Raw genomic sequence first — 57,291 nt, forward strand, 5'->3', positions numbered from 1 at the left:
CGGTGAGCCCCTCGGGCACCACCGCCCAGCCGAAGTCGGTGACCGGGTACCCCTCCAGCTCCTTGACGGTGAAGGGCAGTTCGGCGGGCAGGGTGAGACCGCCGAACTCGATCTCGGCGCCCTCGGGCGCGCCCACCCGGGTCGGCTGGTAGTAGTTGATCCCGTACCAGTCGACCGGCTCCCCGATGATCTTCAGGTCCGCCTCGACGTCACCGGGCATCGTCTCGCCGATCCCGTCGGGGTAGCGGCCCAGCAGGACGGGGTCGGCGAAGAGGCGGTTGAGCAGGAGGTCGTAGAAGTCGGCCGCCGCCACGTCCTCGTCGCGCTCCGAGGCCGCCCAGGTCGGGCCGTGCGAGTTGGCGATCCCGATGTCGCCCGCCCCGGCCGCGCGCAGCGCCCGTACGGCCAGACCGTGGGCGAGGAGCTGGTGGTGGGCCACCGGCAGGGCGTCGAACAGAAGCTGCTTGCCGGGGGCGTGCGCGCCGAGCGCGTGCCCGAGCAGGGTGTGCTCGGCGGGCTCGTTGAGAGTGATCCACTTCTTGACGCGGTCGCCGAGGCGGCCGGCGACGACCGAGGTGTACTCGGCGAACCGTTCGGCGGTGTCCCGGTCCAGCCAGTCCAGCTCCGCCGGCAGGTCCCAGTGGAACAGGGTCGGCACGGGCCGTACGCCGGCCGCGCACAGGGCGTCGACGAGGCGGTCGTAGAAGTCGAGGCCGCCGGGGGAGTTCACCCGGGGCCAGGAGATCGAGAAGCGGTACGCGTCCACGCCGAGGTCGGCCAGCAGCGCCACGTCCTCGGGGTAGCGGTGGAAGTGGTCGCAGGCCACCGCCGCCGTGGAGCCGTCCTTGATGTGTCCGGGCCCGGCGCCGAAGACGTCCCACACGGACGGCCCGCGCCGGTCCACGGCCCCTTCGATCTGATGGGCCGAGGTCGACACCCCCCACAGGAAGCCGTCGGGGAAGCGGGGGATCGGGTGCGCGGCCGCGCGCGGTTCAGTCGCCATGCGCCGGATCATCGGTACCGCCGGTAACGGAAGTCAACGCCCCTGCGCGAACCGCGACGGGAGTGGCCCTAGGCACCTTCCTTCAGGACCCGGGAGACGAGCGTGCGCTGCTCCTCGGTCAGCCCGGGGTCGGCCGCGTGCACCGTCCGGCCGTCCACCGTGATCTCGTAGTGGAAGCCGTCCGGAACCCCGGTCGTCGGCGTGCCCCGGCCCGCGGCCAGTGCCTTCTCGGCCAGGGCATGCCACTCGGGCGCGTCGGGCCGGCCCGAGGTGTCCACCCCGGCGACCCGTTCGATGCCCGCGAACCCGCCCGTGCGCCTGATCTGAATACGCATGGGTCCGTGTCTAGTACGGAATCACAGCGTGCGCACCCCGACCTGTTCCCAGGCCTTCAGCACGGCCTGGAGTTCCTCGCCCGCGCCGTAGCGGGCCCGCGCCGCGGCCGTGGTGAGCGTGGCGAAGTCGGCGAACAGCGCGTCCTTCTTCAGTTCGCCGCCGGTCAGCACGTCGTACCAGATCTGTCCGGCCCGCTCCCAGGCGTGGCCGCCGAGGGCGGTGGCGGCGAGGTAGAAGGCGTGGTTGGGGATGCCGGAGTTGATGTGGACGCCGCCGTTGTCACGGCCGGTGCGCACGAAGCCGTCCATCGTCGCGGGCTGTGGGTCCTTGCCGAGGACGTCGTCGTCGTACGCGGTGCCCGGGGCCTTCATCGAGCGCAGCGCGGTGCCGGTGACCCGGGGGGCGAGCAGGCCCGCGCCGATCAGCCAGTCGGCCTCGGCGGCGGTCTGGCCGAGCGTGTACTGCTTGATGAGCGAGCCGAAGACGTCCGACAGTGACTCGTTGAGGGCGCCCGACTGGTCGAAGTAGGCGAGGTTGGCGGTGTACTGGGTGACGCCGTGGGTGAGTTCGTGGCCGATGACGTCCACCGGGAGGGTGAAGTCGAGGAAGATCTCGCCGTCACCGTCGCCGAACACCATCTGCTCGCCGTTCCAGAAGGCGTTGTTGTAGTCCCGGTCGTAGTGCACGGTCGCGTCCAGCGGCAGGCCGGAGCCGTCGATCGAGTCGCGCCCGTAGGCGCTGAGGTACAGCTCGAAGGTGGCGCCCAGACCCGCGTACGCGCGGTTGACGGTGGCGTCCTTGACGGCCGGACCGTCCTCGCCGCGGACCTTGCGGCCGGGCAGGTCCGTGTGGTGGCGGGCGTCGTAGAGGGTGCGGTGCGGCTTGCCGGTCGCGGCCGGCGCGGCGACGGCCGGGGCGCCCACCACGGTGGTGAGCCGGCGGCGGGTGCGCTCCAGGGCGTCGTGCTCCAGGGAGCGGCGGGCGGGACCGGAGAGCGCGGGGTCCTCGTGCTGCGCGAGCTTGTCGAGGACGTGCGGCGGGACGATCGTGCAGAAGACGGGCTCGGAGCCCCCGTGGGTCGTCATGCCCGGCACCTTCGCACCGCGTTGTCCCGATGTCACTACCCGCAACCATGATTGGTGAAATACAGGGACAAACGGCCTCGCTCTGGTCACGGAGTGGTATGAGACACCTTTTTGTCCGTTTCATTCCGTACGTCCATCCGGTCCCGCATACTGGAACACCCCCGCGCCGTCGGTGCGGCTCGGCTAGGCTGCACAGCATCATGCGTTTCGGGCTGCTCCTCCTTAGCTGCCGCGGCGAGGGCCTGTAATCGAGGCCGACCCCCTCCCCGCGGAGCTTGGCGTTGCGTCGTCGGCCGTCCTGTAGGACACCTTCACGAGGAGCCCACGCGATCATGGCCAACCGCCAGCAGCCCACCTCCATGCCGATCCACAAGTACGGTCGCTACGAGCAGGTCGACATCCCGGACCGCACCTGGCCCGACCGGCGGATCACCACCGCTCCCCGCTGGCTCTCCACCGATCTGCGCGACGGCAACCAGGCGCTGATCGACCCGATGTCGCCCGAGCGCAAGCGCCGGATGTTCGACCAGCTGGTCAAGATGGGCTACAAGGAGATCGAGGTCGGCTTCCCGGCCTCCGGCCAGACCGACTTCGACTTCGTGCGCTCGATCATCGAGGAAGAGGGCGCGATCCCGGACGACGTGACGATCTCCGTACTGACCCAGGCCCGCGAGGACCTGATCGAGCGGACGGTGGAGTCCCTGAAGGGCGCCAGGCGCGCCACCGTCCACCTGTACAACGCCACCGCGCCGGTCTTCCGCCGGGTGGTCTTCCGCGGCTCCAAGGACGACATCAAGCAGATCGCCGTCGACGGCACCCGCCTGGTCGTGGAGTACGCCGAGAAGCTGCTGGGCCCCGAGACCGAGTTCGGCTACCAGTACAGCCCCGAGATCTTCACCGACACCGAGCTGGACTTCGCGCTGGAGGTCTGCGAGGCGGTCATGGACGTCTGGCAGCCCGGTCCGGGCCGCGAGATCATCCTGAACCTGCCCGCCACGGTCGAGCGCTCCACCCCCTCCACGCACGCGGACCGCTTCGAGTGGATGCACCGCAACCTCTCCCGCCGTGAGCACGTCTGCCTGTCCGTCCACCCGCACAACGACCGCGGCACCGCCGTCGCCGCCGCCGAGCTGGCGCTGATGGCCGGCGCCGACCGCGTCGAGGGCTGCCTGTTCGGCCAGGGCGAGCGCACCGGCAACGTCGACCTGGTCACCCTGGGCATGAACCTGTTCTCCCAGGGCGTCGACCCGCAGATCGACTTCTCCGACATCGACGAGATCCGTCGCACCGCGGAGTACTGCAACCAGATGGAGGTCCACCCGCGCCACCCGTACGTGGGCGACCTGGTCTACACGTCCTTCTCCGGCTCCCACCAGGACGCCATCAAGAAGGGCTTCGACGCGATGGAGGCCGAGGCGAAGGCCAAGGGCGTCACCGTCGACGACATCGAGTGGGCGGTCCCGTACCTGCCCATCGACCCCAAGGACGTCGGCCGCTCCTACGAGGCCGTCATCCGCGTCAACTCGCAGTCCGGCAAGGGCGGTATCGCGTACGTCCTGAAGAACGACCACAAGCTGGACCTGCCGCGCCGGATGCAGATCGAGTTCTCGAAGATCATCCAGGCCAAGACCGACGCCGAGGGCGGCGAGGTCACCGGCTCGGACATCTGGTCGGTCTTCCGGGACGAGTACCTGCCCAACCCGGAGAACCCCTGGGGCCGCATCCAGGTCCGCACCGGCCAGTCGACGACCGACACCGACGGCGTGGACACGCTGACCGTGGAGGCGACCGTCGACGGCGAGGACACCGTCCTGTCCGGCTCCGGCAACGGTCCGATCTCGGCCTTCTTCAACGCCCTGGAGTCGATCGGCGTCGACGTACGCCTGCTGGACTACCAGGAGCACACGATGAGCGAGGGCGCCTCCGCGCAGGCCGCCTCGTACATCGAGTGCGCCATCGGCGACAAGGTGCTGTGGGGCATCGGCATCGACGCGAACACCACGCGTGCCTCGCTGAAGGCGGTCGTCTCGGCCGTCAACCGCGCGACCCGCTGACACCACCTCCGACGAGGAACTTCCGGTGCCCCGACCGCCCGCCCGGGCGGCCGGGGCACCGTCGTGTACCGGCCATCCGACCGGGCAGGTCACGGACGGGTCTCGTACGGGGTACTGACGCGGCCTCACCGATGTGGCTAACATCACGCAAGCGCGGCGATGTTGCCGCGGGGTTACGGAGGTGCGACGTGCTGCCAGTACGCGGACAAGACGGCCGTGCCACCAGGTGTGCGCGCATCCTGGGCACCCGCACCTCATGGACGCCCGTCGGCGACGGCGAGTTCTTCTGTCCGGGCTGCGGAGGCGACCGCAACTACCAGCGGCTGACCGGCCGCCGGCGCTTCACCCTGCTCGGCGTGCCCGTGCTGCCGCGCGGCGAGACCGGACCGGTCGTCGAGTGCGCGGCCTGCCGCAGCCACTTCGGCGCCGACGTCCTGGACCACCCCACCACCACCCGCTTCTCCGCGATGCTGCGCGACGCCGTCCACACCGTCGCCCTCGCCGTCCTGGCCGCCGGCGGCACCTGTGCCCCCGCGTCCCTGGAGGCGGCCGCGGCCACGGTCCGCGCGGCCGGCTTCGAGGACTGCACCCGGGACCAGCTCGGCGCCCTCGTCGAGGCCCTGGCCGCGGACACCGGGCGCGTCCTCGGCCCGCCCTGCGGGGCCGGCCTCGCCATAGAGCTGCACGAGGCCCTGGACCCGCTCACCCCGCACCTCGCCGCGGTCGGCCGCGAGTCGATCCTGCTCCAGGGCGCCCGCATCGCCCTGGCCGACGGCCCCTACACCCCCGCCGAACGGGACGTCCTGGTCACCGTGGGCGCGGCACTGGCGATCTGCACGGACGACGTCACCCGCCTGCTGGCGGCGGCGGCCAGGACACCGTCGTAGGACGCGGTACTCCCCGGGGAGTAACGGCCGCCCCGGGTCACCCGCCGCAGTAAGCCCCGGCTCGCCCCCGCGCCGGACGAAAACAGCTCCCCGCCCCGGAAGTCTGGACGGTGTCAGCAGACGACCGGACCGGAGGGAGCCCTGTCCATGGGGGCCTTGGAGACAAGAACGCGGACACTGGCACGGCGACGGGCCGTGCCCTGGGCGGTGCTCGCCCTGTGGATCGGGCTGCTCGCGGCCGTCGCGCCGTTCGCGGCGAAACTCGCCGACGTGCAGCACGACCGGGTCACCGACTACCTGCCGGCGAGCGCCGACTCCACCCAGGTGGCCAGGATCCAGGACCGCCTGCCGGGCGGCCAGACCACCGAACTGGTGCTGGTCTACCACCGCGACGGCGGACTCACCGCGGCCGACCGGGCCCGCGCGGGGGAGCAGATCGAGCGGATCGCCGGACGGCACGCACTGACCGCGACCCCGCGGGGCGTGCCCTCCGCGGACGGCACCACGCTCATGTACCCCGTCGCCAGCAACGAGCCCGGCACCGACGAGGACGCGCGCGACGCCCTCGTCGACGACGTGCGCGAGGTCGCACGCGGCGCGGACGGGCTGAGCGTCCAGGTCGGCGGGCCGGGCGCGCTCGCCACCGACGCCGCCGGGGTCTACGCCTCGCTCGGCGGGCCGCTGCTCTACACGACCGTCGCCGTCGTGGCCCTGCTGCTGATCCTCATCTACCGCAGCCCCGTGCTGTGGCTGCTGCCGCTCGTCGTCGCGGGCGTCGCCGACTTCCTGTCCACGGGCGTCGCCTACGGACTCCACCAGGCCTTCGGCACGACGGTGTCGGGACAGAACTCCGGCGTCATGACCATCCTCGTCTTCGGCGCGGGCACCGACTACGCACTGCTGCTCGTCTCCCGCTACCGCGAGGAGCTACGACGCCACGAGCGGCCCTACGACGCCATGCTGGCCGCCCTGCGCGGCTGCGGCCCCGCCGTGCTCGCCTCCTCCGCGACGGTCGCCGCCGGACTGCTGTGCCTGCTCGCCGCCGACCTCAACAGCAGCCGCGGCATGGGCCCGCTCGGCACGGTGGGCGTGCTGTGCGCGCTCGTGGCGATGCTGACGCTGCTGCCCGCGCTCCTGGTGCTCCTCGGACGCCGCGTGTTCTGGCCGCTGGTGCCCGCCTACGGCAGCACGCCCAAGGCGCGCCGGTCGCTGTTCGCCGCGATGGGCAGCTCGGCGGGCCGGCGCCCCCTGGCCGTGCTGGCCGGCGGCGCCGCCCTGCTCGGCGCGCTCGCCCTGGGGGCGCTGAACCTGCCCGGCGGGCTCAAGCAGACGGACACCTTCGTCGACCGGCCCGAGTCGGTCGCCGCCCTCCAGACCCTGGCCCGCGCCTTCCCCGAGCGCTCCAGCCAGCCCGTCACCGTCATCACCCCGGCCGGCCGCGCCGCCGCGACCCTGGACGCCGTCCGCGACGTCCGGGGCGTCGACAGCGCACAGCAGGGGCGTACCGGGGACGGCTGGACCGAGATCTCCGTCACCGCGCAGGGCACGCCCCAGTCGGCGGCCGAGACCCGGACCATCGAGGAACTGCGGCACGCCCTGCCCGGCTCCTACGTCGGCGGCCCCAGCGCCCAGCAGCTCGACCTCGTCGACACCAACGCCCGGGACCGGCTGGTCGTCGTACCGATCGTCCTCGTCTCGGTGCTGCTGATCCTGGTCCTGCTGCTGCGTTCGCTGGTCGCGCCGCTGCTGCTGGTCGCCGCGGTCGTCGCGGTGTGGGGCGCGGCGCTCGGCATCGGCGGGCTGGTGTTCGGGCCGCTGTTCGGCTTCGGCGGCACGGACCCGGGGCTCGGGCTGCTGTCCTTCGTGTTCCTGGTGGCGCTCGGCGTCGACTACGGCATCTTCCTCATGCACCGGATGCGGGAGGAGTCGAAGCGGGGCGCGGAGCCCACGGCCGCCGCGCTGACCGCGCTGCGCACGACGGGCGGGGTCATCGCCTCGGCGGGACTGGTCCTCGCCGCGACCTTCGCGGTGCTGACCAACATGGGGCTGGTGCAGCTCGTCGAGCTGGGCTTCGTGATCGCGGTCGGCGTGCTGCTGGACACCTTCCTCGTCCGGACCTATCTGGTGACCAGCGCGAGCGTGGCACTGGGCCGGAAGGTGTGGTGGCCGGGCCCGCTGTCGCGGTCACCCGAGCCGGTACCGACCGAGCGGCAGCCGGAGCCCGTGTGAGCCCGGGGCGCCCCTCCCTGCCGGAGGGGCGCCCTCCTACCGGAAGATGAACCCGTGCATCCCGACCGTTCCGCGCAACCCGCGCAACCCGCTCAGCCCGTGCCGTCGGTGCCGTCCGCGCGGGCCGTGCCGTCCGTGCCGTCCGTGCCGTCCGTGCCGTCCGCGGGGGCCGCTGCCGTGACACCGCCCCGCCGGATCGAGCGGATCATGGCGGTGGTCAACCGCGACCCCCGGACCGCCCCGCACGCCACCCGCAACGACGCGTGGCTCGCGGCGGCCGCCGCCGTGTTCTCCGCGACGGTCGCGCTCACCACCGACCCGGCGCGCCGCCCGGACGCGCTCGGCTGGACGCTGCTGCTCGCCGCCGTCGTGCCGCTGGTGTGGCGGCGGCGGCGCCCGCTGCTCGTCCTGGCCCTGGTGGTGGCCCTGGTCGTGCCCTACCACGCGCTGGACAACAACCACGCGGCCCCGACGGCGGCCGAGTACATCGCGCTCTACACCGTCGCCGTCACCGGCCGCCCGCTGCGCACCGTACTGACCGGCCTGGCCGTCCTCGGCATCTCCCTCAGCGTCATGCTCACCGTCAACACCCACCAGGCCCTGGAACTGCTGCGGATCTCCGGCTGGGTGATCGCGGTGCTCTTCCTCGGCGTCGACGTCCGCTACTACCGCCAGTACGTGGCCGCGATCGTCGAACGCGCCGAGCGCGCCGAACGCACCCGCGAGGAGGAGGCCCGCAGACGGGTCGCGGAGGAGCGGCTGCGGATCGCCCGCGACCTGCACGACCTGCTCGCGCACAGCATCACCCTGATCGGCGTGCAGACCTCGGTTGCCGCGCACGTCCTGGCCGCCGACCCCGACCGCCTCGACCGTACGGCCGTCGCGCGGGCCCTCGACGACATCGCCGAGACCTGCCGGACGGCACGCGGCGAGCTGCGCACGACCCTGGAGGTGCTGCGCGAGCACGACTCGCCCGAGGCGCGCGGACCGCTGCCCGGCCTGCACGGGCTGCCCGACCTCGCGCAGGCGGCCCGGCTCGCGGGCGCGCGGGTCGAACTGGCCGTGACCGCCGGCGAGGCCCCGCCCGCGGTCGGTGCCGCCGCCTACCGGATCGTGCAGGAGGCGCTGACCAACGCCGTACGGCACGGCGGCCGGGACGACCTCACCGTCCGGGTCGGCGTGGACGACGGCGAGGGCGCCCTGCGGGTGCGCGTCAGCGACGACGGCGCGGGCGCCGGGCCCGGCACCCCCGGCTTCGGGCTGGTCGGGATGCGCGAGCGCGCCCGCAGCGTCGGCGGGACGGTATCGGCCGGACCGGGCGCCGGGGGAGGATTCGAGGTGACGGCAGTGCTGCCGCTGGGAGGGACCGCATGACGATCCGCGTACTGCTCGCCGACGACCAGACCCTGGTACGGGCCGCGTTCGCGATGCTCGTCGAGTCGGCCGGGGACATGGAGGTCGTCGGACAGGCGGGCACCGGCCGGGAGGCCGTGGAGCTGGCCCGGGCCCGGCGCGCCGACCTGGTCGTGATGGACGTCCGCATGCCCGGCCTGGACGGCATCGAGGCGACCCGGCTGATCGCGGCCGACGAGGACCTGACGGACGTACGGGTGCTGGTTCTGACGACCTACGACACCGACGAGAACATCGTCGAGGCGCTGCGGGCCGGCGCCTCCGGCTTCCTGGTGAAGGACACCCGGCCGGCCGAACTCCTCGAGGCCATCCGCACGGTGGCGGCCGGGGAGGCGCTGCTGTCCCCGGGACCGACCGCCCGGTTGATCGCGCGGTTCCTGCGCAGCCCCTCGGCACCGGCGACCGGCGGACCGGAGTGCCTGTCCGACCGTGAGCGGGAGGTGCTCGCCCTGGTCGGGCGCGGACTGAACAACACCGAGATCGCCGAGGCGCTGGGGCTGAGCCCGCTGACCGCGAAGACCCATGTCAGCCGGATCATGGGGAAGCTGGGGGCCCGCGACCGGGCCCAGCTCGTCATCGTGGCGTACGAGTCGGGGCTGGTGACGCCGGGCAGCGTGTGACGGGGGCGGCGGGGCCGTACGTGGCGATCACGTTCCACCGGGTGGCGCCGCCGGGCTGACGGGACTTCGGGAACACGCCCTACAGCAGGCCCGCCGCCGCCAGGTGCTTGCCCACCCGCTCCACCTCCTCCGGCGACAGCGGCACCTGGGGCTCCGCCGTGGCCGGGCAGTCGATGATCCCCCGCAGGTGCAGGGCGGCCTTGAACGCCCCGAGCGCCGCCGAGCTGCCGCCCATCCGTGCCGGATCGCCCACCCCGGTCATCTTGAACAGAGCGCACAGCCGTTCCTGTTCGACCCGCGCCCGCGGCCACTCGCCGTCCCGGCAGAGCCGGTCGAGGCGGACGTAGCCGTGCGGGTCGACGTTCGCGAGGCCGGGCACCGCGCCGTCCGCCCCGAGCGCGAGCGCGCTGTCGACGACCAGTTCGGAGCCGGTCAGGGCGCTGAAGCCGGTGATGCCGGGGTGGGCGCGGGCGCCGGTGACGACCTCGCGGAAGCCGGCGAGGTCGCCGCTGGAGTCCTTGAGGCCGGCCAGCACCCCGTCCGCGGCCAGCTCCAGGACGAGCCCGGCGGGCAGCTTGGTGTGGACGGCGGACGGGATGTCGTAGGCGATCACGGGGACGGACGCGGCGGCCGCCACGAGACGGTAGTGGCGGGCGATCTCCGCCGGGTGGGTGCGGGTGTAGAAGGGGGCGGCCACCACGACCGCGTCCGCACCCGCCGCGGTCACCGCTCGTACGTGGTCCAGGACGCGGGGCGTGGTCATGTCGATCGCGCCCGCCAGCACCGGCAGCCGGCCGGCGACGTGCCCGGCCACCGTCCGTACCACCAGCTCCCGCTGCCGGTCGGTCAGACAGGCCGCCTCCGAGGTCGAGCCGAGCACGAACAGCCCGTGCACCCCGGCCGCCGTCAGATGGTCGACCAGCCTGCGCAGCGAGGGGACGTCCACCTCGCCCTCCGGTGTCAGGGGGGTGCAGACGGGCGGGACGACACCGGTCGGCGGGGCGGGCATCGTCATCAGGGCTCCCTGGGGTGCTGGCTCTGCCGTGCGAGGTCGCGGGTCGGCCGGTCCTCCTCCCCAGGATGGTGGCAGCGGTGGCGATGTCCGGGGTCCGACGCGGCCGAGAAGTCCGGCATGACGGACACGCACTCCTGGCCGGTCCGCGGGCACCGGGTGCGGAACGGGCGGCCGCCGGGCGGCCGGGTCGCCGGGGGACCAGGACTTCGAAGCCGTTGAGGACTCCGAAGTCCTTGAGGTCCCCGGATCCCTAGGGCAGCGTCTTCTCGTAGTACTTGTCCTGGTCGGAGTCGTAGACGAGCTTGCCGGCCGCGTCGTAGCCCTTGATGTGCGGTGCCTTGGTGACCTGGCGGTCCAGGGTGCCGTGGGCGACGAACCAGCCGTGGTCCAGGACGGTCTCGCCGGTGGCGTCGCCGTAGGAGACGGTCACCTTGTCCACCGGGAAGTCGACCGTGCCGATGATGGCCCAGCCGAACGGCAGCTTCCAGTGCCCGCGGTCGATGACCGACTGCTGGTAGAGCATGCCGCTGTTCATGTCGACGAACACGGGGCCGCCGTCCTTGGGGGCGCTGTTGTCCTCGCTGGTGTTGACGCCGGCCGCCGCGCCGTCCTTGACGGTGCAGATCAGCCGGATCGGGCCGTGCTTGGTGACCGCCACGATGTGCATGCCGTCACCGGGGGCGTTGGAGTCGCCGGTGCTGCTCATCGCCAGGACGATCCGGTAGTCCGAGGCCTTGCCCAGCCTCCGTTCGCCCGCGGACGCGAACGACTCGTCGTAGGCGATGCACTTCTTCAGTCCGTCGACGGCCTGCGCCCAGGTGATGCCGTCCAGCAACTGCCCCTCCGTGGCCGGCCGGGCCGGTTCCGTGGCCGACGCCGACACCACCGTGGACGACTGCGGCAGCGGGCTGGGCGGGGCGCTGGCGGACGGCCGTGGCGACGCCGTCTGCGACCTCCCGCCGACCCCCACCGCGTACGCCCCGACGGGCAGCGCGGCCAGTGTCACCAGCACCGCTCCTGCCGCCACCACCTGCCGGCGCCGCTCGGCCACACCCCGGCGCCGTACCGCGGGATAGGGCGCGGGCGACGGCCGGATGGCGTACGCGTCCTCGGCCAGCAACTCGCGCACCTGTTCCTCGAAGCGGGGGTCGATGTCCTCGCCGCTCGTGGGGGCACCACCGGATCCGGCCCCGGAACCCGCCCCGGACGGCCACCGCTCTTCCTCGCTCACCTGCTGTCTCCCTGTCCGGCCGACGTACGGCTGGGCTCCGGCGCGTCCACGACCAGTACCAGCCCCGGATTCGCGCGCAACTTCGCCAGCGCCTTGGACGCCTGGCTCTTGACCGTGCCGACCGAGCAGCCGAGCACCTCGGCGGCCTCGCCCTCGGACAGGTCCTCCCAATAGCGCATGACCACCACCGCCCGCTGCCGGGGCGGCAGCGCGGCCAGCGCGGCCATCAGCGCACCGCGCTCCTCGACCCGCCCCACCGCGTCGTCCCGCCTCGCCCGCTCCGGCGGCGCCGAGGTCAGCGCCTCGGCGACCCGCCGCTTGCGGAAGCGGTCACTGTTGCAGGTGACCAGCATCCGGCGGACGTAAGCCTCCGGGTTGTCGCTGCGCGAGACGCGCCGCCACGACCGGTAGGCCTTCGCCAGCGCGGTCTGCGTCAGATCCTCGGCGTGGTGGGCGTCGCCGGTGAGCAGATACGCGGTCCGCACCAGGCGTGACCATCGCGCTCTGACGAACTCCTCATACTGGGCCTCCAGTTCGGCCTGCATCAAGCACCCTCCTCGCCCGTCAGACCACCGCCCGGACGGATTCGGTTGCCCGTGTCTCAGAGGAAGAGCGTCATCAGCAGGCGGTGCTGGTCCGGGCCGAAGTAGTCCTTGCGGGGCGCTTCTTCCGGCGTGAAGCCCAGCGAGCGGTAGAGGAGGACGGCCGTGTCGTTGCCGGGCTCGACGGTGAGCCAGACCTCCTTCACTCCCTCGGAGCGCAGGCGGTCGAGGATCTCGGACATCATCCTGCGGCCCAGCCCCTGGCCCTGGAGGCCCGGGGTGATGGCGAGGCTGAGGATCCAGCTGAGACCGCGGTGGGGCGGGGTGGCGAACACATAGCCGAGCAGGCTCGCGCCGTCGGCCAGGACGAGCACGTGATCGCGGTACGCGTCGAGGAACTGCCGCAGGACGAAGTACGGATACGGTCCGGAGGGGAAGGCCTCCGCGTCCAGGCGGACCAGTTTCGGAAGATCCGCCTCGGTGACCGCTCTGATCTGCAGAAGAGGAGGCATATCGTCCCCTTGTGGAAGATTCGAAGATGCATACCAATGATGGGATATGCATACCGAACGGGATGGGCGCGCATGTTTCCCTATCTTTGCCCGACCTCTTCTGTTCACTCAAGACAGCAACGGGACTTGACGTGATTGCCTGGCCCGCTCCATGGCCGCCGTGCGCTACATTGAGCCAATGACCTCGGGATCGCTGACTCGCGCGGATAAGCTGAACGCTGATGTCGACTGGAGCAAATTCGACCCCCAGGAATACATCAAGCGCAACTACCTCGCGCTTCATCCTGACGACAAGCTGATCCTGTCGGTCGTCCGCGATCACTTCGGTGATCATTTTCGGCGGAAACCGGGTCGCGTCAGGTCCGGCATCGACGTGGGCGCGGGACCGAACCTGTATCCCGCCTTCACCATGCTTCCCTGGTGCGAGGCCGTCACCCAGTACGAGTGGTCGGCCGCCAACGTGGCCCATCTGCGCGCACAGCTCCCCGACTACGACCCCACCTGGGACCCGTTCTGGGACGTCCTGTGCGAGGGCGAGGGCGGCGAGGGGTACGCCGCGCTCGGCCCGGACCCCAGGGCGCGGTACCGGCAGACCGTCACCGTCCGGTCCGGGAACCTGTACGACCTCGGCAGGCCGGGCCCCGACGGCGAAACGGAACGCTGGGCCATGGGCACGATGTTCTTCGTCGCGGAGTCGATCACCGAGTCGCGGGACGAGTTCGCGGACGGCGTCGCCTGCTTCATGAACGCCCTGGAACCGGGTGCTCCGTTCGCCGCCGCGTTCATGGAGAATTCCCGTGGATATCCCGTGGGCGGAGAGGACTTTCCGGCGAGTTACGTCGGCGCCGTGGAGATCAGGAACCTGCTGAAGGGTTTCGCGGGCGATGTCGATCCCATGCACCTCGGGAAACCGGACGACCTTCGCGACGGCTACACGGGAATGATTCTGGCCTGCGGTCACCGGAACGACTGACCGCGGTTGTTGTTCGCACCTGTGTGAGGGGGCATGGGGAATGCAGATCAAACCGCGCGCACAGCTTCTCGACGTATGGCAGGCCATCGCCGGCCACACCTTCGAGAGCGGCGAGTGGAACTGGGGTGAATGGGGCGGTCGCAGCAGCGTCGCCGACGCCGAACGCCTGCTCTGCCTCATGTATCCCGCCACCGAGATTCCCGAATTCGGCCTGGACAATCCCGACGTCACCGAGGAGGACGTGGAGCAGGCCCTCAAGGAGGCGGGGGACGCCACCGAGATTCCCGGGAACCTGGTCCGGGTGCTCAACGAGTTCATGGCCAAGCACCACGGCGGCGACCTCGGCCCCACGTTCGCCGGCGGCTACTACTTCCTCCCGGCGGACCCCGAGCAGGAACTCACCAAGGAACAACGGGAATTCGGCGTCGTCGACTCCTTCTCGATGTCCGTCACCCTGTGCCTGGCCACCCTCGGTTTCCTCCGGGTCTACCGGACGAGAACGAGCCGCGCCGAGACGCAGAGACTGATCCAGGGGCTCTGGGACACCACCAGCCTGCGGCTCACCTCCGCCATGGTGAGCCTGCTGCGCTCCTTCACCGTCAACGTCTTCGAGGTCGACTCCTCCCAGGGGCAGGCCATGTGCCGTCTGCTCGGCCGGGGACGCGCCTCCGACCGGGTGGTGCTCCAGCGGTTCCAGGACCGCTTCAAGGCGCTGCGCGCCGTCATCGGCGAGAGCCTGACCCTCGGCGTCGAGGTCGAGGAGCAACTCCGCAACGAGAACCGCCTGTTCGAGTGCGGCTGGGCCTGGAGCCTGGTCAAGGACGCCCCCGAGGTGGAGACCACCGACGTCATCGGGGCCCAGCCCCGGGGCGCGGCCGACGCCGTCCCCTACCTCTACTTCACCGTCGTCGCCCTCGACGGCATCCAGGACCTGTTCTCCGACCGCACCCTCACCCTCGCCCTGCTCAACCCCGAACAGCAGCGGCTGGCCGAGGCGTTACGGCTGCGGTGGGAGATCACCCAGCAGTACTGGTCGGGCATCGCCCGCTTCGGCGACGACCGCTGGCCCCTGGAGGACATCCCCTGGCGGACCACCGGCCAGCAGCTCGAGTCGGAGTACTTCTCGCTCTGCGTGGCCTCCATCCTCGTCCACGACCTGGTCCGCCGCCGCGCCACCGACGACGACCTCGCCCGCACCGTCGACGTCATGGAGCGGCTCGCCGAACGCGGCCGCATCACCAGCCGGGCCACCGACGACGATCCGGCGGTCCGCCTGCACAACCCGGGCGTCTCGCTGCCCCTGCTCGGCAGCGACCGGCACGGCCCCGCCATGCAGTGGGCCATGACCGACTTCTCCGCCCAGCTGCTCAAACGGACCATCCAGCTGTGCTCGCTGTCCCGCAACCTCGCCTCCCGCGACCGGCTGCTCCAGCTCGCCGAGGACATCCTCGGCCATCTGTGGCGACGGCGCGTCGGCGAGGGCGAGGGCGCCGGCCTGTGGGACAACGTCCACGCGGTCTACCCCAGTTCGCAGGAGCGCACCGGACCGCTGTCCTGGAGCATCACCGAGCGCGTCACCGAGTGCATGGTCGCCGCCTCCCAGCTCTACGACCAGTCGCCGATCCGCAGCGCCGAACTGACCGCCCTCGCGCGGGCCCTGCTCAGCGAGGCCACCCACCTCCTCGGCAAGGAGCAGATGAAGCCCGCCCCGCCGGCCAAGAGCCGCGGCGGCGAGGAGCTGACGAGCGTCGTGGCGGACCTGCGCCGCGCCCGCCTGGTCCTCGACAACCAGCCGGGCACCGCCTGCGCCCTCGCCTACGGGGTGCTGCGCAGGCTCGACACCCTGGCCCGGGCCAGGGACACCGGCTCGGGGGTGTGACCGTGCTGGTCTTCGCCGCCTCCGACAAGGGAGGCACCGGCCGCTCGGTCACGAGCGCCAACCTCGCCTACCGCAGAGCCCTCGACGGGATCGACGTCTGCTACCTCGACTTCGACTTCGGCTCGCCCACCGCCCCGGCCGTCTTCGACCTGCCCGACGTCCTCAAGGAAGCCGAAGGGTGCGGCCTGCACTCGTATCTGAAAGGCGAGACGGGGGAACCGATGCGCGTCGACGTCTGGGCGCGCACGGAGCATTACGTCCTGCGCGACAAACCCGACCGCTCCGGACGCCTCGTTCTCCTTCCCGGGGACCGCACCGGCGGCGAATTCGTCACCGACACCGAGAACCTCCACCGCTGCGTGGATCTGATTCTCCGGCTGAAACGCGAATTCCATGTGATCGTCGTGGACCTGAGCGCCGGCCGCAGCTACGCGATGGACCTGGCACTCGCGGTCACCGCGCAGGAGGAATTACGGCGCATCAAGTCCCGCTGGCTCGTCTACCACCGCTGGACCCGCCAGCATGTGACGGCCGCCGCCGAACTCGTCGGCGGCAGACAGGGCATCGTGAGCGCGGGCGAGGCCATGGGGCACGACCGGCAGACCCTGCTCGGCTCCATCCGTTTCGTACGGGCGGCCGTGCCCGATCTCAAATCGCCGCTGTGGTCGCAGGTGCCGCCCGCCCAGTCGTCGTGGATGCACGAGTACAACAAACAACTGGAGACCATCGCCGCGGATCTGGGCATCGGCAGGAGCAGGGTTCTCGGATCGGTGCCGCTGGAACCCGTCCTGCAATTGCGCGAACAACTCATCACCGAACAGGACGTGTTCGACAGCGGGATCGCCAACGTCGAGACCTGGAAGGCGATGGGCAGACTCGCCGAACGGCTGGCCGACGACAAGTACTGGGGGCAGCTGTGAGCGAAAGCGGAACCGTCTTCCAGGAGACCGCTGCCCAGCCGCGCACCGAGGCCGTGCCCTACTCCCATCTGTCCCTGGAACTCGGCCACTTGTACATGGAGGACTTCGCGGAGGGCCCCGAGCGGCTGTACCACCACTTCACCGCCGTACGCCCCTGGGTGCAGGCCGCGCGCGCCTCGGTGCCCGCGCTCCCGGACGGCAGGCCGCCCCGGGTGAGCACCTGCTTCCTGATCGACGACTACTTCAGCCGCCTCGCCACCCCCGCCGAGCTCCTGCCGCCCCTGCTGAAGGCGGCCGAGCGGGCCGGCCTCGGCATCGACTACCTGGCCCGTGAGTCCGGCTGCGCCCGCACCGACCCGCGGCGGCCCGAGCGCGGCGGACTCGCCGACGCCGTCCTGGACCGGCTCGTCGAGACGCCTCCGCCCGGCAGCAGGGGCTTCCGCCCGCCCCTGGGCCGCACCGGCTGGCTCAGCAACGGCCGCCGCGCCCCCGACCGGCGCACCACGGCCGCCCTCGACACCGCGGCCGCCTGGCAGCCGCCCAGCGAGACCGGCGCCCGCGGCCACTCCGTCTTCGTCGACGTCGAACTGTGGCAGGAACACACCGGCAGCCGCGTCTGGTCCTGCGCCTTCCTGGCCGCCGTATGGCAGCTCGCCCGCCTGGGGCTGCTGCGCGACAAGGGCGACGCCGTGCTCGTCCCCGAGAGCCGGGACGGCGCCGCCTTCCCGGAGGACTGGGACGCCCTGCCGAGCCTGCTGCGGCTCGACCCCTCGGCGGCGCCCTTCACGGCCTACCGCACGTGCAGCGTGCTCCCGTCCCGCTTCCTGCCCGTCGAGCACGCGGTCCGGGTCGTCCTCGAACAGACCCAGGTGGACGCCGGAGCGCAGGAGCAGGTCGTCGCGCGGGCCGCCGCCGAGGGCCATCCCGTGCCGGAGGGCGTCGTGGAGCGCACGTCCTACGTGTTCCCGCCGGGGTTGTGACATGGGCGCGACGGGGGAGACGGAGCGCCGCCCGCACCTCGCCTGCGGCGAGGTGCGCACCTGTCTGCTGCCCTGCCGGGACGCGGTGGGCGCGGCCGTCTCCGAGCGGCTGCTGCGGCTGCGCGCCGACGAACGGATCCGCACCTCGAAGCGCCCCAACCTGTACGTGGTCTCTCCCGAGGTGCTCACCGGCGTCGACTGCCGACTGCCCACCGCCAACCGGGCCAAGGCCCGGGTCGTCGGCACGGTGGCGGCCCGCGCGAGCCTCACGGAGGGCCGCGTCCTCCAGGCCTCGGCGTACTTCTCGGCCCCCGCGGCGGGCCCGGACCGGCGTCGGCCGTGGGGCTGGTACCTGGTCCGGCCGGGCGTGCTGGTCCCCGTCGGCAGACTCCCCGCCACCGCGGCCGCGCACGGCTTCCTGGACTGCGACCGGACGCCCGGCGGCGACGAACTCGACGTCGGCTCCGTGGCCGAGGGCCTCCTCGGCACGGTCTCCCGCAACCGGCTGCTCGCCGACTACGACGTGCCCCTCACCTCCCGCACCACAAGCCTGCGCTGGGCCGCGCTGCCCGCGGCGGCGGGCGCGGGCGTGTCGCTCGAACGCTTCACGGTCACCGAAGGAGGGATGCGACTGGTCGAGTTGAGGGTGCCGGATGGCATCGAACCCACCGCCGTGGCCCGGCTCGCCGAGGATTTCGCGGTACACGACTGGTTGTTGACGACCGTCGTCGACAAACTCGACGGTATCCGGATCGGATCCGCGGACGGGGCGGCCGCGCTGAAGGTGCTGGGCCCGCTCGTCGACCATCTGCTGCACCTGTGGATGCCGAGAGCGCGGGTGGACCGAAGGCTCGTCGCCCTGTGGGACGTGCTCGAGGACGACCCCGGCTTCAGCCGGCAGTGGCACACCCAGGTCCAGCGCGTCCGGGACCAACTCGCCCTGCGGGCCGCCTCGGCGCAGCGAGAGTCCCTCATGGCGCCCTGACCGCGCACAGCAGCTCGATCCCGACGGGGGAGAAACGAGATGAACGCTCCGATATCTACGCGAATCAACAGCACGACGACCGGCCGGGGGGACCGGGGACCCGACGACGGCGCACGTTCGCTGCTGCGCAAACTCCTGATCACCGTGGCGACGGGAGGCGGAGCCTATGTGCTGACCAACGTCATCTCCCCGGGCCCGGACGACCTGTGGCGGGTGGTCCTGTCCGTCCTGTTCGGAGGGGCGATCCTGATCGTCCAGTTCATGATCACCTTCGCTCAGCAGCTCGGCGAGCTGCGCGGGGTGGTCGAGCAGCGCTTCGTGGACATCGGCGAGGCGACCAAGCTCTTCAACGAGGTGGAACAGCTCCGGGGCGACGGGGTGCCCCGGCTGGCCGAGTACGCCACGAAGGTGGTCGCCAACGGGCCCAAGATCCTGCACGACTTCGCGGGCCAGGAGATCGAGCGCCTCGCCGGGTACATGTACAACTTCGCCAACCTCAACGCCAAGTCGCCGGGCGAGAACCACGACTGGCTGCTGACGCTCACCAAGTGCGCCACGACCTCCATCGACGCCATCAGCACCTCGCCCGTCGACGGCGACTTCTGGAACAGCGAGCCCGCCGGCCGGTACCTGGAGGCACAGCGCGTCGCGATCGACGACCCGCAGCGCAGGGTCAAGGTGCGGCGGCTGTTCGTGGTGAAGCAGCCCGAGGACATCGCCACCCTCGACGAGCTCTGCGAGGAGCAGCGGAGCATCGGCATCGAGGTGCGGGTCGTGGCCCTGCCGCACCTGCCGATCAACGCCCAGCGCGGCAAGATGATCGACTTCATCATCTTCGACGGCGCGCTGTCCTACGAGATCACCGCGGACCAGATGGGCGTGCCCTCCTGGACGACGGTGGACGCGACCGAGAAGGAGGTGCAGGAGCGGGTCAAGCGCTTCGCCGAGCTGTGGGGCATCAGCCAGAACGGGCTACCGGACTCCGTGCGGACGACGACCCCGCCCGAGCCGGGCGCCTCCTGACCCCGCTCCTGCCCGACTCCGTCCCCGGAGCGCATCCGCCGTGGGCGACAATGGGCCCATGAGTCTGTTCCGCGACGACGGCATCGTGCTGCGCACCCAGAAGCTGGGTGAGGCGGACCGGATCATCACGCTGCTCACCCGCGGCCACGGCCGGGTGCGGGCGGTGGCCCGCGGCGTGCGGCGCACGAAGTCGAAGTTCGGGGCGCGCCTCGAACCGTTCTCCCACGTGGACGTGCAGTTCTTCGCGCGGGGCAGCAGCGAGCTGGTCGGCCGCGGGCTGCCGCTGTGCACGCAGAGCGAGATCATCGCCGCGTACGGCGGCGCGATCGTCACCGACTACACCCGGTACACCGCCGGGACGGCCATGCTGGAGACCGCCGAGCGCTTCACCGACCACGAGGGTGAGCCGGCCGTCCAGCAGTACATGCTGCTCGTCGGCGCCCTGCGCACCCTCGCCCGGGGCGAGCACGCCCCGCATCTCGTCCTCGACGCGTTCCTGCTGCGCTCCCTCGCCGTCAACGGCTACGCGCCGAGCTTCGACGACTGCGCGAAGTGCGGAATGCCCGGACCCAACCGTTTCTTCTCGGTGGCCTCCGGGGGCTCCCTGTGCGTGGACTGCCGGGTGCCGGGAAGTGTCGTACCCTCACCGGCGACCCTGGAGCTGCTCGGCGCGCTGCTTACGGGAGACTGGGAGACCGCGGACGCCAGCGAGCCGAGGCACGTCCGGGAGGGCAGCGGGCTGGTGTCCGCCTACCTGCACTGGCATCTGGAGCGCGGGCTGCGCTCGCTTCGGTACGTTGAGAAATAAGCCGTAGGCCGTTAGAGGAGACGAGAAGCACATGGTGGTACGCGGGTTCCTGGGACGCCAGCGCCGCGAGTACAAGGCGCCGGAGCCGCACCCCTCCGGCGCCCGCGCGCCCAAGCTCCCCGGCGAGCTGGTCCCCAAGCACGTGGCGATCGTCATGGACGGCAACGGCCGCTGGGCCAAGGAGCGCGGGCTGCCGCGCACCGAGGGGCACAAGGTCGGCGCCGAGCGCGTCCTCGACGTGCTCCAGGGCGCGGTCGAGATCGGCGTCGGCAGCATCTCCCTGTACGCCTTCTCCACCGAGAACTGGAAGCGCTCGCCCGACGAGGTGCGCTTCCTGATGAACTTCAACCGCGACTTCATCCGCAAGACCCGCGACACCCTCGACGGGCTCGGCATCCGGGTGCGCTGGGTGGGCCGGATGCCCAAGCTGTGGAAGTCGGTCGCCAAGGAGCTCCAGATCGCCCAGGAGCAGACCAAGGACAACGACGCGCTCACGCTGTACTTCTGCATGAACTACGGCGGCCGTGCCGAGATCGCCGACGCGGCCCAGGCCATGGCCGAGGACGTGAAGGCGGGCCGGCTCGACCCGTCGAAGATCAACGAGAAGACCCTCTCGAAGTACATGTACTACCCGGACATGCCGGACGTGGACATGTTCCTGCGCCCGAGCGGCGAGCAGCGCACCTCCAACTACCTGATCTGGCAGAGCGCGTACGCCGAGATGGTGTTCCAGGACGTGCTGTGGCCGGACTTCGACCGCCGCGACCTGTGGCGGGCCTGCGTCGAGTTCGCCTCGCGCGACCGGCGGTTCGGCGGCGCGATCCCGAACGAGGAGCTGCTGGCGATGGAGGGCGGGGACCCGGCCGCCGAGTAGGACAGGTCCTGGCGTCGCCCGCGGTCACCTCGGGGCCACCGGGGGTTCACGACGGTCGTCGACGATCCGCCCATGAGACGCCTGACTCCCACCCTTCCTAAAGACTGAGCGGGAGTGAGTCCTGTCTCCAGGACTGTGGGTGCTCAGCCGTGTGCCCCGAACGGTGCTGGGCACGCTGGTCGCCCGCTTTCGCTCCGCTGCCGGGCAGCACGGATCCGGTGCGTGGTCCGGGAAGGCGGGGGCGGCCCGCGGCCGGAGGCCGCTGATGAACAGCGCCTCACGCTCTCGGGTGTCCGGTCCGGCCTGGGCGGTCCGATGCCCCGCACGATCACTCCGGTCGTGTGGGGGCGGTGCCGTCCTCTCCCAGTGCCTTAAGGGCCTGGGAGGTGCCTCCAGCCGGATCGGATGTCCGAGGGCGCGTCGCCCGATCGCGATGCTCGCGGCATCGTGCCGGGAAACCTTACGGATGTTGCTGGTCAGGGGCTTTTGCCAGTGCTGGGCGCCCCACCGGGAGGTGTAGGCCGGGTCGGCAGCCACCACCGCGATGTCCTGCTCGGCGGCCATCGACACCAGCCTCGCCCTGAGTCTGGCGGTGGGGAAGCGGGCGATGAGGCGGCGGAAGCGCTTGTTGCGGCCGTGCTTCTCCCGGCTGGTGCCGTCGGTGAAGTCCAGGTCCTCGACGGCGATCGCCGCCGCGCCGGTAGTACGGGTGTGGTGCAGCAGGCGGGTCAGCGCGTGCCGGATCTGCGCGTCGCGGTGCGCGGTGGTACCGGTGAGGTCGTAGAAGAAGCGCCTGGGTTCACCGACCGGGTTGCCGTGCACGTCCAGGCGCCAGGCTGCCAGGTGGTCGTCGTTCATGTCGACACCGACCACGACCTGCGCCAACGCCGCCTGAAGCGGCAGTACCGGGACCGGGGTGTACTGCCAGGAGGCGGTCACGTACCAGCGGCCGCGCACCACATCGTGGTGGATCCGGTAGGCGACGGCCCGATTGGCGGTGATCCGGTCGAGCCATTCCCCGCTGCGGTGGGTGAAGGTGACGGTCGCGTCGAGGAGGTAGCGGCTGTGCGGTGCGTTGGCCAGATGTGCCAGCGCGGCTGGGAGTTTGAGGGTGAGCTGTCCGGTGTCGGTGACGCGGATCGTCTCGTTGCCGAAGCGTTTGCCTGATTCCCCGTCCGCGGTCAGGAACATCCGTGCCGCCCGCCACCGCTCCCGCCACGCCTCCGCATCCAGGCCGGCCTGGTCGAGATGGTGGCGCAGATGGGCGAGGCGTTTGCCGCCGCGCACCACGTGCACCCGGTCGGCCGCCCGGTCTGCCTCGACCCGCGCCAGCCGGTCCCACAAGGCGTGCAGGCGGCGGGACTTGGCATGCCACTCCGCCCGAGAGCCGTAGCCGCGGGCCAGCCCCGCCCGCCGGTCCGCCTTCGCGCCCAGCGGCCGGGCCAGTCGCGCCTCGATCGACGCGATCTGCCCGCGCAGCCACCCCAGCTCGGCCGCCTGTCCCCTCCGGGCCAGCGCCCACTGGTCATGCGTGGCCTTGGTGATACTGCCCGCCCACCTGGCGGACGAGGCGCCGGTCAGCTCCCGCTTGCGCACCGCCCATGCGGCCGTATCATGCTCCGACCCGTGCCGGACACGGGTCGCGAGATCACGCGCGGCCAGCGAGCCGAGGAACACCCCCACCTCGGTCAGCACCGCCACGTCCGCCTGCGACACCCGAAGCCGGGCCCGGACCGCGACCCCCGTGGGGCCGGGCACCACGAACGACGCCGCCACCTCCCGCACCCCACCCACCCCCGCCCGTCCAACGCCGCGCCACTCCGGTCACCCCGCCCAACGAACCCCACCCGAAAAGGTCACGCATTCGACCGACAAACCCCTGTTCCCACCCACCGACACCCGCCGCATGCCGCCACCCACCACTCACCCATACTCACGAAAGCTTGCTCGCTCATGGTCAAGCGGCAGCAGTTCCGAACCCCTGGCGGGGCGCGTCGGTGGCTCCCCTGGGCGCGAACATCCAGTGGGACGTCTTCGCCAAGGGCGGCCGCTATCTGGTGCGCATGCTCTACAACGAGAAGGAGACGGCCTTCAGGAAGGGCTGCCGTCCGATCGCCGCGGGCAGCACGTTCTACGACCTCGACGAGCTGGAGCGCTGCTTCGGCCGCCGATGACCGCTTTTCGGCCCTTCGCTGTACGATCCCGCCCCATGGTCATGAACATGGATAAAGGCACGGGGCGGGACGCGGCGCCGGAGACGGTCGAGCTGACCTATCGGATGACCAGGCGGGACTTCAGCCACGTGGTGTGGGAACGCCGGCGGTTCAGCAGGTCGGGGCGCCGCGGCAACCTGGTGATCGGCCTGCTGTTCTGCCTGGCCGCCGCGCAGGCCGCCGCCGGGGCGGCCGGAGCCGAGGTGGACCTGTTCCTGACGGTCTGGCCGGCCGTCAGCGCGGTCGTGCTGCTGTTCATCCCGTGGATGCAGGCGCGCGCGGCGCAGCGGACGGCCGCCCGCAACGGCGTCTTCCGGGCGGTCGTGACGGACGACGGGGTGACGGTGACCACGGACCACGGCTCGGCCACGGTCAACTGGTCGGGGCAGCCCCGCTACCGCGAGAGCGCGGAGCTGTTCACGCTCTACAGCGACGACAAGAACGCGACCTGCTTCACGCCGCTGCCCAAGCGGGGCCTCGCGGACCCCGCCGACGCCGACCGGCTGCGGGCGATCCTCGACCGCCGTCTGAGCCGGGTGTAGGGACTGCCGGACGGACAGGCCCCCGTACCGGGGCGGTGCCGGGCGGCTCAGCCCTGCCGCGGCCGCGCGCAGTCCGCGCAGGTCCCGAAGATCTCCACCGTGTGGGCCACGTTGACGAAACCGTGTTCCGCCGCGACGGCCTCCGCCCACGTCTCCACCGCCGGGCCCTCCACCTCCACCGCCTTGCCGCAGACGCGGCAGACCAGGTGGTGGTGGTGCTCGCCGCTGGAGCAGCGGCGGTAGACGGACTCGCCGTCGGAGGTGCGCAGCACGTCGACCTCGCCGGCGTCGGCGAGGGACTGGAGCGTGCGGTAGACCGTGGTGAGACCGACCGAGTCGCCCTTGTGCTTGAGCATGTCGTGCAGGTCCTGGGCGCTGCGGAACTCGTCGACCTCGTCGAGCGCCGCCGCGACGGCGGCGCGCTGCCGGGTGGAGCGGCCCTTCACGGGCGGTCCAGCGGTCGTCACGGGGTGCCTCCTCACGTCTGCGCCTGCCGGGCCATTGTGCCAGCCCGGCCCGCCCGTGGTCAGACGCCGACCGGGCCGTCGGCCCCCCGGCTGGCCGGAATCGTGCACTCTGCGGGGTCGCCCTCGGGCCGGGCGGCGGCGAGCGCACGGGCGCGCCGCCGGGCCAGCGGCGCGGCCAGCGCGGTCAGCGCCAGGAACGCCCCGATGGTCAGCAGCACGATCGTCGCGCCGGGCGGCACGTCCTGGTAGTACGAGGTGACCGTGCCGCCGATCGTCACGGTCACGCCGATGGCCACGGCGATCGCGAAGGTCGCCGCGAAGCTGCGGGTGAGCTGCTGGGCCGCCGCGACCGGCACCACCATCAGCGCGGACACCAGCAGCAGGCCGACCACCCGCATCGCGACGGTCACCGTGACCGCCGCTGTGACGGCCGTCAGCAGGTTCAGCGCCCGCACCGGCAGCCCGGTCACCCGCGCGAACTCCTCGTCCTGGCTGACCGCGAAGAGCTGGCGGCGCAGTCCCAGGGTGACCAGTACGACGAAGCCGGCGAGCAGGCAGATCGCCGTCACGTCGGACTGCGACACCGTCGACAGCGAGCCGAAGAGATACGACGTCAGGTTGGCGTTCGAGCCCGTCGGCGCGAGGTTGATGAACATCACGCCGCAGGCCATGCCGCCGTAGAAGAGCATCGCGAGGGCGATGTCGCCGCGGGTCCTGCCGTACCAGCGGATCAGCTCCATGAGGACCGCGCCGAGGACGGAGACGGCCGTCGCCATCCACACGGGCGAGGCGTTCAGCAGGACGCCGAGGCCGACGCCGGTCATGGCGACGTGGCCGAGACCGTCGCCCATCAGGGCCTGGCGGCGCTGGACGAGGTAGATGCCGACGGCGGGCGCGGTGACGCCGACCAGGACGGCGGCGAGCAGGGCCCGCTGGACGAAGGCGTAGTCGAGGAGTTCCATCAGCTCAGCAGTCCCGTGCGGATCGGTTCGGCGCCCGCCGGAGCGTGCGGGTGGACGTGGTCGTGGCCGGGCAGCGCGTGCTGGCCGACCGCCTGCGGGGGCGGGCCGTCGTGCAGGACGCAGCCGTCGCGCAGCACGACCGCCCGGTCGATCAGGGGCTCCACCGGGCCCAGTTCGTGCAGCACCAGCAGGACGGTGGTGCCCTGGGCGACCTGCTCGCCGAGGGTGTGCGCGAGCACCTCCTGGCTGGCCAGGTCGACGCCCGCCATCGGCTCGTCCATGATCAGCAGTTCGGGTTCGGAGGCCAGCGCCCGGGCGATCAGCACCCGCTGGTGCTGGCCGCCGGACAGGGCGTCGACGGAGTCCTTCGCCCGGTCCGCCATGCCGACCAGCTCCAGGGCCCGCCGCACGGCCGCGTGGTCGGCCTTGCGCAGCACGCCGAAGCGGGCCCGGGACAGCCGGCCCGAGGAGACGACCTCGGTGACCGTCGCGGGCACCCCGCTCGCGGCCGTGGTGCGCTGCGGTACGTAGCCCACCCGCCGCCAGTCGCGGAAGCGGGCGCGCGGGGTGCCGAACAGTTCGATCTCGCCGGCGCTGACCGGCACCTGGCCGATGACGCTGCGCACGGCCGTCGACTTGCCGGAGCCGTTGGCGCCGAGCAGCGCGACGACCTCGCCGCGGCGGACGGTGAGGTCGATGCCGCGCAGGACGGGACGCGCGCCCAGCTCGGCGCGGACGCCGCGCAGCGCTATGACGGCTTCGCTCATGGTTGCATCCTCCGTTGAGATCACTTGATCACTTGGCACCCAGCGCGGTTTGCAGCGCCTTGAGGTTCGCTTCCTGGACCGAGAAGTAGTCCGTGCCGCGGGACCGGTCCGTGATGCCCTCGATCGGGTCGAGGACGTCCGTGCGCAGCCCCGCGTCCTCGGCGATGGTCCGGGCGGTCCGGTCGGACACGAGCGTCTCGTAGAACACGGTGGTGACGCCGTCGGCCTTCGCCATCGTCTCCAGGTCCTTGACGCGGTTCACGCTCGGCTCGGACTCGGGGTCCAGGCCGGTGACGGCCTCCTCGGTGAGGCCGTAGCGCTCGGCGAGGTAGCCGAAGGCGGCGTGCGTGGTGATGAAGACCTTGGAGCCGGCGCCGGCCAGTCCCTCCCGGAACCTGGTGTCGAGCTCGCCGAGCTTCTCGACCAGGGCCGCGGTGTTCCTGCGGTAGTCGGCCGCGTGCTCCGGGTCTGCCTTCTCGAGGGCCGCGCCGACGCCCCGGGCGACCTCGGCGTACTTCACCGGGTCGAGCCAGATGTGCGGGTCCTTGCCGGCTTCCTCGTGGTCGTGGTCGTGGGTGTCGTGCTCGGCCGCGTGGCCGCCGACCTCGGTGCCGTGCTGCTCCAGCGTGGTCAGGGCGGCGGCGTCGATCTTCGTCCTCGCCTCGGACTGGGCGACGACCTCGTCCACGGTGGGCTGCAGGCCCTTGAGGTAGACCACCGCGTCGGCCTCCTCGATACGCACCCGCTGGCGGACGCTGACCTCCAAGTCGTGCGGTTCCTGGCCGGGCTTGGTGAGGCTGGTGACCTGCACGTGGCCGCCGCCGATCCGCTCGGCGAGAAAGGCCATCGGGTAGAACGACGCGACCACGTCCAATTTGCCCTCGGCGGCCGCGGCCGCCCTGTCGGTCGTGCACGCGGACAGGCCCGCGAGTCCGAGCGCGCAGGCCACGGCGATCGCGACCCCGGATATGTGCCGTCGTCGTACGTTCATGACACTCATTTTCAACAAACATGGAAACCGTTGTCAACAAGCGGGGCGGTGAGGGCCCGGTGAGCCCGGACGGCCCTCGGAAGCAGGCCCGATTTGATTGAGGGGGAGCCCACGCCGGTACCCTGAAGCATTCGCTGGAAGCTTCTCGCTTCGCCGCCCGTCGTCCTTATGAAGAGAGCACCGTGGCCGCCGACAAGATCGACACCATCGTCAGCCTGAGCAAGCGCCGTGGCTTCGTATTCCCCTGTAGTGAGATCTACGGCGGCCAGCGCGCCGCCTGGGACTACGGACCGCTGGGCGTCGAGCTCAAGGAGAACCTGAAGCGCCAGTGGTGGCGCTACATGGTGACGTCCCGCGAGGACGTGGTCGGTCTCGACTCGTCCGTGATCCTGGCCCCCGAGGTGTGGGTCGCCTCCGGTCACGTCGCCACGTTCACGGACCCGCTGACCGAGTGCACCTCGTGCCACAAGCGGTTCCGCGCCGACCACCTGGAGGAGCAGTACGAGGCCAAGCACGGCCGCCTCCCGGAGAACGGCCTCGCCGACCTGGGCTGCCCGCACTGCGGCAACAAGGGCACCTTCACCGAGCCCAAGCAGTTCTCGGGCCTGCTCTCCACCCACCTCGGCCCGACCCAGGACAGCGGCTCCGTCGCCTACCTGCGCCCCGAGACCGCCCAGGGCATCTTCACCAACTTCGCCCAGGTGCAGGTCGCCTCGCGCAAGAAGCCGCCGTTCGGCATCGCCCAGATGGGCAAGTCCTTCCGCAACGAGATCACGCCCGGCAACTTCATCTTCCGCACCCGCGAGTTCGAGCAGATGGAGATGGAGTTCTTCGTCAAGCCGGGCGAGGACGAGCAGTGGCAGGAGTACTGGATGGAGCAGCGCTGGAACTGGTACACCGGTCTCGGCCTGCGCGAGGAGAACATGCGGTGGTACGAGCACCCGCAGGAGAAGCTCTCCCACTACTCCAAGCGCACCGCCGACATCGAGTACCGCTTCCAGTTCGGCGGCAACGAGTGGGGTGAGCTGGAGGGCGTCGCCAACCGCACCGACTACGACCTCGGCGCGCACTCCAAGGCCTCCGGCCAGGACCTCGCCTACTACGACCAGGAGGCCGGCGAGCGCTGGACCCCCTACGTCATCGAGCCCGCCGCCGGTGTCGGCCGCGCCATGCTGGCCTTCCTCCTCGACGCCTACGTCGAGGACGAGGCCCCCAACGCCAAGGGCAAGATGGAGAAGCGCACGGTGCTGCGCCTCGACCACCGCCTCGCCCCGGTGAAGGCCGCGGTCCTGCCGCTGTCCCGCAACGCGGACCTGTCCCCGAAGGCCAAGGGTCTCGCCGCGGCGCTGCGCCAGCACTGGAACATCGAGTTCGACGACGCCGGCGCCATCGGCCGCCGCTACCGCCGCCAGGACGAGATCGGCACCCCGTTCTGCGTGACCGTCGACTTCGACACGCTGGACGACAACGCCGTGACCGTGCGCGAGCGCGACTCGATGAAGCAGGAGCGCGTCTCCCTGGACCAGATCGAGGGCTACCTCGCCGCCCGTCTGATCGGCTGCTAGGTCCCGCACGCCAGGTTCCCCGCACCCCGCCAGGGGTGCGGGGAACCGTCGTTCTCAGAGGTCCAGGTCCGCGTAGAGCGAGGCGTGGTCGGACGCCGCGTTGTTCTTCGAGTTCACCGTGTCGAAGGACTTGATGCCGTCCGCGAAGATGCCGCGGGTCTCCAGGCCGACGTGCTGCACCTCGGACCACAGCTCGGGGGCGAGCAGCAGATAGTCGAGCTTGTCCCGCTCGGCCTTGCAGTCTCCGTGCGTGCCGGGCAGGCCGCGATAGGAGCGGTGGCTCATGGCGTCCCGCAGCCCGGTGTCCTGGAGGGTCAGCACCGGATCGCTGTCCGGGTCGTCGTTGAGGTCCCCGGCGACGACGACGTGCGGGGTCCGCTCCAGAGCGGCCCGGTAGATCTCCGCGACCCGCTTCGCCTGGGCCAGTCGCAGCCAGGGGTTGTCCTGGAACTTGCTCTTCAGGTGGTTGCCGATGAGCACCAGGGGCGTCCCGTCGAGCTGGATCTCGAACTCGGGGCAGTCGCGGCTGAAGAGGCGCCGGTCGGGGTGTTCCGGGTCGGTGTCGAAGAGGTGGGACCGCACGGATGTGATCGGGTGCCGGCTGAGGATCCCGATGTCGATGCCCCGGGGGTCGTTGCCGTCGATCAGCAGGGCGTAGGGGTACGGGCGCCGGCCGAGCGCCCCCTCCAGCACCTGTGTGTTGAACCGCTCCAGGGTGAGGCGGTCCTCGACCTCCACGGTGAGCAGGATGTCGGCGTCGACCTCCGAGACCACCCGGCCGGTGTTGCGCACCACGTCCAGTTCGAGGTCGTCCTGCCCCAGTTCGGCCCAGCCGGCCCAGGCGGCACGACCGGAGGCGGTGACCTTGATACGAGGGTTCTCTTCCGACTCCGGCGGCTTGAACAGTCCGGAGTCCTTGCCCGGACGGGACTGGTTGACGTAGATCGGCGGCGGGTCCTCGGGGTCGATGTCGTACGCCCGGTGCTTCTCGATGAGACCGGCGATCTTCTTCTTGTCGTCGTCCGTGTACACCGGAAGGTCCAGGAGGGCGACCAGCGTGGCGAAGTCCTCGAGGACCTCCTTGCGCTCGGCGGGGTCCTTGGCGCGGAAGGCCGTGGGCCGGCGGAAGAGGTTCTCCATGTTGAAGGTGGCGATGCGGATGCTCATGGCAGCCTCCATGGCGGCGCGGAGAGCCGCTCGGCCGGCGGCAGGCGCCGCCGAGGTGACTGCGCACCGACATCTCTCATTGTCCTCGGGGTCCCCGCCCCGTCGACCGGACGGACCTCGGGCGACGGAGGGCGGGCGACACGACTGACAAATATTGAAATCTGTCATCTGTCATGCCAGGCTGGTGTGCATGACGATGCGCACCCGAACCCTCGGAACCACCGGCCCCCAGGTCTCCGCCCTCGGCCTCGGCTGCATGGGCATGTCCGCGCTGTACGGCGACGCGGACCGGACCGAGTCGATCGCCACGATCCACGCCGCCCTGGAGGCGGGCGTGACCCTGCTCGACACCGGCGACTTCTACGGCATGGGCCACAACGAGATGCTGCTCGGCGAGGCCCTGCGCTCCGCCCCCTCCGCCCGGCGCGAGCAGGCACTGGTCAGCGTGAAGTTCGGCGCCCTGCGCGGCCCGGACGGCGACTGGTCCGGCTACGACGGCCGCCCGGCCGCCGTCCGCAACTTCGCCGCGTACTCCCTCCAGCGCCTGGGCGTCGACCACATCGACGTCTACCGCATCGCCCGGCTCGACCCGGCCGTCCCCATCGAGGAGACCGTCGGCGCGATCGCCGAACTGATCGAGCAGGGCCACGTCCGGCACATCGGCCTCAGCGAGGTCGGCGCGCAGACCATCCGCAGGGCGGCGGCCACCGCGCCGATCGCCGACCTCCAGATCGAGTACTCGCTGATCTCCCGGGGCATCGAGGAGTCGATCCTGCCAACCACCCGTGAGCTGGGCATCGCCGTCACCGCGTACGGAGTGCTCTCGCGCGGTCTGATCTCCGGGCACTTCAGCGCCGACCGGCAGCTCGCGGCGAACGACTTCCGCGCCTTCTCGCCCCGCTTCCAGGGCGACAACCTCCGGCACAACCTGGGCCTGGTCGAGGCCCTGCGGAAGATCGCCGAGCAGAAGGGCGTCTCCGTCGCGCAGATCGCCATCGCCTGGGTGCTGGCCCGGGGCGAGGACATCGTGCCGCTGGTCGGGGCCCGCACCCGGGAGCGGCTCACGGAGTCGCTCGGCGCGCTGGACGTCCGGCTGGACGACGCCGACCTCGCCGCGATCGAGCAGGCCGTCCCGGCCGGTGCCGCCGCCGGCGACCGCTACGGGGCCGCCGCCCTGGCCCACCTCGACAGCGAGCGCTGACCACCCCCCTGGGTACGGTCTGAGGTATGGCACCCAGCACCGAGACCCTGACCGCCGAACGCATCCTGGAGGCGACCGAGGAGGTACTGCGCCGCCACGGCCCGGAGAAGGCGACCGTGGTGGACGTGGCCCGCGCGCTCGGCGTCAGCCACGGCAGCGTCTACCGCCACTTCCGCACCAAGGCCGCGCTGCGCGAGGCGGTCACCAAACGGTGGCTGGACCGCACCGCCGAGGGCCTCGCCGCGTTCGCGTACGGCCCCGGCGACCCCGAGGCCAGGCTGCGCGACTGGCTGCGCTCCCTGTTCGACGCCAAGCGCCGCAAGGCGGGCGGCGACCCGGAGCTGTTCGCCACGTACCAGGTGCTGGCCGCCGAGAGCGCCGAGGCGGTCGCCGCGCACATCGCCGACCTGACCGGTCAGCTGACCCGGATCGTCGAGGAGGGGGTCGGGACCGGGGCCTTCGCCGTCCCCGACCCGGCCGCCGCCGCCCGCGCCGTCTTCCAGGCCTCCGGCCGCTTCCACGACCCGGGGTACGCCCGGGTGTGGACCCGGCCGGAGGCGCAGGCGGACTTCGCTTCGCTGGTGGACCTGCTGGTGCGCGGCCTGCGCGGGTGACCGCCGGCCGGTGACTACCGCCCGGTCGCCGTGCACCGCCAGAAGTCCCGCATCAGCGGCGTGGGCGTGGGACCGGTCATCGCCACCTGGGTCAGCAGCACGGTGACCGTGCCCGTCGCCGGGACGAGATGGGCCGTGGTGCCGGTGCCGCCGACCCAGCCGTAGCGGCCGGGCACGTTCCACGGGTCGACGGGGGCGACGTCGACCTGGCCGCCGTAGCCCCAGCCCTGGCCCTCCAGGAAGAGGGCGCCGGCCTCGCGCTGCCCCGCGGTCAGGTGGTTGGTCGTCATCCGGCTCACCGAGGTGGGGGAGAGCAGCCGGCGGCCGTTCGCCTCGCCGCCCGCCAGCAGCATCCGGGCGAAGGCCAGCCAGTCGTCGGCCGTGGAGGCGAGCCCGCCGCCGCCGGACGGGAACGCGGGCATCCGGCTCCACGCGCCGTCCGGGGTGTCCGCCAGGACGAGGGTGCCGTCCGGACCGGGCCGGTAGGCCGTGGTGAAGCGGTGGCGCCGGTCGGCCGGGACCTTGAACGCCGTGTCCCGCATCCCCAGCGGCTCGAAGAGCCGCTCCGCCAGGAAGTCCGGCAGCGTGCCGCCCGAGGCACGGGCGACCAGCACGCCCTGGAGGTCGGAGCAGGTGTGGTACAGCCAGGCCTCGCCCGGCTGGTGCAGCAGCGGCACCCCGGCGAGCGCGGCCGTCCAGGCGTCCGGGGGCGGGCACTCCTGCGGGAAGCGGCCGTCCTTCTGCACCTCGGACAGCGCCCGGACCGCGGGCAGCGAGAAGTCCGCGGGGAAACCCCAGCCCGCCCGGAAGCTCAGCAGGTCCTCGACCGTGATGGGGCGGGCGGCGGGCACCACGTCCTCGACGGGGCTCGCCGGGGTGCGCACCGCCATCGGCGAGGACAGTTCCGGCAGCCACTTCTCGACGGGGGAGTCCAGGCCGATCCGGCCGTCCTCCACCAGCATCAGCACCGCCGCCGCCGTGAGCGGCTTGGTGACCGAGGCGATACGGAAGATCGAGTCACGGGCCATCGGGGCGGTGCCCTCGGCGTCCGCGGAGCCGACCGTCACCACCTCGACGTCGTCGCCGCGGGCCACCAGCCCGACGGCACCGGGCACCGTCCCGTTCTCGACGTACCTTCGCAGGGTGTCGTGCAGAGCGCTCATGGCAGGCCTTCCGACGGGGACGGGAGCGTCGTAGGGGTACGACTGCCCGTGCGCCGGGAAGTCATCGCGACGTCCGCGCCTCCGTGGGGTCGACCGTGGCCTGGTGGGCCTCGGCCAGGTGCTCCTGCGCCTTCAGCCAGGGCAGGAACTGCGTGCTCTGCCGCCAGCCGCACGTGTCGCAGCTGATCGTGCGCTGCACGCCCGAGCGCCGCACCGTGACCACGTGCTCACGTCCGTGCTGGTCCCAGCGGGTCACCTTGCTCGTGTTGATCGGCACGACGCCTCCAGTGGTCCCGGCCGGGCGAATTCCGGCCCGCAAGGAGTGTGCAGCATGACCAACATCAACAGGGGTTCTTCACGGCGAGTTGGCCAAGCCGTGCCCTCCCCCTGGAGCCTGTCCGTCTAGGCGCGGCCGCCCGCGCCCACCACGTCCGGCAGCTCCACGGCCTCCAGCCGCTCGGCCGTCCGCTCGGCGGTGCGCCGGGCCCACCGGCCGCTGGTCAGCACGCCCAGCGCCAGTACGACGAAGCCGCACCCGGCGAGGATCCACCACGCGGGCCGCGCGGCCGACACGAACACCTGCGCGTACGGCGACGCGCCCACGCCCGAGGCCAGCACCGCCCCGACCACCGCGACGCCGAGCGTCTGGCCGAGCTGGCGGCTGGTGGAGGCCACGGCGGCGGCCACGCCGGCCTGGCTGCGCGGCATGCCGGACACCGCGGTGTTGGTGATGGGCGCGTTGACGAAGCCGAAGCCGATGCCGAACAGGACGTATCCGGCGAACAGCGTGACGTTCGACGTCTCCGCCTCGAAGGCCGCGAACAGCACCCCGCTCGCCGTCATCGTCAGGCCCGCGATCAGCAGCGGCAGTCGGGGGCCACGGCTGCCCACGAGCCGTCCGGACAGCGGCGCGCACAGGAACATCGGCACCGCCGTCGGCAGCATCCACAGGCCCGCGTGCAGGGCGTCGAGGCCGCGTACGTTCTGGAGGTACAGGGTCGACAGGAACAGGAAGCCGCCGAGCGCGGCGAACGCGCTGACCGCGACGACCGTGGCCCCGCTGAACGGCGCCGACCGGAAGAAGCGCAGGTCGATGAGGGGTTCGGCGCGCCGGGGCTCGTACCACAGCAACCCGGCCAGCGCCGCGAGGGCCAGCAGCGCGAACGGCAGGACCGAGCCGGCGCCCGCGGCCGGCGCCTCGATGATCGCGTACGTCAGCGAGCCGAACAGCGCGATCACCAGCAACTGGCCGACGGGGTCGGGGCGGCGGGCCTTCGGCGCGCGGGACTCGGGGACGAAGCGCAGGGTCAGCAGCAGCGCGGCGAGCCCGACGGGCAGGTTGACCCAGAAGATCGCCCGCCAGCCGTCCGACTCCACCAGCAGTCCGCCCACCAGGGGGCCGGCCGCCATGGAGATGCCGACGACGGCACCCCAGACGCCGATCGCCCGGGCCCGCTCGCGCGGGGCCGTGAAGGTGTTGGTGATGATCGACATGGCGACCGGGTTGAGCATGGAGCCGCCGACGGCCTGGATCATCCGGAACACGATCAGCAGGTCGAGGCTGGGTGCCAGGGAACACAGCAGCGAGCCGGCGGAGAACACGGTCAGGCCCGCCATGAAGACCTTCTTGCGGCCGATCCGGTCGGCCGTGGAGCCGGCGAGCATCAGCAGCGAGGCCAGCACCAGGGTGTAGGCGTCGATCGTCCATTGCAGGCCGGAGGTCTCGGCGTGGAGTTCGCGCTGCATCGACGGCAGGGCGACGTTCAGGGCGGTGACGTCCAGGCTCACGATCAGCAGGCTCATGCAGCAGATCGCGAGGACGAGTTGGCGTCGCCGGGGGCTGAGCTCGGGCATGCGTTCCATCGTACGCCGACTTCAATAGTGCGTCTAACTAATTACCGATACACGATCTTCACCGGGGAACGACGAGGCACGACGGCCGATACGCGACAATGGGGTAATGCCCACGCCCGCATCCCCCTTGCAGATCGGCCCGCACACCGTCCGGCCGCCCGTCGTGCTGGCCCCCATGGCCGGCATCACCAACGCGCCCTTCCGCACCCTGTGCAGGGAGTTCAGCGGCGGCAAGGGGCTGTTCGTGAGCGAGATGATCACCACCCGGGCGCTGGTCGAGCGCAACGAGAAGACCATGCAGCTGATCCACTTCGACGCGACCGAGAAGCCGCGCTCGATCCAGCTGTACGGCGTCGACCCGGCCACCGTCGGCAAGGCCGTCCGCATGATCGCGGAGGAGGACCTCGCCGACCACATCGACCTGAACTTCGGCTGCCCGGTCCCCAAGGTGACGCGCAAGGGCGGCGGCTCCGCCCTGCCCTACAAGCGCAACCTGCTGCGCTCGATCCTGCGCGAGGCGGTCAGCGGCGCCGGGGACCTCCCCGTCACCATGAAGATGCGCAAGGGCATCGACGACGACCACATCACCTACCTCGACGCCGGACGGATCGCGGTCGAGGAGGGCGTGACCTCCATCGCGCTGCACGGCCGCACCGCCGCCCAGCACTACGGCGGCACGGCCGACTGGGAGGCCATCGCGCGCCTCAAGGAGCACGTGCCGGAGATCCCGGTGCTCGGCAACGGCGACATCTGGTCGGCCGAGGACGCGCTGCGGATGGTGCGAGAGACGGGCTGCGACGGCGTGGTCGTGGGCCGCGGCTGCCTCGGCCGCCCGTGGCTGTTCGCCGACCTGGTGGCCGCCTTCGAGGGGCGGACCGACGACATCGCGCGCCCCTCCCTGCGCCAGGTCGCCGACGTCATGGTGCGCCACGCCACCCTGCTCGGCGAGTGGATCGGCGACGAGTCCCGCGGGGTCGTCGACTTCCGCAAGCACGTCGCCTGGTACCTCAAGGGCTTCTCGGTGGGCTCCGAGATGCGCAAGCGGCTCGCCATCACGTCCTCCCTGGAGGAGCTGCGGGCCGGGCTGGACGAGCTGGACCTCGACCAGCCCTGGCCGGCCGGCGCCGACGGGCCCCGCGGCCGTACGTCCGGCAACAACCGGGTGGTGCTGCCGGACGGCTGGCTGAAGGACCCCTACGACTGCGCGGGCGTCGGCGAGGACGCGGAGCTGGACACCTCCGGGGGCTGATCAGCTCCCGGAGGGGTGCGGGGTCGAGCCGTACGCGGTCAGGAACCGGTCGCGGAACAGGTTCATCTTCCACACCGGCGCGTCGTGCGCGGGACGCAGACCGTCCGTCCAGTTCCAGTCGGCGATCCTGTCGAGGACCTTCGGGTCCTTGGCGACGATCGAGATCGGCACGTCACGGCTGGCGTGGTTGCCGCTGACCCGGGCGATCGGCTGGTGGTCGCCGAGGAAGACCAGCACGGTGTCGTCGGTGCCGTAGCGCTCCAGCCACTGGGTGAGGGCGGTCACCGAGTACTGGACGGACTTGCCGTACTCCTCCCGGGACCGGCTGGAGTCGGCGATGATGTCCGCCGGGTCGTTGCCCGCCTTCTCGATCCCCTCGAAGAGCGAGCCGTCGCCGAGGGTGTCCCAGTCGACCATCTTCGGGATGGGCGCCCACGGCTGGTGGCTGGAGGTCAGGATGATCTCCGACATCAGCGGTTTGTCGCGCTTCTTGCTGTGCTCCAGCCGCTGGAACGCCTCCAGCGCGTACTGGTCGGGCATGGTGGACCAGCTGAACTTCGGGCCCTGGTAGCCCATCTGGAAGGCGTTGTAGACCTTGTCGAGGCCGTAGTACTGCTGCTCCGGCCAGCCCTTCTGGATGCCGGGCATGACACCGACGGTGTCCCAGGCGCCGGTCTTCTTGAAGGCCTTGGTGAGGCTGAGGTGGTCGCTGCTCATGACGGTCCGGTAGCGCTGCTGGTTGTCGATCCACAGGCCCGACAGGGTGCTGGAGTGGCCGAGCCAGCTGCTGCCGCCGTAGGTCGCCGAGGTCAGCCAGCCGCTCTTGGCGTGGAAGCCCGCCTTCGCCAGCTCCGCGGTGCTGTCCGCGAGCGTCCGGTCGACGCCGGGCGCCATGATCGGGTCCTCGATCGCGCTGCGGCCGTAGCTCTCGATGAACGTGAAGATCATGTCCTTGCCGCGCAGGTCCGGCACGAGCTGGTCGGCCGGGGTGTTGCCGAAGGTGTCCTTGCCGGCCTCCTTCCGGAACGCCGCCTCGTCGTGCAGGGTCTGCTGCACCGTGTCCACCTGGAACTGGACGACGCCGGCCGTGTGCTGCGCGGCGATGGGCACGCCCGCGACCTCCAGGCCGAGGGCGGTGCAGGTGATCCAGACGGTGCCGACCAGGAGCGTGGCCCGGGTCGCCCGGGTGCGGTGCCGGTCCAGCAGGTTGCCCAGCCGGACCAGGGCCAGCGAGACCAGGACGAGCAGGAGGACCACCGCGACGACGACACCGACGGTGAGGGCCAGGGTGACCGTCCCGCCGAGCGAGTCCTTCAGATACGACTGGGCGTCGTCGAGCAGGCCCCAGTCGAGAATGATGTTGAAGCGCCGGCCGAGGTAGTCGTTGTACCCCATGTCCAGCATGTTCAGCACGGTCAGGGCACCGAGCAGCGCCCCGAGGACCGCGGACACCACCAGGCGCGCCCGGCGCGGCAGGCTCAGCAGCACGACGGCCACCATCACCGCCTCGGCGGGCAGCCGCAGGAACTCCTGGAGCTGCAGGGTCGAGAGCGTGCTCGGCATCTGGAGGCAGACGTGGACGAGGAGCGCGGCGAGGACGGTGGTGGTGACGGAGAGCCCCCGGGAGACGGCCGGGTGCCGGGCCCGCCAGCCCCGCCAGCGCCCGCGGATCCCGGAGCGGGCGGCCGGTGCGGCGGGGGTGTCCTCGACGGCTGCTTCGGCCTCGGCTTCGGCCTCGGCCTTGGTGTCGGCGTCGACCTCGGTCTCGGTGTCGGCCTCGGGCTGGGTGGTTGCCTCGGTCTCGGCCTTGGTGTCGGCGTCGGCCTTGGTGTCGGCCTCGGGCTGGGTGGTTGTCTCGGTCTTGGTCTCGGTGTCGGCGTCGGCCTTGGTGTCGGCCTCGGGCTGGGTGGTTGTCTCGGTCTTGGTCTCGGCGTCGGCGTCCGTCCCGGTCCCGGTCCCGGCGTCGGTCTCGGGTACGGCTTCGACCGCGGTCACGGTCTCGGCGTCGTCGGCCGCCGTCGGTTCGCTCTCCTCGGCCGCTTCCCCGTCCTGCCCACCGGCTCCGGTGTCGGTGTCGGTGTCCGTGTCGGCTCCGGGGCCGGCGTTCCGCCCGGCCCCGGACTCCGCCGTCGCCTCGCCCTCGCCCGCTGCTCCGGTGGTCGCCGGTTCCGCGTCCCCGGCCGGTTTCGCCGGGGACGGGACCCGTCGCGCGGGCTCGCTCTCCGCCGTCGCGGGCGACCCCTCGTCGCTGTCCGGGGTCAGGAGCTCGCCCGCGGCAGCGCCTGCCGCGTCCGGTTCCTGACGGGTGCTCGTGTGCTGGGACAACGGAGGTCCTTCCGTGCGAGGCGCGTGAGGGAGCGGCGGGCCGTGGTGGGGAGGCCGGGCCCGCCGTCATCCCGTACGGTCTGTCCTCGGTGTCCGTTCACGAGCCAGGGCAAACACCCGGCAAACGCCTCGTCAACATCCCGCAGGGCGGTCGCTACGCACCACCGACCGCGGTGAGCAGGGCGAGCGGGGCCGCCGCCGACCGGGACTCCCGTACACACGCGTGCGGGTAGGGGACCGGCTCCCGGTGGCTGTCGCGGCCGTAGCCCGCGAGGACCTCGGGGAGCCGGTGCCCGGTCGCGGTGGCCGCGTCCACCAGGCCGTGGGCGACCGTACGGGCCTCGTCGTGCAGTCCGTAGCGGGCCAGACCCAGGGTGATCAGCGCGTTGTCGTGCGGCCAGACGGAGCCGCGGTGGTACGACAGGGGGTGGTACGCGGGCTGCCCGGAGGCGAGGGTGCGTACGCCCCAGCCGGAGAAGAAGTCCGGTTCGAGCAGCCGCCGGCCGACGGCCTTCCCGTACTCCTTGTCCAGCAGGCCCGACCACAGCAGATGTCCGGCGTCCGAGGCCAGCGCGTCGACCTGACGGCCCTCGCCGTCCAGGGCCAGCGCCGGGAAGGAGTGCTCGGGCATCCAGAAGTCCCGCTGGAAGCGGTCGCGCAGATCGGCGGCCGCCTGTTCCAGCAGGGCCGCGTAGACCTCGTCCGACCAGGCCGTGCGCGCGACCCAGGCCGTACGGCGCAGGGCGTCGTAGGCGTATCCCTGGGCCCCGGCCGCAAGCACCGTGCCGCGGGCGCGGGTGCCGTCGGCGTGACAGATGGCCCCGGGGGAGTCCTTCCAGTTCTGGTTGGCCAGGCCGCCCTGGTCGGCGCGGTAGACGAGGTAGCCGCGGGAGGTCAGTCCGCCGTGGTCCAGCATCCAGCCGACCGCCGCGCGGGCGTGCGACTCCAGACGCCGGGCCAGGGCGGTGTCCCCGGTGTGCTCGACGTACGCGCCGAGCAGGACGAGGAACAGCGGCGTCGCGTCGACCGAACCGTAGTAGCGGCCGTACGGGACCTGCCCGAAGTGGGCCAGTTCGCCGTGCCGCAGCTCGTGCACGATCTTGCCGGGCTGCGACACCGACGTCACCGCGGTGTCCGTTGCCTGGGCCGCGGCGAGCGCCGGGAGCGTGGCGGCGGCGAGCTGGGGGCGGTAGGGCAGGGCGAACAGCGAGGTCAGCAGGGCGTCGCGGCCGAGCAGGGCCAGGAACCAGGGGGCGCCCGCCGCGGGCACCCGCAGCTCCTCGCCGTCCGGGCCGGTCGCCGGCACCTGGAGCGCGGCGAGGTCGGCCAGGCCCCGGGCGCACGCCGCCGCCAGCTCCGGCCAGCCGGTCGGGAAGGCCACGCCCTCCACGAAGGTGCCCTCCAGGGCGAGGAGCTGCTCGGTGAGGGCGGCGGGCGAGCGCGGCACCCGCAGGGCCCGCTTCTCACCGTGCGGCCGGGCCATCACCCGCAGGGTCAGTTCGGCCGTGCCGTGCGGTTCCAGCTCCAGGGTCCACACCAGCCGCCGGGCGCCGGTGCCGGTCTCCTCGACGCCGTCGGGCACGGGCTCGGCCGTCACCGTCGTGGAGGAACGCCACTCCCCGCGCCGGTAGGTGAACTCCACCCCGTCGTCGAGGACCTGCCGGGAGCGGGTCGCGCCGGCCTTGGCGTAGGTGCGGTGGTCGGAGCGCAGTTCGAACTGGTCGGTGAAGTCGGCGTCCGCGGTGACCGCCAGCCGGACCGTGGTGGGCACCGGACGGTTGCTGGTGACCCGCAGCGTCTCGACGAACGAGCCGTCGCCCACGGCCTGTTCACGGAAGAGCGTGTACGCGGGCGTGTCGGCGCGCCCGCCGCGCGGCACCAGGACACAGCGCGCGGTGTCCCCGTCCGCGACCGGCGACAGCGCCTCCGGCACCGCGCCGTCGACCGTGAGCTGCCAGCGGCTGAGGTGCCGGGCGTCGCGCAGGAACAGCCCGTCGGGGGAGCCGCCGCGTACGCCGCTGATGTCCCCACCGTCACCCACGACGGCGAACGTGCCGCCGTACACGAGCAGATGAAGCCGGTCCGTCATCCTCGGTCCCCTCCCTTGTCCCTCATGTCGAACGTGCCGATGCCCGGGCCGGACACGCCGTGCCCGAAGGGCTCGTGGAGCAGGTCGAGCGTGAGCGCCGCGGTCCAGCTGAAGCCGGTCGCGCCGCACGCCTCGCCGGTGTACGGGTCCACGTACTCCGCGAACCCGGTCGCGTCGGCGGTCTCCAGGGCCGCCGTGCGCAGCGCCTCGGCCCGCGGCTGTTCGCCGTGCAGCCGCAGCCCGCGCTCCAGCAGCCAGGCGGTGTTGAACCAGGCGGGCCCCCGCCAGTAGCGGTGCGGGTCGAAGGCCTCGCCGAGCAGGTCGTAGCTCGGGACCAGCCGGGTGCTGTCGCCCAGTCCGAAGTGGGGACCGCCGAGGGTGCGCACGAGCGCGGTGACGATGTCGCGCGGCAGGCCGGGCAGCAGCAGCGGGACCAGGCCGGAGACGCTGCGCTCGGGGATCGGGCGGCCGGCGCGGACGTCCCGGCAGAGGAACATGCCCCGGTCCGGGTCCCACAGCCGTTCCACCAGCGCCGCCGTCAGCCGCTGCGCGCGGGCGCGGCGGGCGGCGCCGGTCGCGCCGAGCTCGTGCGCGATGCGCGCCAGCGCGAACTCGGAGGCGATCAGCAGGGCGTTGAAGGCCGGGTCCTCCACGGCGAAGGCGCCGTTCCCCCGGCCGCCCCCGGATTCGGCCGGGGCGCCCGGGTTGTCGTCGTACCCCCGGTCCCGGTAGTCCGTCGCCAGCCGCACGTACCGCCCGTAGTCCAGGTCCGTGGGCCGGTCCCCGGCGGCGCCGTGGTCGAGGTCGGCACGGCGGAAGGAGCGGGCCGGGGCCGGGGTGATCCGGGCGAGCGGGTCGTCCCAGCAGGGGCTGTTGTCCATGCCCTGCTCCCAGGGGTGGACGACGGACGCGAGCCCGCCCCCGCCCAGGTCCCGGCGGTGCAGGAGGTAGCGGTGCCAGGCCGCCAGCCGCGGGTGCAGCCGGGTCAGGAAGCCGCGCGCCCGGGACAGCACCGGGTCGGCACAGTGCACCAGCCACGCGGCCAGCGCGTGCACCGGTGGCTGCACGATGCCGGAGGTCTGTACGGTGCGCGGGGCGCCCGCGGTGCGCCCCGCGGTCGAGGAGCGCCAGAAGTCGGGGCTGGGGAAGTACGCGTCGAGCGGTACGGAGGGGTTGAAGACGATGTGCGGGACCCGCCCGTCGTCCCACTGGGCGGCCAGCAGCGTCTCCAGCTCCCGCTGGGCCCGCAGTGGCGAGACGTGCCGCAGGCCGATCGCGATGAACGCGGAGTCCCAGGACCACTGGTGCGGGTACAGGCTGTGCGAGGGCACCGTGGATGTTCCCGTCCAGTTGCCTTCCAGCACGTGCGCGGCTCTGAGGTGCAGCGGACCCGCCGCGGCCGGCGGATCGTATGCAACGGCCCGACCCGTCGGACGGGGGCGGGCGCTCAGCTGGGCGGTGCGATCCACTCGGGGCTCCCCGAAGACGTTGGGCGGACCGGTTCGGTAGTGGCTACCGTAGAGTTACGTCTATTTAACACGCAAAACTCAATATGTAATGCAGGCTTGAGAAACACAAGGGGGTGGGCATGACCGGACGTCCGGGCAGAGCGGGAAGGGCCACCAGGGCGGGGAGCCAGGCGAGCGCCGGCGACCTGCTCGAACTGGTGCGCACGGGCCGGGCCACCACGCGCGGAGCCCTCCAGCAGGTGACCGGACTCTCCCGGGCCACCGTCGGCCAGCGCCTCGACCGGCTCTTCCGCGCGGGCTGGCTGCGCGAGGGCGCGGGCGGTCCCGTGGACTCGCCGCTGGGCGGCCGTCCCTCCATCACCCTGGAGTTCGACGACGCCCACGCGGTCGTCCTCGCCGGGGACCTCGACACCCGGCACGCGCGCGCCGCCGTCCTCACGCTCACCGGCGAGATACTCGCCGAGCACTCGGGCACGCTGGTCGTCGAGGACGGCCCGGACGCCGTCCTGGGCGAACTGGGCGGGTGGTTCGCCCGACTGCTGGAGAAGGCGGGGCACGCGCCCGGCGAGGTCTGCGGCATCGGGCTCGCGGTGCCGGGCCCGGTCGACACCGGGACCGGCCGGGTGGTCCAGCCGCCGATCATGCCCGGCTGGGACGGGTACGACATACGCGGCCGGCTCTCCCGCGCCCTGACCGAGCACACCGGCGCCCCGCGCGTGCCGGTCCTCGTCGACAACGACGCCAACCTCATGGCCTACGGCGAACAGCGCACCGGACACCCGGACTGCTCCGCGTTCATGCTGGTCAAGGTGTCGACCGGCATCGGCGCGGGGATGGTGGTGGACGGCTCCGTCTACCGCGGGATCGACGGGGGCGCCGGCGACATCGGGCACATCCGGGTGGGCGCGGACGCGCTGTGCCGGTGCGGGTCCCGCGGCTGTCTGGCCGCGGTCGCCAGCGGTGGCGCGGTGGCCCGCAGGCTCGCCGAGGCCGGAGTGCCGGCCGCGTCCGGCTCGGACGTGCGCGACCTGCTCGCGGCCGGGCACCCCGAGGCCGCGGCGCTGGCCCGTGAGGCCGGGCGCAGCGTCGGGGACGTGCTGGCGACCGTCGTGACGCTGTTCAACCCCGGCGTGCTGATGATCGCCGGGGATCTGGCCGGAACCCCCTTCCTCACCGGGGTGCGGGAACTGCTGTACCAGCGGGCGCTGCCGCGCTCCACGGCCCGGCTGGACGTGGTGACCTCGGCGCTCGGCGAACGGGCCGGGCTGGTGGGCGCCGCCGCGATGGTCGTGGAGCACCTGTACGCGCCCGAACGGGTGGAGGAACGACTGCTGGCGCTCGGCGTGTGAGGCGGATGGTGCGAGGCGGGTCGTGTGAGACGGACGGCAGGTGCGGCGGATGGTGCGTGGAGCGGATGACGAGGGTGTTTCGCGTCCGGACGCCCGTCCGCATGGTGAAAACCGGTCGCCTGTGAAAGCGTGATTCTCGCCACCCTTGATAAGGGTTGCGCTCACATGAGCGAATCTTGGGCGACTGCACTTCTCCAAGGGGTGGCACTCAGTGCCACCCCTTGATCGTTCATCGATCGAAATCAGACGTGACGAGAGATGCTCACATGAGCGATATGGTCTGCCTATGGCCCATGTTGTGTTCAAGAAGTGAAAACATCCACTGCTTGACGCTTGCCAAGCTTTGACTTTCGATCCGCTGGCGGACGTCGAGTTACAGGCGCATGACGCACAAGTGGACGTACCCAGACGCCTTCGATCTGGGTATGTTCCTGCCCGTCAGGGCAGCCACCGCGTCCTCGAGGAGTCGAGACCCGTGTCGGAAAACAAAGAACCCCAGGTAGCCGAGGACGCCACCAGCGTTGAGGCCGTGAAGTTCGTCTACGACTTCACCGAGGGCAACAAGGACCTCAAAGACCTCCTCGGCGGCAAGGGCGCCAACCTCGCCGAGATGACCAACCTGGGCCTTCCGGTCCCCCCGGGCTTCACGATCACCACCGAGGCCTGCAAGACCTACCTCGACAGTGGCGAGGAACCCGCGGCACTGCGTGACGAGGTGAGTGCACACCTCGAAGCGCTCGAGACGGCCATGGGCAAGAAGCTCGGCCAGGCCGACGACCCGCTCCTGGTGTCGGTCCGCTCCGGGGCGAAGTTCTCCATGCCCGGCATGATGGACACCGTCCTGAACATCGGCCTCTCCGACAAGTCGGTGCAGGGCCTCGCCCAGCAGGCCGGCGACGAGCGGTTCGCCTGGGACTCCTACCGCCGCCTCATCCAGATGTTCGGCAAGACGGTCCTCGGCGTCGACGGGGAGCTCTTCGAGGACGCGCTGGACAAGGCCAAGGAGGCCAAGAAGGTCACGGTCGACACCGAGCTGGAGGCCGCGGACCTGAAGAAGCTGGTCACCCGGTTCAAGCGGATCGTCAAGACCGAGGCCGGCCGGGACTTCCCGCAGGACCCGCGCGAGCAGATGGACCTCGCCATCAAGGCGGTCTTCGACTCCTGGAACGGCGACCGCGCCAAGCTCTACCGCCGCCAGGAGCGCATCCCGCACGACCTGGGCACCGCCGTCAACGTCTGCTCGATGGTCTTCGGCAACCTCGGCCCCGACTCCGGCACCGGTGTCGCCTTCACCCGCGACCCCGCCTCCGGCCACCAGGGCGTCTACGGCGACTACCTCCAGAACGCCCAGGGCGAGGACGTCGTCGCCGGTATCCGCAACACGGTCCCGCTCGCCGAGCTGGAGTCGATCGACAAGAAGTCGTACGACCAGCTCATGCAGATCATGGAGACCCTGGAGAACCACTACAAGGATCTCTGCGACATCGAGTTCACCATCGAGCGCGGCCAGCTGTGGATGCTCCAGACCCGCGTCGGCAAGCGCACCGCGGGCGCGGCCTTCCGCATCGCCACCCAGCTCGTGGACCAGGGCCTCATCGACGAGACCGAGGCGCTCCAGCGGGTCACCGGCGCACAGCTCGCCCAGCTGATGTTCCCGCGCTTCGACGAGAACGCGAAGGCCGCGCAGGTCGGCCGGGGCATCGCCGCCTCGCCGGGCGCGGCGGTCGGCAAGGCCGTCTTCGACTCGTACACCGCCGTCAAGTGGTCCCGCTCCGGCGAGAAGGTCATCCTGGTCCGCCGCGAGACCAACCCCGACGACCTCGACGGCATGATCGCGGCCGAGGGCATCCTCACCTCGCGCGGCGGCAAGACCTCCCACGCGGCCGTCGTCGCCCGCGGCATGGGCAAGACCTGCGTGTGCGGCGCCGAGGAGCTGGAGGTCGACACCAAGCGCCGCCGGATGACGGTCCCCGGCGGACACGTCGTCGAGGAGGGAGACGTCATCTCCATCGACGGCTCCAGCGGCAAGGTGTACCTCGGCGAGGTGCCCGTCGTCCCCTCCCCGGTCGTGGAGTACTTCGAGGGCCGGATGCACGCGGGCGCCGACGACGCCGACGAGCTGGTCGAGGCCGTGCACCGGATCATGGCGTTCGCCGACCGCAAGCGCCGGCTGCGGGTGCGCGCCAACGCCGACAACGCCGAGGACGCGCTGCGCGCCCGCCGCTTCGGCGCCCAGGGCATCGGCCTGTGCCGCACCGAGCACATGTTCCTCGGCGACCGGCGCGAGCTGGTGGAGCGGCTGATCCTGGCCGACACGGACGCCGAGCGCGAGGATTCCCTGAAGGAACTGCTCCCGCTCCAGAAGCAGGACTTCGTCGAGCTGTTCGAGGCGATGGACGGCCTCCCGGTGACGATCCGTCTGCTGGACCCGCCGCTGCACGAGTTCCTGCCCGACATCACCGAGCTGTCGGTGCGCGTCGCGCTCGCCGAGGCCCGCAAGGACCCGCACGAGAACGAGCTGCGCCTGCTCCAGGCCGTCCACCGGCTGCACGAGCAGAACCCGATGCTGGGCCTGCGCGGCGTGCGTCTCGGCCTGGTCATCCCCGGCCTGTTCACCATGCAGGTACGGGCCATCGCCGAGGCGGCCGCCGAGCGCAGGAACGCCAAGGGCGACCCGCGCGCCGAGATCATGATCCCGCTGGTCGGCACGGTCCAGGAGCTGGAGATCGTCCGCGAGGAGGCCGACCAGGTCATCGCCGAGGTGCAGGCAGCCACCGGCGTCGAGCTGAAGCTGGCCATCGGCACGATGATCGAGCTCCCGCGCGCCGCGCTGACCGCCGGTCAGATCGCCGAGGCGGCGGAGTTCTTCTCCTTCGGCACGAACGACCTCACCCAGACGGTGTGGGGCTTCAGCCGGGACGACGTGGAGGCCTCCTTCTTCACGGCCTACCTGGAGAAGGGCATCTTCGGCGTCAGCCCCTTCGAGACGATCGACAAGGACGGCGTCGGCTCCCTGGTGAAGTCCGCCGCGAAGGCCGGCCGCGCGACGCGCCCCGACCTCAAGCTCGGCGTCTGCGGCGAGCACGGCGGCGACCCGGAGTCGGTCCACTTCTTCCACGAGGTCGGACTCGACTACGTCTCCTGCTCCCCGTTCCGCATCCCGGTGGCCCGCCTGGAGGCGGGCCGCGCGGCCACCCAGTCGGCGGGCAGCGACCACCGCTGATCCCACCCCGGATCCGGGCCCGCCGCCCGTCCCCGACCCTCACCGATGAGCGGCGGACCCGGTGTTCTAAAAAGAAGGGGCGACACCCTGTGCGGGGGTGCCGCCCCTTCGGGCATGCTCTGCGGCGACTGTCAAGGTATGCATCTGACCAGGGGAAACGGTGTTGGTCGGGGTTGGCTGCCGTTGACCCCGTGCGAGGCCGTTGTGCCCTCGTTGTGCCCTCCGGGCGCGGCTGGGCTCCCTCCGTAGCTCTGTCCGCATCGGGCACAATTCGAAGAAGTGATGCCTTGAGCCGGTCACGTGGGCGGTTTGGTATCAAGGTCGCTCTGACCGGTAGGGGTGCCGTTGTTGTTGGTTGCCGTCGGTCGTTCTTGGCTGACCTGGGACGGCCCACCGACGGCCCGGCTTCGGAGCTCCAGGAGGACCGGCCGGCAGATCTACAGGGTCGCGCGGCCTACGGCTTACCGAGCCCCACGTCTGTCCCGCAGACCCCTCACGCTTCGGGCTCGGAGAGGAACCCCAAAGTTCCCGCCCATAAAACGCGCACCCAGGGCGTAGCCGCCAGGAAGACAGGCGAGACGGGGAGGGGTGCACGCCTACCGAAGAGCTCCTGTGCCGTCTACAGCGTAGGCGCCGGGGGCTACGGAAAGAAGATATCCCTGCCCTACTGCGATCAGTTGGCGGGCAGGCCAATTTTCTTATGAAGCTCCGCAGATCAAACCTGCAAAGAATGACATATGTTGGGTCCCGTGAAGCTCGCGCTTGAGATAAATAAACGGTCTGAGCAAGGTCCAAACCCTCACGGTCGTGACGCTGGATGTCCCGATCGCTATCTTCCAGTCGCAGGCTCGGTATGCAACCAGCTTCCTTGGCCTCGAACTTTCGTGACGGACCGTTGGTTTCTCTGGCGGGCCGTTTCGATTGTTCGGGCTGATCGCGAGTGGGCCGATGGCCCGGCTGTCGCGTCGGGTGGGCGCCGGGTTCCACGGCTCCGGTCGCGCGGGCAGCTCGGATGCTGTCCTCGGCCCGCGCCCGCAGGGGGTGGCGGAGTTCGTGCTCGGCCATGGGTCAGCCGGTGGTGTCGGTGGCGAAGCCCGTGGTCCGCATGCCGTCGACATCCGTGATTGTCAACTGGGCGCCGGGGTGGGGTCGTTCCTTGCCGACGATCAGCGGCATGCCCTTCAGTCAGCCGTCGAGCATGTTGCCGGCGAGTTCGGCGACCCAGGCTCCATCGCGGATCTCTCCGTCGGGCTCGACAGCCGGCGTCCATGCCGCGGGCGGCGCCTTGAGTACGACCTGGTGGATTGCGTCGGTGATGGTCATGCCGACCGAATACGGCAGCCACCGGCCACTTTTCGTGAGCCAGGAGACGAACTCGTGGGTGCCGCCCGCGGAGTCGGTGCGGATCAGCGTCCGACGCCTGCGCCGATAGGACTTGGGTAGCTGGGTCAGAGCCGGTCGGGTGGCGGCGATGTGATCGGCGGCGGTGTTGCTGCCCGCGTTCCCGGGGCCTGAGCAGAGCGGCCACCGGCTCGTCCGACCCGCCAGTCGCGTGGTCGACGAAGCCCATCAGTGGGTGGTGGCCGAAGGTCCTTGGAGGCCGCGGAGGTTGAGCTGGACCGGCGGGTGATCACGCCGTCCTCCGTTGCATGGGTCAGCACAGAGTGCCGCAGCTGGTGAAGCGTCAACTTTTCCCCGATCGCCGCCACGCTGTGTTCCTTGAACAGCTCGGCAGCCCTTCGGCACGGCGGACGCGCCCGCATATGGGCCGACTGCTCCGATTCGCGGTCAGGCGCGCCCGGAACGCTTCGCCAGTAGCAGTAGCATCCGCGTGTCTGACCAGCGTTTCAGCGTGCACATGGCGGAGATAGCACGCAGACTGGTAGGAGCTTGCGTGCCTAAAAGTCCGTCGCGAAGCGTGCCCTTCAGCATGTCGCCGGCATTGTCAAATCGAGCGTCACGCAAGAGCCATGCTGGATCAACGCCACGGTTGCGGCGGACCTCCCACACTGCTGGAGGTGACCCTGCCTCCAGCGTTTGAAAAGGAGATTTCATGGCGACGAGTATCCGGAGACGAATCCTGCACATCGTCGGCGCGTCTTGCACCGCTGTACTGCTCGCTGGAGCGGTGGGTGTGACGAGCGCCGAGGCGGCGTCTCAGACAACGAAGGCTACGGCGGAATCGTCGAGCGCGGCACCCGACCTGGTTTGCAAACGAGGTTTTGTCGTTGTTCGCACTGCGCAAGGCCGCCTTGTGTGCGGGGCAGCGACACCGAAAAGGGTCATCGTAGTTCAGCAACCAGGCGCCAGAGTTCAGCGGCTGACGCGCATCATAGTCGTGCCGAGTAGCAGTAGCAGTAGTAGTAGTAGCAGCAGCAGTAGCAGCAGTAGCAGCAGTAGCAGCAGTAGTAGTAGCAGCAGTAGTAGTAGCAGTGCCCCGGCTCCGGCGCCTGCGCCTGCTCCGGCTCCGGCCCCGGCTCCGGCTCCTGCGCCTGCGCCTGCTCCGGCTCCTGCTCCGGCGCCTGCCCCGGCTCCGGCGCCTGCTCCGGCTCCTGCTCCGGCGCCTGCCCCGGCTCCGGCGCCTGCTCCGGCGCCTGCTCCGGCGCCTGCTCCGGCTCCTGCTCCGGCGCCTGCTCCTGCGCCTGCTCCTGCGCCTGCCCCGGCTCCGGCGCCTGCTCCGGCTCCGGCGCCTGCTCCGGCGCCTGCTCCGGCGCCTGCTCCGGCTCCGGCTCCTGCGCCTGCTCCGGCTCCTGCGCCTGCGCCTGCCCCGGCTCCTGCCCCGGCTCCGGCTCCTGCTCCGGCTCCTGCCCCGGCTCCGGCTCCTGCTCCGGCTCCGGCTCCGGCGCCTGCGCCTGCCCCGGCTCCGGCGCCTGCCCCGGCGCCTGCGCCTGCGCCTGCCCCGGCACCGGCGCCTGCCCCGGCGCCTGCGCCTGCGCCTGCCCCGGCACCTGCGCCTGCTCCGGCTCCTGCTCCTGCCCCGGCACCTGCGCCTGCTCCGGCTCCTGCTCCTGCTCCGGCTCCGGCTCCTGCGCCTGCGCCTGCCCCGGCTCCGGCGCCTGCTCCGGCGCCTGCTCCGGCTCCGGCGCCTGCTCCGGCTCCGGCGCCCGCTCCGGCTCCGGCTCCTGCCCCGGCTCCGGCGCCCGCGCCTGGGCAACTGGCCGCCGAGCAGCCGGCCGCCGAGCAGCCGGCCGAGCAGCAGCCCGCAGAGCAGCCCGCAGAGCAGCCGGCCGAGCAGCCGGCCGCCGAAGAGCCGGCTGCCGAGGCACCGGCCGCCGAAGAGCCGGCCGCCGAGGAGCCGGCTGCTGAGGCACCGGCCGCTGAGGAGCCGGCTGCTGAGGCACCGGCAGAGTAGCCGCCCGCTGAGGAAGCCATGGTCGAGTAACCGGCAATGGACACGGGTGAGTTCGCCGACGTCTCCCTTGGAGGTGGTTGTAGCCCCGGAGATGTTCGCCTTCGCCCCACCCTTCGCGGGTGGGGCGTCGTGCTTCTCACCCGAACACCCGCTGCGGTGCGTCCGAGTGGGCGGTCAGCTGGAGCCTGGGAGTGGTAGGCATCCCGCATCCCCACGTCGCCACAGGGTGGGCTTGCCGTCCAGCTCGCGCTTGTTCCTCGAACGGGCGTGTGTAGCGTCCGTATGCTCCGGGCGTGAGACTCGTTCGCCATGCGACTTCGGGCACCAAGGTCCGGGTCCCCGAGGACACGACGTTTCACGATCTGCGGCACTTCTACGCCTCGGTCCTGATCAAGAACGGGGCGACGCCGAAGCAGGTGCAGATGAGGCTTGGCCACGCCAAGCCGTCGATCACGCTGAACGTCTGCACCCACCTGTGGGAGGCGGAGGACGCCCGGACCGCCGACATGATGGAGTCCGCGCTGGGTGATGTGCCCTGAGAGTGCCCTGTGAGGTGCGGCAGACCCCGAGTCCCCTGGTCAGGGGATTGGTCTTGCACCCTGTGAGGGGATGCCGCCCCTTCGGGTGTTCCGGCCCTCCGCGGCGGGACCGCGGCCGTGAGGTACGCGCTTCCCGCTCCCGAGTGCCGTGGTCCCGGATGCGGGGGCCGCCGGGCGGACACATCCTGGTCTGGGGTGCTGTCTGTGCCCAGTGGCGACGTCGAGGCGGGAAAGACGTGGCGGAACCAGAGATCGACTACGCGGCGGTGTTCCAGGCCCTTCCCGGAGCGGTGGCACTGCTGACCCCGCAGCTTATCTACGTGGACGCCAACGACGCGTTCCTGCGCACGGTGGGCCTCACCCGCGAGCAGGTCATCGGCAACTACCTCCCCGACGACTTCCGCGACGATCCGGACGCCCCTGTCGCGGCCCTCACGTCCAAGGTCCAGGCGTCGCTGCTCCGGACGGCGCGAACCGGTGAGCGCGACACCATGGCGCTGCGGCACACCGAGGAGAACCCCGAACGGCCCGGGGCGCTGAACGACCGGTACTGGACCCAGATCAACATTCCCGTCTTCGGTCCGGACGGGCGGGTGGCCCTGCTGCTGCACCGGGTGGAGGAGGTCACCGAGTTCATCCGCGCCCGCGAAGTCGCGCTGTCCCTGCAGAAGGCCATGCTGCCCGCTCCCCGTCCGGTCGGCCGCCACCGTGCGGCCGTGCGCTACCGGCCCGCCGCCGCGGCGCTGAACGTGGCCGGCGACTGGTACGACCTCATCGACCGGCCGGGCGACCGCATGGCCGTCGTCGTCGGCGACGTCGTCGGCCACGGCCTGGCCGCGGCCGGCGTCATGGGGCAGCTGCGCAGTGCCCTCAGCGCCGCCTGCCTGGTCCTCGACGGCCCCGCCCGTGCCCTGGAAGTTCTGGGGCTGTACGCCCGGACCGTCGACGGCGCCGAGAACACCACCGTGGCCACGGTGTTCGTCGACTGGGACACCCACACCATCACCTACAGCAGCGCCGGTCACCTCCCACCGGCCCTCGCCCCGGCGGACGGGACCGTCGAGTTCCTGGACCGGGCCACCGACCCCCCGCTGGCCGCCCGTCCTCGACACGTCCCCCGGCCCCAGGCTGCCGCGGCCTTCCACGAGGGCGACGTCCTCGTCCTCTACACCGACGGTCTGATCGAGCGTCGCCGCGAGGACATCGACGTCGGCCTCGCCCGGCTCGCCGATTCCCTGTCCCGCCATCACGCGGACGACTGCGAGAGCCTCGCCGACGCGGTGCTCGGCGACCTGCTCCCGCCCGGGGATGCCACCGACGACACCGCCCTGGTCATCGTGCGCCTGTGAACCCGGACCGCCGGCTCCGCAGGCGGACCGTCAGGAGGCGCTGCGCAGGCGGACGATGACGACGCCCGGGGTATCCATGCGACCCGCCCCCCTCTCGGCCCGCGGTCATTCGCAGGCGACGCCGTCGCCGTCGCGGTCGAGGTGGGAGTCGTAGCCGGGGTCGCCGGCGTGCAGCGGGGCCGCTCCGGCGGCTCGGGCCGCGGTGCAGTTGGCGTAGTAGGCACTTCCGCCGCCACCGCTTCCGCTGCCGTTTCCGCCACTGCTTCCGCCGACGCTGCCGTCGTCGACGCCGGTGTCCGCCGCCGGTTCGGCCGTCACGGTGCGGGTGACCTCGACGGTGCTCGTGGTGGTCACGGTGGCGGCCGGTTCGGGCGTCGCGGTCGCGGTCGCGGTGGTGGTGACGGTGACCGCCGGGCGGGCCGCCGCAGGCTTCGCGTCGGCGCCCGTCGTGTCCTGGCCGCCGATGCCGATGCCGACGAACAGGGCCAGGCCGAGCGCCGGGAGCAGGTAGCGCTTGCGCGCCCAGCGGGGCGCGGGCGGAGTGGCGTACGGGTTGGTCATGACGGTCCCCCAAGGTGTGCCGGATGCGTGCATGACCGTAATGCCGGGTTCCCGCCCGTGGTGGCGGAATGGCGTTTTCGTGACGAACGGGGCCGGTGGGTCGCAGGGCGCGGCAAGGGCTGATTCGTTGATAAATGTCACAGATCAGGAAATGTGCATAAAGCGGACATAGCGCTATCTGTTGGTCAAAGTGGCCCTCTTCTTCCCTGTAGCGTCGGCGTCGTTCCCCGCGGTCCCCGCGTTCCGCGCAGCCCTCGCCGACTCCGTGCGCGCTGCCGCCGCGACCGCAGACACCGAGCAGGACGGAACCTCCATGCCCGCATCGCGCATATCCCGCCGCGCCCGGCGGGGACTGGCCGCGGCCATGACCGCCGGGACGGCCCTCGCCGCACTCGCCACCGCCACCCCGGCGCAGGCGAGCACGCGCGGCGCGTCCGTCGGCGGCTCGCCCGTGACCTGCACCTCGCAGCGGCCGGGGCTGGCGGACCGGCTGTCGCAGGACCTCGCCGCCGCGCTCCGCGGACGCCAGGGCTCCGCCGCGCTCGCCCTGTACGACCGCACCACCGGGACCTCGTGCACCTTCCGGGCCCACGCGGCCTTCGACTCGGCGAGCGTGGTCAAGGTCACCGTGCTCGGAGCCTTGCTGCGGCAGACGGCGGACGAGCACCGCGCCCTGACGTCCCGCGAGGTGGAGCTGACCACCAAGATGATCACCAGGTCGGACAACGACGCGACCAACGCCCTGTGGCACCAGATCGGGACCGCCGGCGTCCAGCGCTTCCTGACCCTGGCCGGCATGCGGGACACCGTGCCCGCGCCGAACGGCCACTGGGGGCGCACGCAGATCACGGCCGCCGACCAGCTGACCCTGCTCCGGCTGCTCACCTCGGACAACGCGGTCCTCGACAGCGGCGCCCGTGCCTACGCGCTGCGCCTGATGGGCCAGGTGATTCCCGAGCAGCGCTGGGGCGCCCCGGCCGGGGCGCCCGCGACGGCGACGGTGCACGTCAAGAACGGCTGGCTGCCGGACGCCACCGACGGCTGGCGGGTGAACAGCGTCGGCGCCTTCACCGGCGGCGGCCACGACTACGCGATGGCCGTGCTCTCCGACGGCAGCCCGACGATGGCCGACGGCGTCGCCACCCTCGAAGCCGCCGCCCGGGTCGTCAACCGGGACCTGAACACGCCCGCCGCCGCCTGACCGGGCCCACCCTGCCGAGCCGCCCTCCGCGGGCCGACCTAGGGTGGAGATCCATGCACACCCGCGGAGGGAAGACGTCATGTCCGGCTGGAGCGCGCACGACATCCCCGACCTGAGCGGTCGCAACGCCGTCGTCACCGGAGCCAACAGCGGGCTCGGGTATGTCACCGCGCGCGAACTGGCCCGTCACGGCTCGCGGGTGGTCGTGGCCTGCCGGAGCGAGCCGCGGGGGCGTGCGGCGGTGGACCGGATCGGCGCCGAAGTGCCGGGCGCCGAGGTGGAGTTCGCCCGGCTGGACCTCGGCGACCTGGCGTCCGTACGGGAGTTCGCGGCGCGCCTCCCGTACGACCGGCTCGATCTGCTCGTGAACAACGCCGGGGTGATGGCGCTGCCGTACGGGACGACGGCCGACGGGTTCGAGACGCAGTTCGGGGTCAACCACCTCGGGCACTTCGCCCTCACGGGACTGCTGCTGCCCGCGCTGCTCGCCACCCCCGGCGCCCGGGTCGTGACCGTCTCCAGCATGATGCACGTGCTCGCGAACATCGACATCGACGACCTCAACAGCGAGCGCAAGTACCGGCGTTGGATCGCCTACGGCCGGTCCAAGACCGCCAACCTGCTGTTCACCCACGAACTGGCGCGCAGGCTGGAGGCGGCCGGCGCGGACACGGTCGCCGCGGCCGCCCACCCCGGGTACGCGGCCACCAACCTCCAGACCGCAGGTCCGCGCGCGGCGGGACGCCGGGGCGCCGAGCGGCTGATGGAGCTCGGCAACCGGATCGTCGCCCAGCCGGCCGAGATGGGTGCCCTGCCCAGCCTGTACGCCGCCACCGCCCCCGGCGTGCGCCCCGACTCCTTCACCGGCCCGTCCTTCGCGATGTGGCGCGGGGCGCCCGCGCCGTCGCGCCGAACCCCCTGGACCCGCGACGACCGGGTGAGCGAGCGCCTGTGGAGCGCGTCCGAGGAGCTCACGGGGGTGACGTACGAGGGGCTCGAGCCCTGACGGACGGCCCGGGCCGGTGCCTCAGGCGGCCTGTACCTCGTACGTCGCCACCCGTACGGTCTCGTCGTCCAGGCACTGTCCGGTCAGCAGGTCGAAGCGCTGTTTGAGCAGGGGGGAGGCGACGAACGGGCGGCCCCGGTGGGTGCCGGTCAGCCCGCGGGAGAGGACGGCCGCGCCGCTGAACGGGTCGCGGTTGTCGATGCCGTACAGCGCTCCGGACCGGTCGCGGAACAGCGCGACCTGGCGGCCGTCGGGCAGCAGCGCGGCCAGGCCCCGGCCGGGGGCCAGCGTGGTCAGGTCGCAGACCGCGAACCAGGAGTCCGCCAGGCGCAGCCGGACCTTCAGGGCGGTCGTCTCGGGTGCCAGGGTCATCGCGGGGCACTTCCTTCCAGGGGGCGCGTGCCGATGGTCAGCAGCGGCAGGTCGGGCTTGATCTGGTCGCGTTCGGGGACGAAGCCGACGACCGGGTCGGGGGTGTCGGGCGCGTTGACGAACGACACGAACCGGCTGAGCTTCTCGGGGTCTTCGATGGTCTCGGCCCACTCGTCGCGGTAGGCGGAGACGTGCGCGGACATCAGCGACTCCAGCTCCTCGCAGATGCCGAGGGAGTCCTCCACCACCACGTCCCGGACGTGGTCCAGGCCGCCCGGGATCCGCTCCAGCCAGGTCGAGGTGCGCTCCAGCCGGTCCGCGGTGCGGATGTAGAACATCAGGAAACGGTCGATCAGCCGCACCAGTTCGGCGTCGGACAGGTCCTGGGCGAGCAGGTCCGCGTGGCGCGGGGTGGCGCCGCCGTTGCCGCCGACGTACAGGTTCCAGCCGTTGGAGGTGGCGATGATGCCGAAGTCCTTCGACTGGGCCTCCGCGCACTCGCGGGCGCAGCCCGACACCGCCGACTTGAGCTTGTGCGGCGACCTCAGGCCGCGGTAGCGCAGCTCCAGGTCGATCGCCATCCGGACCGAGTCCTGGACCCCGTAACGGCACCAGGTCTGCCCCACGCAGGACTTGACCGTGCGCAGCGACTTCCCGTACGCGTGCCCCGACTCGAAGCCGGCGTCCACCAGCCGCGCCCAGATCAACGGGAGTTGCTCGACGCGGGCGCCGAACATGTCGATGCGCTGACCGCCGGTGATCTTCGTGTAGAGCCCGAAGTCGCGGGCCACCTCGCCGATCACGATGAGCTTCTCGGGGGTGATCTCGCCGCCCGGGATGCGCGGCACGATCGAATACGAGCCGTTCCTCTGGAGGTTGGCGAGGAAATGGTCGTTGGTGTCCTGGAGGGCCGCCTGCTCGCCGTCCAGGACGTAGCCGTGCGCGCCGATCGTCGGGGCGAGGGAGGCGATGATCGAGCCGACCGTGGGCTTGCAGATCTCGCAGCCGTCGCCGCCCCGGGCGTCCTCGCGGCCGTGGCGGTCCAGCAGGTCCCGGTAGGAGGTGACGCGCAGGGCGAGGACGATCTCGTAGAGCTCCTCGCGGGACTGGGCGAAGCAGCCGCACAGGCCCTTGTCGACCTCGACGCCGTTGGCCTCCAGCTCGGCGGTGACGAGCTGGCTCAGCACCTTCACGCAACTGCCGCAGCCGGTACCGGCCTTGGTGCACTTCTTCACCTCGGGCACGGTCGTGCACGAGTGCTCGGTGACCGCGCCGCGGATGCTGCCCTTGGTGACGTTGTGGCAGGAGCAGACGACCGCCTCGTCCGGCAGCGCGGACGGGCCGAGCTGGACGGGGCCCCCGGCGCCGGCGGGCAGCACGAGCTGCTCGGGGGCGACGGGCGGGACGGAACCGGTGAACGCGCGCAGGGTGCCGTACGCCTCCGCGTCGCCGACCAGGATGCCGCCCAGCAGCGTGCCGTCCCGGCCGACGACCAGCTTCTTGTACAGGCCCGCCCGGGCGTCCGAGTAGACGACGTCCAGACAGTCGGCGGCGGTGCCGTGCGCGTCGCCGAAGGAGGCCACGTCCACGCCGAGCAGCTTCAGCTTGGTGGACAGGTCGGCACCGGTGAACGACGGCTGCCCGGACTCACCGACAGCCCCGGCGTCGGCGGCGATCGCGGCGGCCGCCGTCTCCGCCTGCTCGTAGCCGGGGGCGACCAGGCCGTACACCCGGCCGTCCGCCGCCAGCGCGCACTCGCCGATCGCGAACACGTACGGGTCGCCGACCGTACGGCAGCGCTCGTCGACCGCGACGCCGCCGCGCTCGCCGACCGTCAGCCCGCAGTCGCGGGCCAGTTGGTCGCGGGGGCGGACACCGGCGGAGAACACCACCAGGTCGGTGGCGAGTTCGGAGCCGTCGGACAGTTTCATGCCGGTGACCGCGCCGTCCTCGCCGACCATGATCTCCTGCGTGCCCACCCCGGTGTGGACGGACAGGCCCATCTCCTCGATGGTGCGCAGCAGCGCGGCGCCGCCGCCCTCGTCGACCTGCACGGGCATCAGGCGCGGCGCGAACTCCACGATGTGGCTGGTGAGTCCGAGGCCCTTCAGGGCGCCCGCCGCCTCCAGTCCCAGCAGCCCGCCGCCGACCACGGCACCCGTCGTCGCCCTCGTCCGGGCGTACTCCTCGATGGCGAGCAGGTCCTCGATCGTGCGGTAGACGAAGCAGCCCTCGGCGTCCTTGTGGGGAACCGGCGGCACGAACGGGTACGAGCCGGTGGCCAGCACCAGGACGTCGTAGCCGACGACGAGCCCGGAGCGGGCCGTCACCG

The 57,291-nt window shown here is 71.7% G+C and carries 47 protein-coding genes and 2 pseudogenes (2 of these 49 running past the window's edge); 25 read left to right on the plus strand and 24 right to left on the minus strand.

The genetic code is table 11. The annotated features are described in order from the left end of the window. The 3 genes in view from ACWC24_RS01955 to ACWC24_RS01965 are tightly spaced (at most 56 nt apart) and all read right to left on the minus strand, a layout consistent with a single transcriptional unit that may run on beyond the window. A protein-coding gene (locus ACWC24_RS01955; RefSeq protein ID WP_450660856.1) for a GH1 family beta-glucosidase crosses the window boundary here: on the minus strand, positions 1-1,015 show its 5' portion. The gene continues 320 nt to the left of window position 1, outside the view; 1,015 of the gene's 1,335 nt are visible here — the first part of the coding sequence; its start codon is at positions 1,013-1,015; its stop codon lies beyond the left edge, outside the window. 56 nt (positions 1,016-1,071) lie between these two features. Further along, positions 1,072-1,338, minus strand: a complete 267-nt coding sequence (locus ACWC24_RS01960) for a protealysin inhibitor emfourin (protein WP_450660857.1) — start codon at positions 1,336-1,338, stop codon at positions 1,072-1,074. 21 nt (positions 1,339-1,359) lie between these two features. Then, entirely contained in the window at positions 1,360-2,424 is a 1,065-nt protein-coding gene (locus ACWC24_RS01965; protein ID WP_450660858.1) for a M4 family metallopeptidase, read from the minus strand. A gap of 332 nt (positions 2,425-2,756) precedes the next feature. Between ACWC24_RS01965 and leuA the strand changes: the two genes are divergently transcribed. The 5 genes from leuA to ACWC24_RS01990 all read left to right on the plus strand — a co-directional run bounded on the left by leuA (position 2,757) and on the right by ACWC24_RS01990 (position 9,627). Next, positions 2,757-4,478, plus strand: coding sequence for a 2-isopropylmalate synthase (leuA, locus tag ACWC24_RS01970; protein ID WP_450660859.1), 1,722 nt, complete (start codon positions 2,757-2,759; stop codon positions 4,476-4,478). A gap of 188 nt (positions 4,479-4,666) precedes the next feature. Then, positions 4,667-5,365 carry a TerB family tellurite resistance protein gene (locus ACWC24_RS01975; protein ID WP_450660860.1) on the plus strand — a complete coding sequence of 233 codons (699 nt, stop codon included), beginning with the start codon at positions 4,667-4,669 and terminating at the stop codon, positions 5,363-5,365. A gap of 147 nt (positions 5,366-5,512) precedes the next feature. Continuing rightward, positions 5,513-7,594 (plus strand): MMPL family transporter, encoded by a 2,082-nt coding sequence (locus ACWC24_RS01980; protein WP_450660861.1) that lies wholly within the window; start codon positions 5,513-5,515, stop codon positions 7,592-7,594. A gap of 207 nt (positions 7,595-7,801) precedes the next feature. Next, on the plus strand, positions 7,802-8,968 hold the full coding sequence (locus ACWC24_RS01985; RefSeq protein ID WP_450660862.1) for a sensor histidine kinase: 1,167 nt from the start codon (positions 7,802-7,804) through the stop codon (positions 8,966-8,968). Further along, on the plus strand, positions 8,965-9,627 hold the full coding sequence (locus ACWC24_RS01990) for a response regulator (RefSeq protein ID WP_450660863.1): 663 nt from the start codon (positions 8,965-8,967) through the stop codon (positions 9,625-9,627). The genes ACWC24_RS01985 and ACWC24_RS01990 overlap by 4 nt, the downstream gene beginning before the upstream one ends. Before the next feature lie 79 nt (positions 9,628-9,706). Here ACWC24_RS01990 and ACWC24_RS01995 read toward each other — a convergent pair whose 3' ends face one another. The 4 genes from ACWC24_RS01995 to ACWC24_RS02010 form a co-directional block, all read right to left on the minus strand. Then, positions 9,707-10,642: a dihydrodipicolinate synthase family protein gene (locus ACWC24_RS01995; RefSeq protein WP_450660864.1), complete on the minus strand. Its 936-nt coding sequence runs from the start codon at positions 10,640-10,642 to the stop codon at positions 9,707-9,709. A 250-nt stretch (positions 10,643-10,892) separates the two neighbouring features. After that, positions 10,893-11,873 (minus strand): hypothetical protein, encoded by a 981-nt coding sequence (locus ACWC24_RS02000; RefSeq protein ID WP_450660865.1) that lies wholly within the window; start codon positions 11,871-11,873, stop codon positions 10,893-10,895. Continuing rightward, positions 11,870-12,418 (minus strand): SigE family RNA polymerase sigma factor, encoded by a 549-nt coding sequence (locus ACWC24_RS02005; protein ID WP_450660866.1) that lies wholly within the window; start codon positions 12,416-12,418, stop codon positions 11,870-11,872. The genes ACWC24_RS02000 and ACWC24_RS02005 overlap by 4 nt, the downstream gene beginning before the upstream one ends. A 56-nt stretch (positions 12,419-12,474) precedes the next feature. Further along, positions 12,475-12,927, minus strand: coding sequence for an N-acetyltransferase family protein (locus tag ACWC24_RS02010; protein ID WP_450660867.1), 453 nt, complete (start codon positions 12,925-12,927; stop codon positions 12,475-12,477). A gap of 178 nt (positions 12,928-13,105) precedes the next feature. On the opposite strand from ACWC24_RS02010, the gene ACWC24_RS02015 reads away from it, so the two are divergent. The 8 genes from ACWC24_RS02015 to ACWC24_RS02050 are packed head-to-tail and all read left to right on the plus strand — an operon-like array spanning position 13,106 to position 21,369. After that, positions 13,106-13,900 carry an SCO2525 family SAM-dependent methyltransferase gene (locus ACWC24_RS02015; protein WP_450660868.1) on the plus strand — a complete coding sequence of 265 codons (795 nt, stop codon included), beginning with the start codon at positions 13,106-13,108 and terminating at the stop codon, positions 13,898-13,900. A gap of 40 nt (positions 13,901-13,940) precedes the next feature. After that, positions 13,941-15,779, plus strand: coding sequence for an SCO2524 family protein (locus ACWC24_RS02020; RefSeq protein ID WP_450660869.1), 1,839 nt, complete (start codon positions 13,941-13,943; stop codon positions 15,777-15,779). Positions 15,780-15,781: 2 nt separating this feature from the next. Next, positions 15,782-16,699 carry an SCO2523 family variant P-loop protein gene (locus tag ACWC24_RS02025; RefSeq protein WP_450661044.1) on the plus strand — a complete coding sequence of 306 codons (918 nt, stop codon included), beginning with the start codon at positions 15,782-15,784 and terminating at the stop codon, positions 16,697-16,699. Continuing rightward, entirely contained in the window at positions 16,696-17,679 is a 984-nt protein-coding gene (locus ACWC24_RS02030; RefSeq protein ID WP_450660870.1) for an SCO2522 family protein, read from the plus strand. The genes ACWC24_RS02025 and ACWC24_RS02030 overlap by 4 nt, the downstream gene beginning before the upstream one ends. 1 nt (position 17,680) lies before the next feature. Then, positions 17,681-18,664 carry an SCO2521 family protein gene (locus ACWC24_RS02035; protein ID WP_450660871.1) on the plus strand — a complete coding sequence of 328 codons (984 nt, stop codon included), beginning with the start codon at positions 17,681-17,683 and terminating at the stop codon, positions 18,662-18,664. 39 nt (positions 18,665-18,703) lie between these two features. Then, positions 18,704-19,687 (plus strand): hypothetical protein, encoded by a 984-nt coding sequence (locus ACWC24_RS02040; RefSeq protein ID WP_450660872.1) that lies wholly within the window; start codon positions 18,704-18,706, stop codon positions 19,685-19,687. Between the two features lie 58 nt (positions 19,688-19,745). Beyond that, positions 19,746-20,495, plus strand: coding sequence for a DNA repair protein RecO (recO, locus tag ACWC24_RS02045; protein WP_450660873.1), 750 nt, complete (start codon positions 19,746-19,748; stop codon positions 20,493-20,495). A 31-nt stretch (positions 20,496-20,526) separates the two neighbouring features. After that, positions 20,527-21,369, plus strand: a complete 843-nt coding sequence (locus ACWC24_RS02050; RefSeq protein WP_450660874.1) for an isoprenyl transferase — start codon at positions 20,527-20,529, stop codon at positions 21,367-21,369. 24 nt (positions 21,370-21,393) lie between these two features. Here ACWC24_RS02050 and ACWC24_RS02055 read toward each other — a convergent pair whose 3' ends face one another. Continuing rightward, positions 21,394-23,154 carry an IS200/IS605 family accessory protein TnpB-related protein gene (locus ACWC24_RS02055; RefSeq protein ID WP_450660875.1) on the minus strand — a complete coding sequence of 587 codons (1,761 nt, stop codon included), beginning with the start codon at positions 23,152-23,154 and terminating at the stop codon, positions 21,394-21,396. A gap of 191 nt (positions 23,155-23,345) precedes the next feature. Between ACWC24_RS02055 and ACWC24_RS02060 the strand changes: the two are divergent. Next, positions 23,346-23,543: pseudogene (locus ACWC24_RS02060) on the plus strand (histidine-type phosphatase); the annotation flags it as partial. Positions 23,544-23,590: 47 nt separating this feature from the next. Further along, a complete protein-coding gene (locus tag ACWC24_RS02065) occupies positions 23,591-24,124 on the plus strand; it encodes a YcxB family protein (protein ID WP_450660876.1) in 534 nt (177 codons plus the stop codon). Between the two features lie 47 nt (positions 24,125-24,171). On the opposite strand, the gene ACWC24_RS02070 is transcribed toward ACWC24_RS02065, so the two are convergent. Genes ACWC24_RS02070 through ACWC24_RS02085 form a run of 4 tightly spaced genes read right to left on the minus strand, consistent with a single transcriptional unit; the run spans position 24,172 to position 27,311 of the window. Then, entirely contained in the window at positions 24,172-24,591 is a 420-nt protein-coding gene (locus tag ACWC24_RS02070) for a Fur family transcriptional regulator (protein ID WP_450660877.1), read from the minus strand. A gap of 59 nt (positions 24,592-24,650) precedes the next feature. After that, on the minus strand, positions 24,651-25,553 hold the full coding sequence (locus tag ACWC24_RS02075) for a metal ABC transporter permease (protein WP_450660878.1): 903 nt from the start codon (positions 25,551-25,553) through the stop codon (positions 24,651-24,653). Next, on the minus strand, positions 25,553-26,320 hold the full coding sequence (locus ACWC24_RS02080; RefSeq protein WP_450660879.1) for a metal ABC transporter ATP-binding protein: 768 nt from the start codon (positions 26,318-26,320) through the stop codon (positions 25,553-25,555). Before ACWC24_RS02080 ends, ACWC24_RS02075 begins: the two co-directional genes overlap by 1 nt. Before the next feature lie 28 nt (positions 26,321-26,348). Next, positions 26,349-27,311: a metal ABC transporter substrate-binding protein gene (locus tag ACWC24_RS02085; protein WP_450660880.1), complete on the minus strand. Its 963-nt coding sequence runs from the start codon at positions 27,309-27,311 to the stop codon at positions 26,349-26,351. A gap of 182 nt (positions 27,312-27,493) precedes the next feature. On the opposite strand from ACWC24_RS02085, the gene ACWC24_RS02090 reads away from it, so the two are divergent. Beyond that, entirely contained in the window at positions 27,494-28,876 is a 1,383-nt protein-coding gene (locus tag ACWC24_RS02090) for a glycine--tRNA ligase (protein ID WP_450660881.1), read from the plus strand. Positions 28,877-28,930: 54 nt separating this feature from the next. On the opposite strand, the gene ACWC24_RS02095 is transcribed toward ACWC24_RS02090, so the two are convergent. Further along, positions 28,931-30,043 (minus strand): endonuclease/exonuclease/phosphatase family protein, encoded by a 1,113-nt coding sequence (locus ACWC24_RS02095; protein ID WP_450660882.1) that lies wholly within the window; start codon positions 30,041-30,043, stop codon positions 28,931-28,933. Positions 30,044-30,233: 190 nt separating this feature from the next. On the opposite strand from ACWC24_RS02095, the gene ACWC24_RS02100 reads away from it, so the two are divergent. Beyond that, positions 30,234-31,244, plus strand: coding sequence for an aldo/keto reductase (locus ACWC24_RS02100; RefSeq protein ID WP_450660883.1), 1,011 nt, complete (start codon positions 30,234-30,236; stop codon positions 31,242-31,244). A gap of 26 nt (positions 31,245-31,270) precedes the next feature. Then, complete coding sequence (locus tag ACWC24_RS02105) at positions 31,271-31,858, plus strand: TetR family transcriptional regulator (protein ID WP_450660884.1); 588 nt, start codon at positions 31,271-31,273, stop codon at positions 31,856-31,858. A 14-nt stretch (positions 31,859-31,872) separates the two neighbouring features. Here ACWC24_RS02105 and ACWC24_RS02110 read toward each other — a convergent pair whose 3' ends face one another. The 3 genes from ACWC24_RS02110 to ACWC24_RS02120 form a co-directional block, all read right to left on the minus strand. Beyond that, on the minus strand, positions 31,873-33,021 hold the full coding sequence (locus tag ACWC24_RS02110) for a serine hydrolase domain-containing protein (protein ID WP_450660885.1): 1,149 nt from the start codon (positions 33,019-33,021) through the stop codon (positions 31,873-31,875). Between the two features lie 61 nt (positions 33,022-33,082). Beyond that, on the minus strand, positions 33,083-33,298 hold the full coding sequence (locus ACWC24_RS02115; protein ID WP_450660886.1) for a hypothetical protein: 216 nt from the start codon (positions 33,296-33,298) through the stop codon (positions 33,083-33,085). Positions 33,299-33,423: 125 nt separating this feature from the next. Continuing rightward, entirely contained in the window at positions 33,424-34,875 is a 1,452-nt protein-coding gene (locus tag ACWC24_RS02120) for an MFS transporter (protein ID WP_450660887.1), read from the minus strand. A gap of 106 nt (positions 34,876-34,981) precedes the next feature. On the opposite strand from ACWC24_RS02120, the gene dusB reads away from it, so the two are divergent. Further along, positions 34,982-36,124 carry a tRNA dihydrouridine synthase DusB gene (gene dusB, locus ACWC24_RS02125; RefSeq protein ID WP_450660888.1) on the plus strand — a complete coding sequence of 381 codons (1,143 nt, stop codon included), beginning with the start codon at positions 34,982-34,984 and terminating at the stop codon, positions 36,122-36,124. Here the strand turns inward: dusB and ACWC24_RS02130 are convergent, their stop codons facing one another. The 3 genes from ACWC24_RS02130 to ACWC24_RS02140 form a co-directional block, all read right to left on the minus strand. Next, positions 36,125-37,687 carry a CDP-alcohol phosphatidyltransferase gene (locus ACWC24_RS02130; protein ID WP_450661045.1) on the minus strand — a complete coding sequence of 521 codons (1,563 nt, stop codon included), beginning with the start codon at positions 37,685-37,687 and terminating at the stop codon, positions 36,125-36,127. Between the two features lie 916 nt (positions 37,688-38,603). Then, positions 38,604-40,538, minus strand: a complete 1,935-nt coding sequence (locus ACWC24_RS02135; RefSeq protein WP_450660889.1) for an amylo-alpha-1,6-glucosidase — start codon at positions 40,536-40,538, stop codon at positions 38,604-38,606. Beyond that, positions 40,535-42,007 (minus strand): MGH1-like glycoside hydrolase domain-containing protein, encoded by a 1,473-nt coding sequence (locus tag ACWC24_RS02140; RefSeq protein ID WP_450660890.1) that lies wholly within the window; start codon positions 42,005-42,007, stop codon positions 40,535-40,537. Before ACWC24_RS02140 ends, ACWC24_RS02135 begins: the two co-directional genes overlap by 4 nt. A 119-nt stretch (positions 42,008-42,126) precedes the next feature. Between ACWC24_RS02140 and ACWC24_RS02145 the strand changes: the two genes are divergently transcribed. Continuing rightward, positions 42,127-43,356, plus strand: a complete 1,230-nt coding sequence (locus ACWC24_RS02145; RefSeq protein ID WP_450660891.1) for an ROK family protein — start codon at positions 42,127-42,129, stop codon at positions 43,354-43,356. A 475-nt stretch (positions 43,357-43,831) separates the two neighbouring features. Next, positions 43,832-46,579: a pyruvate, phosphate dikinase gene (gene ppdK / locus ACWC24_RS02150; protein WP_450660892.1), complete on the plus strand. Its 2,748-nt coding sequence runs from the start codon at positions 43,832-43,834 to the stop codon at positions 46,577-46,579. Positions 46,580-47,536: 957 nt separating this feature from the next. Here the strand turns inward: ppdK and ACWC24_RS02155 are convergent. Both ACWC24_RS02155 and ACWC24_RS02160 read right to left on the minus strand, forming a co-directional pair. Beyond that, a pseudogene (locus ACWC24_RS02155) lies at positions 47,537-48,173 on the minus strand (transposase); the annotation flags it as partial. 736 nt (positions 48,174-48,909) lie between these two features. Further along, positions 48,910-49,563, minus strand: a complete 654-nt coding sequence (locus tag ACWC24_RS02160; RefSeq protein ID WP_450660893.1) for a hypothetical protein — start codon at positions 49,561-49,563, stop codon at positions 48,910-48,912. 661 nt (positions 49,564-50,224) lie between these two features. Between ACWC24_RS02160 and ACWC24_RS02165 the strand changes: the two genes are divergently transcribed. Together ACWC24_RS02165 and ACWC24_RS02170 are read left to right on the plus strand one after the other, a co-directional pair. Then, positions 50,225-50,470, plus strand: coding sequence for a tyrosine-type recombinase/integrase (locus ACWC24_RS02165; protein ID WP_450660894.1), 246 nt, complete (start codon positions 50,225-50,227; stop codon positions 50,468-50,470). Between the two features lie 236 nt (positions 50,471-50,706). Beyond that, entirely contained in the window at positions 50,707-51,819 is a 1,113-nt protein-coding gene (locus ACWC24_RS02170; RefSeq protein ID WP_450660895.1) for a PP2C family protein-serine/threonine phosphatase, read from the plus strand. Between the two features lie 105 nt (positions 51,820-51,924). On the opposite strand, the gene ACWC24_RS02175 is transcribed toward ACWC24_RS02170, so the two are convergent. Continuing rightward, a complete protein-coding gene (locus tag ACWC24_RS02175; RefSeq protein ID WP_450660896.1) occupies positions 51,925-52,380 on the minus strand; it encodes an excalibur calcium-binding domain-containing protein in 456 nt (151 codons plus the stop codon). Positions 52,381-52,693: 313 nt separating this feature from the next. Between ACWC24_RS02175 and ACWC24_RS02180 the strand changes: the two genes are divergently transcribed. Together ACWC24_RS02180 and ACWC24_RS02185 are read left to right on the plus strand one after the other, a co-directional pair. Then, positions 52,694-53,581: a serine hydrolase gene (locus ACWC24_RS02180; RefSeq protein WP_450660897.1), complete on the plus strand. Its 888-nt coding sequence runs from the start codon at positions 52,694-52,696 to the stop codon at positions 53,579-53,581. A 79-nt stretch (positions 53,582-53,660) separates the two neighbouring features. Continuing rightward, complete coding sequence (locus ACWC24_RS02185; RefSeq protein WP_450660898.1) at positions 53,661-54,587, plus strand: oxidoreductase; 927 nt, start codon at positions 53,661-53,663, stop codon at positions 54,585-54,587. Between the two features lie 21 nt (positions 54,588-54,608). Here the strand turns inward: ACWC24_RS02185 and nirD are convergent, their stop codons facing one another. Continuing rightward, a complete protein-coding gene (nirD, locus tag ACWC24_RS02190; protein WP_450660899.1) occupies positions 54,609-54,959 on the minus strand; it encodes a nitrite reductase small subunit NirD in 351 nt (116 codons plus the stop codon). After that, positions 54,956-57,291: the 3' portion of a nitrite reductase large subunit NirB gene (gene nirB / locus ACWC24_RS02195; protein WP_450660900.1), read on the minus strand. It continues 298 nt past the right edge of the window; 2,336 of the gene's 2,634 nt are visible here — the last part of the coding sequence; its start codon lies beyond the right edge, outside the window; the stop codon is at positions 54,956-54,958. The genes nirD and nirB overlap by 4 nt, the downstream gene beginning before the upstream one ends.

The sequence above is a fragment of the Streptomyces sp. NPDC001443 genome (assembly GCF_053597355.1).

What these genes read in the sequence shown, in the direction of transcription:
- ACWC24_RS02185 (WP_450660898.1), top strand. Translation starts at nt 53,661, where the DNA reads ATGTCCGGCTGGAGCGCGCACGACATCCCCGACCTGAGCGGTCGCAAC.
- ACWC24_RS02005 (WP_450660866.1), bottom strand. Translation starts at nt 12,418, where the DNA reads ATGCAGGCCGAACTGGAGGCCCAGTATGAGGAGTTCGTCAGAGCGCGA.
- ACWC24_RS02100 (WP_450660883.1), top strand. Translation starts at nt 30,234, where the DNA reads ATGACGATGCGCACCCGAACCCTCGGAACCACCGGCCCCCAGGTCTCC.
- nirD (WP_450660899.1), bottom strand. Translation starts at nt 54,959, where the DNA reads ATGACCCTGGCACCCGAGACGACCGCCCTGAAGGTCCGGCTGCGCCTG.
- ACWC24_RS02050 (WP_450660874.1), top strand. Translation starts at nt 20,527, where the DNA reads ATGGTGGTACGCGGGTTCCTGGGACGCCAGCGCCGCGAGTACAAGGCG.
- dusB (WP_450660888.1), top strand. Translation starts at nt 34,982, where the DNA reads ATGCCCACGCCCGCATCCCCCTTGCAGATCGGCCCGCACACCGTCCGG.
- ACWC24_RS02120 (WP_450660887.1), bottom strand. Translation starts at nt 34,875, where the DNA reads ATGCCCGAGCTCAGCCCCCGGCGACGCCAACTCGTCCTCGCGATCTGC.
- ACWC24_RS02075 (WP_450660878.1), bottom strand. Translation starts at nt 25,553, where the DNA reads ATGGAACTCCTCGACTACGCCTTCGTCCAGCGGGCCCTGCTCGCCGCC.
- ACWC24_RS02040 (WP_450660872.1), top strand. Translation starts at nt 18,704, where the DNA reads ATGAACGCTCCGATATCTACGCGAATCAACAGCACGACGACCGGCCGG.
- ACWC24_RS01985 (WP_450660862.1), top strand. Translation starts at nt 7,802, where the DNA reads ATGGCGGTGGTCAACCGCGACCCCCGGACCGCCCCGCACGCCACCCGC.
- ACWC24_RS02065 (WP_450660876.1), top strand. Translation starts at nt 23,591, where the DNA reads ATGGATAAAGGCACGGGGCGGGACGCGGCGCCGGAGACGGTCGAGCTG.
- ACWC24_RS02105 (WP_450660884.1), top strand. Translation starts at nt 31,271, where the DNA reads ATGGCACCCAGCACCGAGACCCTGACCGCCGAACGCATCCTGGAGGCG.
- recO (WP_450660873.1), top strand. Translation starts at nt 19,746, where the DNA reads ATGAGTCTGTTCCGCGACGACGGCATCGTGCTGCGCACCCAGAAGCTG.
- ACWC24_RS02095 (WP_450660882.1), bottom strand. Translation starts at nt 30,043, where the DNA reads ATGAGCATCCGCATCGCCACCTTCAACATGGAGAACCTCTTCCGCCGG.
- ACWC24_RS01990 (WP_450660863.1), top strand. Translation starts at nt 8,965, where the DNA reads ATGACGATCCGCGTACTGCTCGCCGACGACCAGACCCTGGTACGGGCC.
- ACWC24_RS02130 (WP_450661045.1), bottom strand. Translation starts at nt 37,687, where the DNA reads ATGCCGAGCACGCTCTCGACCCTGCAGCTCCAGGAGTTCCTGCGGCTG.
- ACWC24_RS01995 (WP_450660864.1), bottom strand. Translation starts at nt 10,642, where the DNA reads ATGACGATGCCCGCCCCGCCGACCGGTGTCGTCCCGCCCGTCTGCACC.
- ACWC24_RS02135 (WP_450660889.1), bottom strand. Translation starts at nt 40,538, where the DNA reads ATGACGGACCGGCTTCATCTGCTCGTGTACGGCGGCACGTTCGCCGTC.
- ACWC24_RS02020 (WP_450660869.1), top strand. Translation starts at nt 13,941, where the DNA reads ATGCAGATCAAACCGCGCGCACAGCTTCTCGACGTATGGCAGGCCATC.
- ACWC24_RS01980 (WP_450660861.1), top strand. Translation starts at nt 5,513, where the DNA reads ATGGGGGCCTTGGAGACAAGAACGCGGACACTGGCACGGCGACGGGCC.
- ACWC24_RS02010 (WP_450660867.1), bottom strand. Translation starts at nt 12,927, where the DNA reads ATGCCTCCTCTTCTGCAGATCAGAGCGGTCACCGAGGCGGATCTTCCG.
- ACWC24_RS02080 (WP_450660879.1), bottom strand. Translation starts at nt 26,320, where the DNA reads ATGAGCGAAGCCGTCATAGCGCTGCGCGGCGTCCGCGCCGAGCTGGGC.
- ACWC24_RS02145 (WP_450660891.1), top strand. Translation starts at nt 42,127, where the DNA reads ATGACCGGACGTCCGGGCAGAGCGGGAAGGGCCACCAGGGCGGGGAGC.
- leuA (WP_450660859.1), top strand. Translation starts at nt 2,757, where the DNA reads ATGGCCAACCGCCAGCAGCCCACCTCCATGCCGATCCACAAGTACGGT.
- ACWC24_RS02015 (WP_450660868.1), top strand. Translation starts at nt 13,106, where the DNA reads ATGACCTCGGGATCGCTGACTCGCGCGGATAAGCTGAACGCTGATGTC.
- ACWC24_RS01965 (WP_450660858.1), bottom strand. Translation starts at nt 2,424, where the DNA reads ATGACGACCCACGGGGGCTCCGAGCCCGTCTTCTGCACGATCGTCCCG.
- ACWC24_RS01960 (WP_450660857.1), bottom strand. Translation starts at nt 1,338, where the DNA reads ATGCGTATTCAGATCAGGCGCACGGGCGGGTTCGCGGGCATCGAACGG.
- ACWC24_RS02110 (WP_450660885.1), bottom strand. Translation starts at nt 33,021, where the DNA reads ATGAGCGCTCTGCACGACACCCTGCGAAGGTACGTCGAGAACGGGACG.
- ACWC24_RS02175 (WP_450660896.1), bottom strand. Translation starts at nt 52,380, where the DNA reads ATGACCAACCCGTACGCCACTCCGCCCGCGCCCCGCTGGGCGCGCAAG.
- ACWC24_RS02035 (WP_450660871.1), top strand. Translation starts at nt 17,681, where the DNA reads ATGGGCGCGACGGGGGAGACGGAGCGCCGCCCGCACCTCGCCTGCGGC.
- ACWC24_RS02180 (WP_450660897.1), top strand. Translation starts at nt 52,694, where the DNA reads ATGCCCGCATCGCGCATATCCCGCCGCGCCCGGCGGGGACTGGCCGCG.
- ACWC24_RS02085 (WP_450660880.1), bottom strand. Translation starts at nt 27,311, where the DNA reads ATGAACGTACGACGACGGCACATATCCGGGGTCGCGATCGCCGTGGCC.